General features: G+C 51.0%; 45 protein-coding genes (2 of these 45 only partly in view). 19 read left to right on the forward strand and 26 right to left on the reverse strand.

The window, feature by feature from the left end:
- The 3 genes from mglB to mglC form a co-directional block, all read left to right on the forward strand.
- On the forward strand, positions 1-907 hold the 3' portion of the coding sequence (gene mglB / locus DRI82_RS02660) for a galactose/glucose ABC transporter substrate-binding protein MglB (protein WP_114191937.1). 86 nt of this gene lie to the left of the window's left edge; the window shows 907 of its 993 coding nt (coding positions 87-993); the start codon falls outside the window, past its left edge; its stop codon occupies positions 905-907.
- A gap of 199 nt (positions 908-1,106) precedes the next feature.
- On the forward strand, positions 1,107-2,627 hold the full coding sequence (gene mglA / locus DRI82_RS02665) for a galactose/methyl galactoside ABC transporter ATP-binding protein MglA (RefSeq protein ID WP_114191938.1): 1,521 nt from the start codon (positions 1,107-1,109) through the stop codon (positions 2,625-2,627).
- An 18-nt stretch (positions 2,628-2,645) separates the two neighbouring features.
- Entirely contained in the window at positions 2,646-3,656 is a 1,011-nt protein-coding gene (gene mglC, locus DRI82_RS02670; protein ID WP_114191939.1) for a galactose/methyl galactoside ABC transporter permease MglC, read from the forward strand.
- 106 nt (positions 3,657-3,762) lie between these two features.
- Here the strand turns inward: mglC and sanA are convergent, their stop codons facing one another.
- From sanA to DRI82_RS02715, 9 genes are all read right to left on the reverse strand, one after another.
- Positions 3,763-4,533: an outer membrane permeability protein SanA gene (gene sanA / locus DRI82_RS02675; protein WP_114191940.1), complete on the reverse strand. Its 771-nt coding sequence runs from the start codon at positions 4,531-4,533 to the stop codon at positions 3,763-3,765.
- A gap of 225 nt (positions 4,534-4,758) precedes the next feature.
- Positions 4,759-6,456 (reverse strand): NAD-dependent malic enzyme, encoded by a 1,698-nt coding sequence (locus DRI82_RS02680; protein ID WP_114191941.1) that lies wholly within the window; start codon positions 6,454-6,456, stop codon positions 4,759-4,761.
- A 214-nt stretch (positions 6,457-6,670) separates the two neighbouring features.
- The gene (cdd, locus tag DRI82_RS02685) at positions 6,671-7,555 is read right to left on the reverse strand and encodes a cytidine deaminase (protein WP_114191942.1); all 885 of its coding nucleotides are present in this window, start codon (positions 7,553-7,555) and stop codon (positions 6,671-6,673) included.
- 248 nt (positions 7,556-7,803) lie between these two features.
- A complete protein-coding gene (locus DRI82_RS02690) occupies positions 7,804-8,535 on the reverse strand; it encodes an arginine ABC transporter substrate-binding protein (RefSeq protein ID WP_114191943.1) in 732 nt (243 codons plus the stop codon).
- Between the two features lie 213 nt (positions 8,536-8,748).
- Positions 8,749-9,417 carry an arginine ABC transporter permease ArtM gene (gene artM, locus DRI82_RS02695; RefSeq protein ID WP_114191944.1) on the reverse strand — a complete coding sequence of 223 codons (669 nt, stop codon included), beginning with the start codon at positions 9,415-9,417 and terminating at the stop codon, positions 8,749-8,751.
- On the reverse strand, positions 9,417-10,133 hold the full coding sequence (artQ, locus tag DRI82_RS02700) for an arginine ABC transporter permease ArtQ (protein WP_114191945.1): 717 nt from the start codon (positions 10,131-10,133) through the stop codon (positions 9,417-9,419). Before artQ ends, artM begins: the two co-directional genes overlap by 1 nt.
- A gap of 11 nt (positions 10,134-10,144) precedes the next feature.
- Positions 10,145-10,876 carry an arginine ABC transporter substrate-binding protein gene (gene artJ, locus DRI82_RS02705; protein WP_114191946.1) on the reverse strand — a complete coding sequence of 244 codons (732 nt, stop codon included), beginning with the start codon at positions 10,874-10,876 and terminating at the stop codon, positions 10,145-10,147.
- A 20-nt stretch (positions 10,877-10,896) separates the two neighbouring features.
- Positions 10,897-11,625 (reverse strand): arginine ABC transporter ATP-binding protein ArtP, encoded by a 729-nt coding sequence (artP, locus tag DRI82_RS02710; RefSeq protein WP_114191947.1) that lies wholly within the window; start codon positions 11,623-11,625, stop codon positions 10,897-10,899.
- Between the two features lie 309 nt (positions 11,626-11,934).
- On the reverse strand, positions 11,935-12,513 hold the full coding sequence (locus tag DRI82_RS02715) for a lipoprotein (RefSeq protein ID WP_114191948.1): 579 nt from the start codon (positions 12,511-12,513) through the stop codon (positions 11,935-11,937).
- Between the two features lie 122 nt (positions 12,514-12,635).
- Here DRI82_RS02715 and DRI82_RS02720 point away from each other — a divergent pair, with 122 nt between their 5' ends.
- Positions 12,636-13,499, forward strand: coding sequence for an N-acetylmuramoyl-L-alanine amidase (locus tag DRI82_RS02720; protein WP_281269747.1), 864 nt, complete (start codon positions 12,636-12,638; stop codon positions 13,497-13,499).
- Here DRI82_RS02720 and DRI82_RS02725 read toward each other — a convergent pair.
- From DRI82_RS02725 to DRI82_RS02755, 7 genes are all read right to left on the reverse strand, one after another.
- Complete coding sequence (locus DRI82_RS02725; RefSeq protein WP_114192020.1) at positions 13,496-14,527, reverse strand: NAD-dependent epimerase/dehydratase family protein; 1,032 nt, start codon at positions 14,525-14,527, stop codon at positions 13,496-13,498. The genes DRI82_RS02720 and DRI82_RS02725 overlap by 4 nt on opposite strands.
- Before the next feature lie 154 nt (positions 14,528-14,681).
- Positions 14,682-16,124, reverse strand: a complete 1,443-nt coding sequence (locus tag DRI82_RS02730) for a DUF2867 domain-containing protein (protein ID WP_114191949.1) — start codon at positions 16,122-16,124, stop codon at positions 14,682-14,684.
- An 84-nt stretch (positions 16,125-16,208) separates the two neighbouring features.
- The gene (gene ltaE, locus DRI82_RS02735) at positions 16,209-17,228 is read right to left on the reverse strand and encodes a low-specificity L-threonine aldolase (RefSeq protein WP_114191950.1); all 1,020 of its coding nucleotides are present in this window, start codon (positions 17,226-17,228) and stop codon (positions 16,209-16,211) included.
- Between the two features lie 168 nt (positions 17,229-17,396).
- Positions 17,397-19,118, reverse strand: coding sequence for a ubiquinone-dependent pyruvate dehydrogenase (poxB, locus tag DRI82_RS02740; RefSeq protein WP_114191951.1), 1,722 nt, complete (start codon positions 19,116-19,118; stop codon positions 17,397-17,399).
- Positions 19,119-19,378: 260 nt separating this feature from the next.
- Complete coding sequence (hcr, locus tag DRI82_RS02745) at positions 19,379-20,383, reverse strand: NADH oxidoreductase (RefSeq protein ID WP_114191952.1); 1,005 nt, start codon at positions 20,381-20,383, stop codon at positions 19,379-19,381.
- A 55-nt stretch (positions 20,384-20,438) separates the two neighbouring features.
- Positions 20,439-22,091: a hydroxylamine reductase gene (gene hcp / locus DRI82_RS02750; RefSeq protein ID WP_114191953.1), complete on the reverse strand. Its 1,653-nt coding sequence runs from the start codon at positions 22,089-22,091 to the stop codon at positions 20,439-20,441.
- Between the two features lie 206 nt (positions 22,092-22,297).
- Positions 22,298-23,197 (reverse strand): LysO family transporter, encoded by a 900-nt coding sequence (locus DRI82_RS02755; protein ID WP_114191954.1) that lies wholly within the window; start codon positions 23,195-23,197, stop codon positions 22,298-22,300.
- A 268-nt stretch (positions 23,198-23,465) separates the two neighbouring features.
- On the opposite strand from DRI82_RS02755, the gene DRI82_RS02760 reads away from it, so the two are divergent.
- Positions 23,466-25,148 carry an ATP-dependent endonuclease gene (locus DRI82_RS02760; protein WP_114191955.1) on the forward strand — a complete coding sequence of 561 codons (1,683 nt, stop codon included), beginning with the start codon at positions 23,466-23,468 and terminating at the stop codon, positions 25,146-25,148.
- 424 nt (positions 25,149-25,572) lie between these two features.
- Here DRI82_RS02760 and cspD read toward each other — a convergent pair whose 3' ends face one another.
- A complete protein-coding gene (gene cspD / locus DRI82_RS02765) occupies positions 25,573-25,794 on the reverse strand; it encodes a cold shock-like protein CspD (protein WP_114191956.1) in 222 nt (73 codons plus the stop codon).
- 353 nt (positions 25,795-26,147) lie between these two features.
- On the opposite strand from cspD, the gene clpS reads away from it, so the two are divergent.
- Positions 26,148-26,468, forward strand: a complete 321-nt coding sequence (gene clpS / locus DRI82_RS02770) for an ATP-dependent Clp protease adapter ClpS (RefSeq protein ID WP_114191957.1) — start codon at positions 26,148-26,150, stop codon at positions 26,466-26,468.
- 28 nt (positions 26,469-26,496) lie between these two features.
- Positions 26,497-28,776: an ATP-dependent Clp protease ATP-binding subunit ClpA gene (gene clpA / locus DRI82_RS02775; protein WP_114191958.1), complete on the forward strand. Its 2,280-nt coding sequence runs from the start codon at positions 26,497-26,499 to the stop codon at positions 28,774-28,776.
- A 175-nt stretch (positions 28,777-28,951) separates the two neighbouring features.
- Here clpA and infA read toward each other — a convergent pair whose 3' ends face one another.
- The 5 genes from infA to trxB all read right to left on the reverse strand — a co-directional run bounded on the left by infA (position 28,952) and on the right by trxB (position 34,751).
- Positions 28,952-29,170 carry a translation initiation factor IF-1 gene (infA, locus tag DRI82_RS02780; protein WP_114191959.1) on the reverse strand — a complete coding sequence of 73 codons (219 nt, stop codon included), beginning with the start codon at positions 29,168-29,170 and terminating at the stop codon, positions 28,952-28,954.
- Between the two features lie 126 nt (positions 29,171-29,296).
- Positions 29,297-29,998 carry a leucyl/phenylalanyl-tRNA--protein transferase gene (gene aat / locus DRI82_RS02785; protein WP_114191960.1) on the reverse strand — a complete coding sequence of 234 codons (702 nt, stop codon included), beginning with the start codon at positions 29,996-29,998 and terminating at the stop codon, positions 29,297-29,299.
- 42 nt (positions 29,999-30,040) lie between these two features.
- Positions 30,041-31,762, reverse strand: coding sequence for a heme ABC transporter ATP-binding protein/permease CydC (cydC, locus tag DRI82_RS02790; RefSeq protein WP_114191961.1), 1,722 nt, complete (start codon positions 31,760-31,762; stop codon positions 30,041-30,043).
- Positions 31,763-31,764: 2 nt separating this feature from the next.
- Positions 31,765-33,531, reverse strand: a complete 1,767-nt coding sequence (gene cydD, locus DRI82_RS02795) for a heme ABC transporter permease/ATP-binding protein CydD (protein WP_114191962.1) — start codon at positions 33,529-33,531, stop codon at positions 31,765-31,767.
- A gap of 251 nt (positions 33,532-33,782) precedes the next feature.
- Positions 33,783-34,751: a thioredoxin-disulfide reductase gene (trxB, locus tag DRI82_RS02800; protein ID WP_114191963.1), complete on the reverse strand. Its 969-nt coding sequence runs from the start codon at positions 34,749-34,751 to the stop codon at positions 33,783-33,785.
- A 694-nt stretch (positions 34,752-35,445) separates the two neighbouring features.
- Here trxB and lrp point away from each other — a divergent pair.
- The 10 genes from lrp to DRI82_RS02850 all read left to right on the forward strand — a co-directional run bounded on the left by lrp (position 35,446) and on the right by DRI82_RS02850 (position 49,547).
- Positions 35,446-35,940, forward strand: coding sequence for a leucine-responsive transcriptional regulator Lrp (gene lrp / locus DRI82_RS02805; protein WP_072925842.1), 495 nt, complete (start codon positions 35,446-35,448; stop codon positions 35,938-35,940).
- 121 nt (positions 35,941-36,061) lie between these two features.
- Positions 36,062-39,589 carry a DNA translocase FtsK 4TM domain-containing protein gene (locus DRI82_RS02810; protein WP_114191964.1) on the forward strand — a complete coding sequence of 1,176 codons (3,528 nt, stop codon included), beginning with the start codon at positions 36,062-36,064 and terminating at the stop codon, positions 39,587-39,589.
- 180 nt (positions 39,590-39,769) lie between these two features.
- Entirely contained in the window at positions 39,770-40,381 is a 612-nt protein-coding gene (gene lolA, locus DRI82_RS02815) for an outer membrane lipoprotein periplasmic chaperone LolA (RefSeq protein WP_114191965.1), read from the forward strand.
- A 7-nt stretch (positions 40,382-40,388) separates the two neighbouring features.
- Entirely contained in the window at positions 40,389-41,732 is a 1,344-nt protein-coding gene (locus DRI82_RS02820; RefSeq protein ID WP_114191966.1) for a replication-associated recombination protein A, read from the forward strand.
- A 108-nt stretch (positions 41,733-41,840) separates the two neighbouring features.
- Positions 41,841-43,133 (forward strand): serine--tRNA ligase, encoded by a 1,293-nt coding sequence (gene serS / locus DRI82_RS02825; RefSeq protein WP_114191967.1) that lies wholly within the window; start codon positions 41,841-41,843, stop codon positions 43,131-43,133.
- Positions 43,134-43,483: 350 nt separating this feature from the next.
- On the forward strand, positions 43,484-45,934 hold the full coding sequence (gene dmsA, locus DRI82_RS02830) for a dimethylsulfoxide reductase subunit A (RefSeq protein WP_114191968.1): 2,451 nt from the start codon (positions 43,484-43,486) through the stop codon (positions 45,932-45,934).
- A 10-nt stretch (positions 45,935-45,944) separates the two neighbouring features.
- Positions 45,945-46,562 carry a DMSO/selenate family reductase complex B subunit gene (locus DRI82_RS02835; RefSeq protein ID WP_114191969.1) on the forward strand — a complete coding sequence of 206 codons (618 nt, stop codon included), beginning with the start codon at positions 45,945-45,947 and terminating at the stop codon, positions 46,560-46,562.
- Between the two features lies 1 nt (position 46,563).
- Positions 46,564-47,427 carry a dimethyl sulfoxide reductase anchor subunit family protein gene (locus DRI82_RS02840; RefSeq protein WP_114191970.1) on the forward strand — a complete coding sequence of 288 codons (864 nt, stop codon included), beginning with the start codon at positions 46,564-46,566 and terminating at the stop codon, positions 47,425-47,427.
- Positions 47,428-47,472: 45 nt separating this feature from the next.
- Positions 47,473-48,090, forward strand: a complete 618-nt coding sequence (dmsD, locus tag DRI82_RS02845) for a Tat proofreading chaperone DmsD (RefSeq protein WP_114191971.1) — start codon at positions 47,473-47,475, stop codon at positions 48,088-48,090.
- Between the two features lie 311 nt (positions 48,091-48,401).
- Entirely contained in the window at positions 48,402-49,547 is a 1,146-nt protein-coding gene (locus tag DRI82_RS02850; RefSeq protein WP_114191972.1) for an MFS transporter, read from the forward strand.
- A 77-nt stretch (positions 49,548-49,624) separates the two neighbouring features.
- Here DRI82_RS02850 and pflA read toward each other — a convergent pair whose 3' ends face one another.
- The 4 genes from pflA to ycaO all read right to left on the reverse strand — a co-directional run bounded on the left by pflA (position 49,625) and on the right by ycaO (position 56,230).
- Positions 49,625-50,365 (reverse strand): pyruvate formate lyase 1-activating protein, encoded by a 741-nt coding sequence (gene pflA / locus DRI82_RS02855; RefSeq protein WP_114191973.1) that lies wholly within the window; start codon positions 50,363-50,365, stop codon positions 49,625-49,627.
- A gap of 330 nt (positions 50,366-50,695) precedes the next feature.
- Positions 50,696-52,978, reverse strand: a complete 2,283-nt coding sequence (gene pflB, locus DRI82_RS02860) for a formate C-acetyltransferase (protein WP_114191974.1) — start codon at positions 52,976-52,978, stop codon at positions 50,696-50,698.
- 55 nt (positions 52,979-53,033) lie between these two features.
- Entirely contained in the window at positions 53,034-53,891 is an 858-nt protein-coding gene (focA, locus tag DRI82_RS02865) for a formate transporter FocA (protein ID WP_114191975.1), read from the reverse strand.
- A 575-nt stretch (positions 53,892-54,466) separates the two neighbouring features.
- Positions 54,467-56,230 carry a 30S ribosomal protein S12 methylthiotransferase accessory factor YcaO gene (ycaO, locus tag DRI82_RS02870; protein ID WP_114191976.1) on the reverse strand — a complete coding sequence of 588 codons (1,764 nt, stop codon included), beginning with the start codon at positions 56,228-56,230 and terminating at the stop codon, positions 54,467-54,469.
- A 271-nt stretch (positions 56,231-56,501) separates the two neighbouring features.
- Here ycaO and DRI82_RS02875 point away from each other — a divergent pair, with 271 nt between their 5' ends.
- On the forward strand, positions 56,502-57,194 hold the full coding sequence (locus DRI82_RS02875) for a DUF421 domain-containing protein (RefSeq protein ID WP_114191977.1): 693 nt from the start codon (positions 56,502-56,504) through the stop codon (positions 57,192-57,194).
- 239 nt (positions 57,195-57,433) lie between these two features.
- A protein-coding gene (serC, locus tag DRI82_RS02880; protein ID WP_114191978.1) for a 3-phosphoserine/phosphohydroxythreonine transaminase crosses the window boundary here: on the forward strand, positions 57,434-57,671 show its beginning. Its footprint extends 848 nt past the window's final position; only the first 238 of its 1,086 coding nucleotides appear in the window; the start codon lies at positions 57,434-57,436; its stop codon lies beyond the right edge, outside the window.

Genomic DNA, 57,671 nt, shown 5'->3' on the forward strand with positions numbered 1-57,671 from the left:
CACAATCTACAAATACGACGACAACTTTATGTCCGTAGTGCGTAAAGCCATCGAGAAAGAAGCGAAATCGTCTTCCGACATCACGCTGCTGATGAATGACTCCCAGAATGACCAGTCCAAACAGAATGATCAAATCGACGTTCTGCTGGCTAAAGGCGTGAAAGCGCTGGCGATTAACCTGGTTGACCCGGCTGCTGCTCCTGTCATTATCGAAAAGGCGCGCGGCAATGATGTGCCGGTTGTGTTCTACAACAAAGAACCCTCCCGCAAAGCGTTGGACAGCTACGACAAAGCCTATTACGTCGGTACTGACTCCAAAGAATCCGGCGTCATACAGGGTAAATTGATTGAGAAGCACTGGAAAGCCAATCCTCAATGGGATCTGAACAAAGATGGCGTGATCGATTTTGTTCTGCTGAAAGGTGAACCAGGTCATCCAGATGCGGAAGCACGCACCAAATATGTTGTTGATACCCTGAATAAAGACAATCTCAAAACTAAAGAATTGGCGCTTGATACTGCCATGTGGGATACCGCTCAGGCGAAAGATAAAATGGATGCCTGGTTATCCGGCCCGAACGCCAACAAAATCGAAGTGGTTATTGCCAACAACGATGCGATGGCGATGGGTGCCGTAGAAGCACTGAAAGCCCACAACAAATCATCAATTCCGGTATTCGGTGTTGACGCCCTGCCAGAAGCCCTGGCACTGGTCAAGTCTGGTGCAATGGCTGGTACCGTTCTGAACGATGCCAACAATCAGGCGAAGGCAACCTTCCAACTGGCGAAAAACCTGGCTGAGGGCAAACCAGCCGCTGCAGGCACCAACTGGAAACTCGATAACAAAGTGGTTCGTATTCCTTACGTAGGTGTAGATAAAGACAGTCTGGCGCAGTTTATTAAATAAGCCTGTGCAGGATTAATACCCTTTTATAACTGACTTAAGCACATGTAGCGCTGCCGGTGAATAATTACCGGCAGCGTTTAATAGTACCGTCAGGACCATGAGAATAGTATTTATCAGCAGTACCGGGATCCCTCCTGATGCTGTTGACAGAAACTAGTCAACGCATCGTGAGACTTTTTATTCTTAGCCAGGTGTAACTATGGCCGATATTAATACGGAACAACCGCGCGAGTGGTTGCTGGAAATGACTAACATTGATAAGTCATTTCCCGGCGTGAAGGCACTGGATAACGTCAACCTGAAAGTTCGTCCGCATTCCATCCATGCATTGATGGGGGAAAATGGCGCAGGGAAATCCACGTTATTAAAATGTCTGTTTGGCATTTACAGTAAAGATTCCGGAAGCATTCTTTTCCAGGGAAAGGAAGTTGATTTCAAAAGCTCCAAAGAGGCGCTGGAACAGGGCGTGTCTATGGTGCACCAGGAATTGAACCTGGTATTGCAGCGCACCGTAATGGATAACATGTGGCTGGGTCGTTATCCGACTAAAGGTTTTTTTGTCGATCAGGACAAAATGTACCAAGACACAAAAGCCATCTTTGATGAACTGGATATCGATATCGATCCACGTGAAAAAGTAGGCAAGCTTTCCGTGTCACAAATGCAGATGATCGAGATCGCCAAAGCATTTTCCTATAATGCCAAAATCGTGATTATGGATGAGCCCACGTCGTCACTGACGGAAAGGGAAGTGAACCATTTGTTCACCATCATCCGTAAACTGAAAGAGCGTGGGTGCGGCATTGTTTATATCTCGCACAAGATGGAAGAGATTTTCCAGTTGTGTGATGAGATAACGATTCTGCGCGATGGCCAGTGGATTACTACCCAACCGCTTGAAGGGATGAATATGGATCAGATCATCTCGATGATGGTCGGGCGTTCACTGAGCCAGCGCTTTCCTGACCGCCAGAATACGCCGGGAGAGGTGATTCTTGAGGTGAAAAATCTGACGTCGCTGCGGCAACCATCGATTCGCGATATTTCGTTTGATCTGCACAAAGGCGAAATATTGGGAATTGCCGGACTGGTTGGTGCGAAAAGAACCGATATTGTTGAAACACTTTTTGGTATTCGCGAGAAAGTCAGCGGTACCATTAAATTGCACGGTAAAAAAATCAATAACCACAGCGCGAATGAAGCAATTAACCATGGCTTTGCGCTGGTTACCGAAGAGCGTCGCGCGACCGGCATTTATGCCTATCTGGACATTGGTTTCAACTCGCTGATCGCCAATATCCGTAATTATAAAAACCGCATGGGGTTGCTGGATAATACCCGCATGAAGAGTGATACGCAGTGGGTCATTGATTCAATGCGGGTAAAAACACCGGGGCAAAAAACCAATATTGGTTCTCTGTCTGGGGGGAATCAGCAGAAAGTCATTATCGGTCGTTGGTTATTGACCCAGCCCGAAATCCTGATGCTTGATGAACCGACCCGCGGTATTGATGTGGGCGCAAAGTTTGAAATATATCAACTGATTATCGAACTGGCGAAAAAAGAGAAGGGGATTATTATCATCTCCTCCGAAATGCCAGAATTATTGGGTATCACAGACCGAATACTTGTTATGAGCAATGGATTGGTTGCGGGTATTGTTGAAACCAAAAATACCTCGCAAAGTGAAATATTACGCCTTGCATCCTTGCACCTCTAATTTTTAAGGGTTCTTATTATGAATGCGTTAAATAAGAAAAGCATGCTCACTTATCTTAAAGAGGGCGCGATTTATGTTGTACTATTTGTATTGCTGGCAATTATTATTTTCCAGGATCCCACTTTCCTCAGTCTGATGAACTTGAGTAACATTCTGACCCAGTCCTCAGTGCGTATTATTATTGCCCTGGGCGTGGCGGGGCTGATCGTTACGCAGGGTACTGACCTTTCCGCAGGGCGTCAGGTCGGTTTGGCCGCTGTAGTTGCCGCAACGATGTTGCAGGCGATGGATAACGTCAATAAAGTTTTCCCGAACCTTGATACAGTACCTATTCCACTGGTTATTCTTACCGTATGTATTATTGGTGCGATCATTGGCTTGATCAACGGTATTATCATTGCCTATCTGAACGTGACGCCGTTTATCACCACGTTGGGTACCATGATTATCGTATACGGTATTAACTCCCTGTATTACGACTTTGTGGGAGCATCGCCGATTGCCGGTTTTGATTCTGGTTTCTCGACCTTTGCCCAGGGCTTTATCCGCATGGGTGACTTTAAGCTCTCGTACATCACCTTCTATGCGCTGATTGCGATTATCTTTGTCTGGATACTGTGGAACAAAACACGCTTCGGTAAAAATATCTTCGCCATCGGCGGTAACCCGGAAGCGGCCAAAGTGTCCGGTGTTAACGTTCCGCTAAACCTGATCATGATTTATGCCTTGTCAGGCGTCTTCTATGCCTTCGGTGGTTTACTGGAAGCGGGGCGTATCGGCAGTGCCACCAATAACCTCGGTTTTATGTATGAGTTGGATGCCATCGCAGCCTGTGTGGTCGGCGGCGTCTCGTTTGCCGGTGGGGTCGGTACGGTTGCGGGGGTGGTGACCGGGGTTCTCATCTTCACCGTCATCAACTATGGTTTGACGTATATTGGTGTTAACCCTTACTGGCAATACATCATCAAAGGCGGAATTATCATTTTCGCCGTGGCGTTGGATTCATTGAAATATTCTAAGAAGAAATAAGAATAGATTAAATTAATACGTTATACCCGAAATAATTCGAGTTGAAGTATGACAGGTATGACGGATAGATAAAGGAAAACGCGGTGCCGGAAATGGGCCGCGTTTTTTAATGGCTTTCCAACTCATTCTCCGCATCCACTTTCTGACTCTTCTTCTTTTCCTTTTCCAGTTTATTCTGCAGTTCCAGCACCTGTTCCGGGGTAACGGCAGGATAACCTTGCGCATCGTCCGGGACTTTATGTACTGCGGGAATGGGGATCAACGGGCCAAGGAAACGAGGTTCACGCTTAAGGATATAGAGGTCACTCAAGGCGCCGAGACGGGCAAAAACCTCACGGACACGAACTGACAGCATGTCTTTGGGAGAGGGTACAGCATAGCACTGTGCCTGAATCCCCATGTGCAAGGCGATAAACAGGGCACGTTCGCAGTGGAAACGTTGGGTAATAATCAGAAAGTCATTGGTATCAAAAACTTTGCGCGTGCGGACAATGGTATCCAGCGTGCGGAAACCGGCGTAATCAAGCACGATATCACTGGGCGGAACACCGGCGGCAATCAGGTCACGCCGCATGGTCATCGGTTCGTTATAATTTTGTGCGGCGTTATCCCCGCTCAGCAGCAGATAGCTTACCTTGCCGCTGTTGTAGGCGTTCAGCGCGCCCTGAATCCGATAGAGATAGTACTGATTAATGACACCCGTGCGATAATACTTGGCGGTACCCAACACCACGCCGACCTGCCGATGCGGCAATTCCTGGATTTCATCGTAAATATAGTCAGCTGTTTTCCAACTCATCCAGCGGTCGAGCGCAATAGCGGTCAGCAGCACCAAAATAACGATGCTGAAAAAGCTGACTACCAGACGCTTCCACATTGTTTTGCCCTATGAATTCTGATGGGTAAGGAAAATTCAAGGCTACTTCACCCGCTGGTGGTAAGCAAGAACGCAGCGGCCTGTAGAGGGCGCTTCGTTGCATTTTTCGCCGTTTTTAGCCATTTTAAGATTTTAAGGAACTGACCAGATGATATTACGTCAGCAGAGCGGGCATGAAACCCGCTCGGCCTGACCTTAAGCATCCAGCGTTCTGACGTGTTGCATTCAGAAGGAAGTGCGCTTGTAGATGCGATATTGTGGCTGCCAGAAATTGTGTTCGATGGCTTTGGATAGCGCATCTTCAGACGTGACGACGGCGACACCCTGTAGTTGCGCGGCTTTACCAACCTCCATGGCAATCACCCTGGAAACGCCCTGGATATCATCGATCGCCGGCAATAATGACCCCTGACCGTCTGTCGCCAAGGGGGAGCAATCCGCCAGTGCGCGGCTTGCCGCCATCAACATACCGTCCGTCACGCGTTTGGCACCTGAAGCGAGTACGCCAAGACCAATACCTGGGAAAATATAGGAGTTATTACATTGGGCGATGGGGTAGACCCGGCCTTTGTAGTGAACCGGCGAGAATGGGCTGCCCGTAGCCACCAGCGCTGCACCCTCGGTCCAGTTAATGATGTCTTCCGGACGCGCTTCAACGCGTGAGGTCGGGTTGCTCAGCGGCATGACTATCGGTCGTGCGCAGTGACTGTGCATTTCCCGGATCAACTCTTCCGTAAACAGACCAGGCTGACCTGAAACACCGATCAGGATAGTCGGTTTTGCATTGCGCACCACGTCCAGCAACGAGATCGCGTCGTTATTCAGCGCCCAACTTTTGAGCTTTTCGCTCTTTTGCACCAGCTTGCTTTGGAAGTCGAGCAGGTTGGGAAGTTTATCAGTAAGCAGGCCAAAACGATCGACCATGAATACCCTCGCACGGGCTTCGTCTTCGCTCAAACCTTCTGACTTCATCTGCGCAACGATCTGTTCAGCGATACCGCAGCCCGCAGAACCCGCACCAAGGAAAGTCACCGTTTGATCGCGCAGACGACTGCCTGCGGCGCGGCTTGCGGCAATCAAACTGCCAATCGTTACCGCCGCGGTACCCTGGATATCATCATTGAAGCAGCAGATCTCATTGCGATAGCGGTTCAGCAGTGGGGTCGCATTGTTCTGGGCAAAGTCTTCGAATTGCAGCAGGACATTTGGCCAGCGACGTTTGACGGCCTGAATGAACTCCTCAACGAACGCATTGTACTCCTCACCGGTCACGCGTGGATTACGCCACCCCATATACAGCGGATCGTTCAGCAATTGCTGATTATTGGTACCGGCATCCAACACCACCGGCAATGTATAGGCTGGGCTGATGCCACCGCATGCGGTATACAGGGAAAGTTTACCGATTGGAATGCCCATTCCGCCAATGCCCTGATCGCCCAAACCGAGAATGCGCTCGCCGTCGGTTACGACGATCACTTTTACATTCTGCTTGGTGGCGTTCTGCAACATATCATCGATACGGTCACGATTGGGGTAAGAGATGAACAAACCGCGGGCGCGACGGTAGATATCAGAGAAATGCTCGCAGGCTTCACCGACGGTTGGCGTATAGATAATGGGCATCATTTCGCTGAGATGACTGTCTAAAAGACGATAGAACAGCGTTTCATTGGTGTCCTGAATATTGCGCAGATAGATGTGCTTATCTATGTCACTTTTAAAATCCAAAAACTGTCGCCAGGCTCTTTCGACCTGTTCTTCAATGGTTTCTACTGCTTCAGGCAGCAATCCGTGCAAGTTGAAGTGGCTGCGCTCTTCTTCAGTGAATGCGCTTCCTTTGTTCAATAATGGAAATTCAAGCAGGATTGGGCCAGCGTAAGGGATATACAGAGGACGTTTACTTTCGTATTCAAGTTCCATCGGTTTTACTCTTCACGGTCTCAGTTTGGGTGTAGGAGAGGTGATCCTAAAAGATAAAGAAAATATGTACAGCTTTTGTTAGTAACATAAAGCAGGCGGTATAAACGAATCGAATACATCAAGGGTTTTTATTCTGGGGCGAAGCAGGGAGGGGTGAGGCGCATTGGGAGCGAGCATTGCGCTCTCCGTCAGAAGGAGAGCGCAATGAAGGGTATCAAACCCGATGATGCGTGAGGTTTTGGCAGCCGAGAGCGGCCAATGTCGCGCGCGTGGCGTCGAACTGGCTGAGGTTCGCGCCATTGCGTTCAATCAATACCGCTCGGTTGATTTGCTGACAATCAGCGCCAGACATCGTCATCAGTACCAGTGCAGCCTGCAAAGGAGGGAGGCTTGGGTTGAACGCGGCATTTTCGGCGTAGCGGCCCGTGTAAATCTTGCCGTCATGGGTTTCCAACGCGACACCACTTTGCGCATTGCTATAAGGCGCATGACTCTGGTTTAGCGCATCAAGCGCCTGTGCGCTGAGCGCGTCAGTTTCCGCCAATGTAAAGCCATGGTTGATGGTATCCATCAGCAGGGTGGTGATGTTCAGATCTTTCGGTCCAAAAGCATCAGGTAAATAATCACCTAGCGTGGCTGGCGCGCGACCCGGCAGGCGAATAGCCAATCCAGTTCCGCTGTTTAACTCATTCATAAACTGGCGGCAGTGACCGCACGGCGTGTAATTCACCGTGATAGAGGCCAGCGATTTTTCACCACGCAGCCAGGCGTGAGAAACCGCGCACTGTTCGGCATGAATGGTTTGCTGCAACGGTGCGCCACTGAATTCAATATTGGCACCGAAGTAGAGGTTGCCGCTTACGCCGCGTGCAATCGCCCCGACCTGAAAGTGTGAAATCGGAGTGATTGAGCAGGCGGCTGCCAGAGGCAAAAGTGCAAAAGCCAGCGTATCATTGTCCAATCCACACGCATCTTTTACTGCGTCAACCTGTTGTGCAGTCAGCATGGACGGAAAGTCATCATGACGCATCAGCGGCTCAAGGGCGGTTTGCAGAGACGCCGGGAGTTCAGCGAAGGCGGTATGAAAACGTGGGTGCATAATGACTCTCTTTGACAAGTTATCGGGAGGTTATTTTAAGGGGCATTGCACCAATGTAGTGTGACGACGATCTCCTTCCAAATGAAATCTATGTAATGATTTATATTATTGAGAGACATGCAGCAACTTTCAGCAGGAATTTTCTTGAAAATGGTTTTTGTTTCTTAAACGAAAAGCCAATAAAAAGCCGGAACAATAACGCGCGCTGACGTTATCTTCCGGCTTGTAACTCAAGCAATTTTTATGGCTTATTCAGGAAACCATTTGTCATTGATAGACTTATAGGTGCCGTCTGCTTTGATTGCCGTCAGCGCGGTATTCAGTTTTTCCAGCAGTGCGGTATTGTCTGGGCGAACGGCGATACCAAGACCGATGCCGAAGTATTGCGGATCGGTAACGTGCTCTCCAACCGTTGCCAGATTGGTGTCAGCTTTCAGCCATTCATTCACCACGGCGGTGTCGCCAAATACGCCATCCAATCGGCCATTTTTCAGATCCAGAATCGCATTCTGATAACTGTCATAGGACATCGTATTAATTTCCGGGTGTTTTTCCTGCAGGTATTTCTGGTGCGTTGTCCCGTTTTCCATCCCGACTTTCTTGCCTTTCAGATCGGCCAGTGACTGGTATTTACCTTTATGCGCAATCACGATTGCCGAATTGGCGTAGTAAGGTTGGGTAAACGAAACCTGCTTGCTGCGTTCTGGCGTGATGTCCATACCGGAAATCACGGCGTCGTAACGGCGGAATTTCAGCGCCGGGATCAGACTGTCAAAGGCCTGATTGGTGAAGGTACATTCTGCCTGCATCTGCTTGCAGAGCGCCTTCGCCAAGTCCATATCAAAACCCACAATCTCGTTGCTGGCATCAAGGGATTCAAAGGGCGGGTAGGTGGCCGACGACGCAAAACGAACGGTATCTGCGGCGGTGGCGCTGAAAGCCAAACTTGCCAGAACGGTGGCCAGTAACAGTTTTTTCATGCAAAGACTCCTGTGCAATATGATGAACTCCCTATGATCGTCATTGATATAATTTTATTAACTATAACACCCACCTACAGGTGTCATTGACGAAAGGGCCAGTATTGTTACCATGCCATTATATGAATTAATATGCAATATAAGTGATTAAAAAATTAATTGAAGGCAATAAAAAAGGCGATCGATGATCGCCTTTTCATATCGGAATATCTTTTAGTTACGCCGTTCGAAAGCCAGCGCCCGACTCTCTATCAACCTCATCATCAAGGTCAGCAAGCCGTTGACACACAGATAAACTATCCCGGCGGCACCGAACACCATGACGTCGTAGGTTCGGCCATACATCAGTTGGCTGTGTCCCATGACTTCCATCAGCGTGATGGTATAAGCAAGCGACGTACTCTTGAAAACCAACACCACTTCATTGGAATACGATGACAGCGCGCGTTTGAAAGCAAAGGGCAGGAGAATGCGCAAAGACTGTTTCTTCGACATACCCAACGCTTCGCAAGACTGCCACTGCCCTTCAGGAATGGCTCGCACCGCACCATAGAAAAGCTGGGTGGTGTACGCCGCACTGTTCAAGGCCAGGGCAATCATCGCGCAAAGCCACGGCTGCGAAAGCAGATTCCACAGCCACGGATATTCGCGAATCGTTGGGAACTGACCGGGACCGTAATAGATCAGGAATATCTGTACCAGCAGTGGCGTGCCGGTAAAAAGCGTAATGTAGCCTTTCACCAGTTGGCTGACGACCGGCATCTTCAACGCCAGAATCATGGTAAACAGCAATGACAGAATCAAGGCCACAATCAGCGACGCAATGGTCAGGGTCAGGCTGGTGTGCAACCCTTTCAGGATCTCAGGCAAGTATTCAAGCATTACGACGGCCTCCGTTCAAAACGGGTAGTACGGAGTTCGATGCGTTTAATGATGAACTGACTGAGTAGCGTAACCACCAGATAAATCGCGGCTGCGATCATATACCAGTTGAACGGCTCCTGCGTGCGGGTGGCGATACTCTTGGTTTGCAGCATCAGATCGTTCACGCTGATCAGCGAAACCAGCGCAGTATCCTTCAATAGCACCAACCATTGGTTGCCCAGACCGGGCAGGGCATGCCGCCACATCTGCGGCATAATCAGCCGGAAAAAAATACCCGACTTACTCATGCCCAGCGCCTGACCAGATTCCCATTGTCCGTGTGGAACGGCTTTGAGCGCGCCGCGCAGCGTCTGGGATGCATAGGCAGCGTAGAGCAACGCCAGTGCTATCACACCGCAAAGGAACGGGCTGACTTCAAAGGTATCAATGTTTAACTTGACGGGGATCTGGAAAAAATAAAAGTTGATGGCAAAGCCGTCAGACAGCATCAACATGAGCTGCGACGAGCCGAAATAGATAAACAGCACCACCAGAATCTCTGGCAGCCCCCGTAGTAGCGTCACCACGCCAGTGCCAATCCAACTCACCACTTTCAAGCGAGAGGACTCCCAGACGGCAAACAGCATCGCCAGGATAAGACCGAGCACCAGTGCGCAAACGGCAAGGCCGACGGTCATCCCGGCGGCACTTAATAGCGGTTGGAATTCATTCATCAGTGTTTAGATTACTGCTGAAACCATTTTTTATAAATGGTCTCGTAAGTCCCATCCTGCTTCGCTTTTGCCAGCGCGGCATCCAGTTTACCCAGCAATTCGGTATTGTTCTGACGAACCGCAATGCCCAGTCCGGTACCGAAATAGTCGGCATCGGTGACTTTATCGCCAACGGCAGTCAGATTGGCATTCTGTTTCAGCCATTCATTCACGACAGCGGTATCACCGAAAACGGCATCCAGACGACCATTCTTCAGATCAAGAACCGCATTCTGATAGCTGTCATAAGGTACGGCAGTAATCTCCGGATGTTTCTCCATCAGGAATTTCTGGTGGGTAGAACCGTTCTGCATACCTACGCGTTTGCCTTTCAGATCGGCAAGGCTGGTGAATTTGCCCTTTTCAGAAATGAACAACGCCGAGTTGTCGTAATAAGGTTTGGTAAAGGAGACCTGCTTCAGGCGTTCCGGGGTGATATCCATACCTGAGATCACCGCGTCTACACGGCGGAATTTCAGGCTTGGGATCAGGCTGTCGAAAGCCTGATTGGTAAAGGTACAGTTGGCCTCAATCTCTTTACACAGCGCATTGGCCAAATCAATATCAAAACCCTGGATATTGTTGCTGGCATCAACAAATTCAAACGGTGCATAGGTCGCTTCCGTGGCGAAACGAATGTTTTCGGCAGCCGTGGCTGAGACGCTGATACCCGCCAAGACGGCAGCAATTATTAATTTTTTCATCGCAAACTCCGAAAAAGAGATCAATGGGATAAGTAACTTGCAAACTCTGCGGTTTGCGGTTGTGAGAAACGGCTGGCGTTACCCTGCTCGACAACGTGGCCGTTTTCCATGTAGACCACACGACTTGCCGTCTTGCGGGCAACTTCCACTTCATGCGTAACGATAACCTGGGTAATTCCCGTCCCGGCAAGTTCACGGATAATGCTGACAATCTGTGCCGTAATTTCCGGATCAAGCGCCGCGGTGGGTTCGTCAAACAGCAGGACTTGCGGCTCCATCATCAGCGCACGGGCAATCGCCACGCGCTGTTGCTGACCGCCAGAAAGATGCAGGGGGAAGCGATCGGCAAAGTCGGTGAGACGCAGACGGGTCAGTAATTTTTTCGCACGCTCAAGTGCCTGATCTTTAGACAGCCCGAGCACACGGCACGGCGCTTCGATCAGGTTTTGCTGTACGGTCAGATGTGGCCACAGATTGTATTGCTGGAAAACCATACCGACATTCTGACGAAGTTCGCGGATGGCTTTTTCACCTGGCGTCTGGGAAAAATCAAATTGGTTACCGGCAATCTGCAATTTGCCTGAACGCGGCATTTCGAGCAGATTCAACACCCGTAACAAAGAACTCTTACCTGCGCCACTCGGCCCCAGCAGTACCAGGGTCTCGCCAGCAGGGCAGTCGAGTGTAATATCGAATAGCGCCTGATGTGCGCCATAAAAGCAGTTTATACCGTTTAGTTGAATACTCATGCGCTGAATTTGAATAGCAATTGATGTGGCAAATGTTAACTTCCACAGAATACTTATGCAATCATTGTGCGTTAAAATTTACTCTACGCCACAAAACCCTCTTAAAAATAGCACAAAATGCGGTTTTGTGTGGGCGAAGGCGTGCATTGTCGCACTGTTTGCAAAGTGGGTAGGGATTTTGCTTTGTTTGTGTGCCTATAAGATGGGAAATGCGAAGAAAGCGCAATTACCGGGGGAAGTTGCGTGTAACCGGGGGGAAATGTACAGCGTGGCGCAGGGAAGTCAGCGAATACTTCCCTGCTGAAGAGATCAACGTTTTTCCAGGACCTGACGCAGGGTGCCGCTGGAAGCGAAATCCCAATTGGCCATGTAGCGGACGTCATCAACGGTCCAGCATGTGCCTTCACGAACCATCAGAACTTCATCCTGCCAGCTCGATTTCGCGCTGTCGGCTTTTTCATGACTCATGGTCACGCGTAGCGGAATGTTCCGGGCATCGGTATTGAGGATGGTCGATGCGCTATTGACCGTGGCGCTGGTCGGCCCTTCAAACAGGCTGGAGAACATATCGCCTTCAGCCACGCCCGCTTTTTCGTTCGGTGTGGCGGCAACGTCAACCTGCCGATCGTTTTGGGCATTAACAAAGGCGGTGTATAACGCGGTACTGAGATAAGGACGATATTGCGCCAACGTGGCCGCATCAGGCATACCCGTTGCACCTTTCTGGATGCGCAGATCAAAGAATTGTTGTGCGACAGCGTCCGGGCCACCATCGACGCACGGTGCGGCACGGGTTCCAATATCCTTGAACGCAGGCTCGACAGTGGTGGTACATGCACTTAGCATGAAGGCCAAAGGAATAACTGCGGCGATCGCTTTATTTTTCATCTTATTACCTTAATGAAAGTTTCTACCATGAAGTCTTCTAGCATACAGTATAAATCTGTTTTCAGCGGTTGCATTGATTCTGCCTGCGGTAGAAATCATCCACTAATTTGATAGGAGTTTATTTGGGACGCACATTGCGCTGGGTAGGGAGTGTCTCGCTGGCATTATTGCTGGCCGGTTGCCAGCAATCCTCAACGGGCAGCCGGGTCGACCGGGGCAGCTTTATGCTGGAAACGGCGCATCAGGCGCAGGCTGCGGATCAGCGCATCCGCTTTCTGGTGATCCACTATACGGCGGAAGATTTCCATTCCTCGTTGAATACCCTGACCGACGAACATGTCAGTGCGCATTATTTAATCCCTGCGCACCCCCCAAAAGCAGGGGGAAAGCCGGTGGCCTGGCAATTGGTGCCTGAATCACAGCGCGCGTGGCATGCCGGAGCCAGCGGTTGGCGTGGCCGCAGCAATCTCAATGATACATCGATTGGCATTGAGCTGGAGAATCGCGGCTACCGTAGCACGCTGGTGGGGCCACGTTGGTATCCATTTCCGCCAGAACAGATCGCTCTGCTAACGGATATAAGCCATCAGGTTATCGAACGCTATCAGATTGCGCCGCAGAATGTGCTGGGTCACAGCGATATCGCCCCGCAGCGGAAACAGGATCCTGGACCGCTATTTCCCTGGCATAAGCTGGCGCTGGCGGGAATAGGTGCCTGGCCGGATGCATCGCGCGTGAGGTTTTATCTGGCAGGACGAGAAGCCACAGAGCCTGTCGATCGGTTGCAACTGCTGGAAAAATTGGCGCAGTATGGCTATCCGCTACCCACAGATCCGCTGCCCACAGAGTTGACGCCTGAACAGCAGCAGAGCGTGATTGCCGCGTTTCAAATGCATTTTCGGTCCAGCGATTATCGCGGCCAGGCCGATGCAGAAAGTGAAGCCATTGTTCTGGCGCTTCTTGAGAAGTACGGTAGCCGTGACTAATCTGGCGAGGCGTTGACGCGTGCCAAATACTGCAATGTGCCATGATCCTTCAGCCACAGCGCCGTGCGGGAAATGCCTTCGTCGAGTGAAATCAGCGGACGATAGCCGAGTTCCTGTTGTGCACGGGTGGTATCCAGTGTCAGATCGAAGTTGAGTTTGGCAACGCCATAATGGGTGAGCACAGGCTCTTTGGCGCTTTTGCTGAATTTTTCCATCCCGCGCGCCATCATATCGAGCATCGGATACGGAATGGAGCGGATACGCCAATGCACGCCCAGACACTCTTGCAAATGTATCAGTAGGGTGCGCAGCGGCCGGGGTTGTTGATTGGTGATATTGTAGGCGCGACCGGAAGGTGTGCCTTGCGCCTGTGTGGCCAGCCACATGGCATGGACGGCGTTTTCGACATAGGTCATATCCACCAGCGCCTCGCCACCGCGTGGCAGCAGCAGTGAACCGCTGTGCTTGACCATTTGCAGCAATCTTGGCAGAAACACATTGTCGTGGGGACCGAACAATCCCTGAGGACGCAGGATAGTAAAATGCGTCTGTGGATTGGACATCGCCAACTGTTGAATGACGTCTTCACCCATGGCTTTGCTGCGCGCAAAGGCATTGGCAAACCGGGCAGGGCGGAACTCTTCTTTGATGTTGCGGTAATGGTGATAATCAAAATAGATCGCTGGCGAAGAGATATGGATAAAATTTTCAACGCCATAGGCTGCCGCCCATTCACCGAGTCGGCGAGTGGCGCGAACATTGGCCAGTTCGAAGGTCTCTTCGGTACCCCAGGGCGAGGTAAAGCCGGAGCAATGCCAGAGCGTATCGACTTCAGCCAGCATCGCTTTTGCCTGTGATGAGACGAGATTGGTAAGATCGGCATGGATAAACTCCGCGCCCATTTTTTCCAACAGTTTGCCCATCACCGCATTCCGGCCGGTTGCCCGAACTTTGATCCCCTGACGACGCAAATATTCCACGGCATTTCTGCCCAACCCGCTGGTTGCGCCGGTGACCAGTACCTTCATAACGTTAATTGCTTCCCACTGAAAATCACCTCGCGGTGGGACGGGGTGTCCACACAGCAAATAAGGTGCCATTCTTTCTTGAAATTGTGCTCTGCGCAATCTGAAAGGCACCTGCTTATTCTGCAAAATGTGCGGTTGACCGACAAATAACCGTTCAAACGGCAGATTTGCGGTCGTATTGCTCAGCAAGTGTGGCAATACGGTGGGCCATGCCGCGAAAAATAAACAGGTGCGGTGGCATCATGCTGAACCAATATAACAGGCCACTGAAACCTGCCGGATGCCACCACGCGCGGACATCGAGGGTGCGTTTATCACCCTGATCGTTGATGGTAAACGTTAAACGGCCCAACCCCGGTGCTTTCATGCCAAACAGTAGGGCCAGTTGCTGCTGGGGTTTGACGGTAATCACCCGCCAGCCATCAACCTTATCACCGCACTGCAAGGTGTCCCGATCCGGGCGACCATAAACCACGCCGCCGCCCGCCATATCATCCATAAGTGCACGCATGCGCCAAAGGATATTGGCAAAAAAGTACCCTTCAGTTCCACCGAGTTGCTGTACGACATGCCACAGCGCGGCGGCGGAGGCCGTGGTTTCCAGCTCATACCCCGCCTGTTTGGGATAAAAACCATAGCCTGGACGCCAGCGTGCCCGCGCCTGTGGGTCATATCCCCATTCGCTGGAGTCGACGAATTGGGCCTCATGCTCCAGTGTGTCGCGGGTCGCCTCATCAAACGTCAGTAATTTTTGTGGAATCAATGCCTGCAACGCCCGGCCATCGGAGGGCAAATCATGATTCAATCCCTGAATCAATGCCTTGGCAATAGGCGCCGGTACCGAGGTGATCATGCGAATAAAAAATACCGAGATCCATCGTGTGGGCATGGGAATGGGGATAAGCCAGCGACGTTTGCCGCTAATGGCGATGAAGCGTTCAAACAGCGTCTGATAACTGAGGTATTCCGGACCGGCAACGTCATAAATCCGGTGTTCGCTGGCCGGATGGTTGAGTATTTCTGTCAGATAGACCAGCAAATTCTCCAGTGCCACCGGTGAGGACTTCGAACGTACCCAGCGGGGCGGCGTGAGAACAGGCAGATTATAGACCATGTCGCGCATCACTTCGAAGGCGGCCGAGCCGGGTCCAACGATGATGCTGGCGCGAAATTCGGTGACCGGAATGCCGCTTTCGCGCAGGATCTCCCCGGTCAGTTTCCGCGCGGCGAGATGTTCGGAATTGGCACTGTTGGTTTGTGATGAACTGAGGAAAATAATCTGTCTGACTGATGACTGTCGCAGCGCCTGGCAGATATTTTGCGCCCCCTGCCGCTCTTTCTCGACAAAGTCGCTGCCTTCGCCCATCCCGTGAATCAGGTAATAGACGATATCCACATTTTCCAACACCGGTGGCAGCGTCTCTGGACGACTGACATCCGCATAGTGACAATGGACGTTCGGCCAGGGTTGCTCCTGTAACCAGGCGATCCGGCGTGCAGCGGCAGTAATGGTATGGCCTTGCTGACTGAGGCGTGGGATCAGGTGCTGGCCGATATAGCCGCTGGCACCCAGCACCAGAATTCGATGTAAGGTCATCCATTTTCCTTGGGGATTTTGTCGCGAACGGGCGATCGGATCACCGCGACGTAACGCGATGGCCGATCGAAAGGAAACAAAAGACTACTTATCAGGATGTTGGCTCAGGAACTGCTGCCATAATCCCACGAAACGCTGGAGATCGTCGCGGTTAACATCCAGATGGGTAATCATCCGGGTGATCGGCGCAACATTCATCAGCACACCGCGTTCACGCATCCAGTCGCCCAGCAGGCTTGCATGGTAAGCGCTTTGGCGAATGAACAGAATATTGGTTTGCGCACCCGGTGAAACGATCTCAATGCCAATCTCACGCAGTTGCTGTTCCAGCCAGCGCGCATTGTCGTGATCTTCCTTCAGGCGCTGCACGTTATTTTGCAGGGCGTAAATACCCGCAGCGGCCAGAATACCGGCCTGACGCATGCCGCCACCGGTCATCTTGCGCCAACGCCTTGCGCGCTTAATGTATTCGTCACTGCCGCACAGCAGCGAACCCACTGGCGTACCCAGTCCTTTTGAGAGGCAGATGGTCAGCGTATCGCAATAGCGGCTGATTTCACTGAGTTCCACGTTCAGCGCCACTGCCGCATTGAAAATTCGGGCACCGTCGATATGCAGCGCCAGCTTTTTCTCGCGGGTCAAAGCCCATGCCTGTTGCAGGTAATCAAGCGGCAAAACTTTGCCGTTGTGGGTATTCTCCAGGCTGAGCAGACGGGTGGGGGCGAAATGGATGTCATCGGGTTTGATGGCGGCAGCAATTTTATCCAGCGGGATAGTGCCGTCTTCATCGGCATCAAGCGGCTGCGGCTGGATGCTGCCCAGCACTGCTGCGCCACCGGCTTCATACAGATAGTTATGGGCTTTCTGTCCGACAATGTATTCCTCACCGCGTTGGCAGTGGGTGAGGAGGGCAACCAGATTCGCCTGGGTGCCGGTCGGCAGGAACAGCGCCGCCTCTTTGCCGGAAAGTTTGGCTCCCAGCGCTTCCAGCGCATTGACTGTTGGATCGTCACCATAAACATCATCACCCACCTCGGCGCTCGCCATGGCCTGGCGCATAGCGTCGCTGGGTCGGGTTACTGTATCGCTGCGTAGATCAATCAACGTAAAATCCTCATATCGGCATCAAAGATGAAAGTTTGCCTTCATCATAACCAGATTAAGCAGGCAGGAAAGCAGAGCAGAGAAAAAAACGCTACAGACGCGCTGAGTTGCCATGAAAACGGATGCCGGGCAGGCATCCGTTGCGCAGTTTTCAGGATGGCTCGGTTATCAACGAAGGAAGTTGGTTTTTGCCAATTCCACCACTTCATCACCGCGACCATTGATAATGGCACGGAGCATATACAGGCTGAAGCCTTTGGCCTGTTCAAACTTGATCTGCGGTGGCATTGCCAGTTCTTGCTTCGCAGTGACCACATCGATCAGCACCGGGCCAGGATGCGCCAGTGCTTCCTGTATCGCGACATCCAGCGTGGAGGCTTGCTCGACACGAATCCCCTTGATTCCCGCCGCGTTGGCGATAGCAGCGAAGTCCGGATTGTGCAGATCGGTACCATCGGTAAGATAGCCACCAGCCTTCATCTCCATCGCCACAAAACCCAGCGTACTGTTGTTGAAAACCACAATTTTGACGGGCAGTTTAAGCTGCGCCAGCGTGAGGAAATCGCCCATCAGCATGGTAAATCCGCCGTCGCCACATAATGCAATCACCTGACGATCGGGTTCTGTTGCCTGTGCGCCGATCGCCTGTGGCATGGCGTTGGCCATTGAACCGTGGTTGAACGAGCCAATCAACCGGCGCTTGCCGTTCATTTGCAGATAGCGCGCAGCCCAGACGGTCGGTGTGCCCACGTCGCAAGTGAAAATAGCGTCCTCGCTGGCGAAGCGGCTGATTTGTTGGGCGAGATATTGCGGGTGAATAGGCTGCCCGTCTTTTGCCACCGCCAGTGCGTCCAGATCTTTACGGGTGGTGTGATAATGTTCGAGCGCTTTATCGAGGAATTTACGATCGCTCTTCTCTTTCAGGTTGGGCAACAGCGCCGTCAGCGTGGATTTGATATCCCCCATCAGTGCCAGATTCACCGGGCAATGCGCGCCGATGCTGCCCGGGTTGATATCAATCTGGATGATCTGCGCCTCGGTTGGAAAGAATGCCCGGTAGGGAAATTGGGTGCCGAGCATCACCAATGTATCTGCATTCATCATGGCGTGATAACCCGAGGAGAAACCGATCAGACCGGTCATTCCCACGTCGTAGGGGTTATCCCATTCAATATGTTCTTTGCCGCGCAAGGCGTGCACGATCGGTGCCTTGAGAATTTCCGCGAGTTTCACCACTTCATCATGGGCACCCGCACAGCCACTGCCGCACAGCAAAGTAATGTTTTTCGCCCCATTGAGCGTTTCGGCCAGCGTTTCGAGTTCGGACATGGCAGGCAACATCAGCGGTAATTTCGGAGTGCGCCATACCGGTTTGGCATCTTCAGGCGCGGCCTGCAATGCAACATCACCCGGCAAGACAATCACCGAGACGCCGCGGTTAAGAATGGCTTTGCGCATGGCAATTTCCAGCACGCGCGGCAACTGCTCAGGGTTGGATACCAGTTCACAATAGTGGCTGCACTCACGGAACAGCTCTTGCGGATGCGTTTCCTGGAAATAGCCACTGCCGATTTCACTGGAAGGAATATGTGCAGCGATAGCCAGCACGGGAACATGATTGCGGTGACAGTCGAAAAGACCGTTGATCAGATGAAGGTTACCCGGCCCGCACGATCCTGCGCAGACAGCCAGTTCCCCGGTTAACTGTGCCTCGGCACCGGCAGCAAAAGCGGCGACTTCCTCATGGCGTGTTCCCATCCAGTCAATGGTGCCCATCCGGTGCAGGCTGTCGCTCAGGCCATTCAACGAATCCCCGGTTACGCCCCAAATACGCTTGACCCCAGCTTGTTCCAACGTTTTTGCCAGCAGTGTCGCAACGGTTTGTTTCATAGTTCCCCCCTATTTTTCAATGAATTATGTCCTCATCAGCCCAAAGCGTGCCAATCGACTATCCTGTCTTGTTCAGCCCAGCTAAGCATAGTCCATTGTGACTGTATGATTGATTTGATGAATGTAGATTCGTGCTATTTCTGGACAGGACGGAATGGCGGCGTGAAGGTTGTAGGGGGAAAAGGGGGATTTCGCCTTATGAACAGGTAAAGATAATTCATAAGGCAATGGCATGGGTTTTCAGGAATGGGTTTGCAGGATCAGGCGAGAACGATGTCACCCTGTAATTGGCAACTACATGCCAGTACGTAACCCCGCGAAATTTCCTCAGCAGTCAATGTCATCGTGCTGCTGGTGGTGTAATCACCTGAGAGGATTCGGGTTTTGCAAGACCCACAGACACCAGCCCGACAGGCGGCATTGACCGGCACTTTGTTCATCTCCATGGCAGCCAGCAGACTGGTGCCGACCGGCGCGCGATACTCGGCTAGCGGCGTGCGGGTAACCAGTTTCAAGGACGGGCCAGACGCAGACTCTTCTTCCTGAACCGAATGAAACTGCTCTTTGAAGACGCGATCGGCAGGGACACCCATTTCGCGCACCAGCGATTCAGCCTGTTTCATATAAGGCGCGGGACCACAGACCATCACCATACGATCGGTAATATGGTGGACGCGTTGCAGGGTGGCATTATTCAAACGTCCCTCGCTGAACCCTTCTTGCAGTTGCTGCTCTGCCATGCGGATCAATTGCAAATTCTGCGGATATCGTGCCTGCAACTGCCGCCACTCTTCGGCAAAAATCACATCCTGCGGCGTACGGACATTAATAATCACCGACAGATTGGCTTGGGGACGATGAACCAGCAGCCAGCGGCACATGGACATAATTGGCGTCACACCACATCCGGCACCCAACATAAGGTAATCAGCAGGCGAATGATTGGTGCAAGTGAAATCGCCTTGCGCAGCGGAAAGCCACAGGTATTGGCCCACGCGGGTCGCTTCCGTCAACCAGCGGGAACCGGTGCCATCAGGCAGGCGGCGGACACTGAGTGTAATAAAAGGACTCAATCCAGGCGTGGAGGAAAGCGTATAGGCGCGCAGGGTGTCGGCACTGTTTTTAATGCTGACCAACGCATACTGGCCGGGCTGGTAAGGATAGAAATCGTGGTTAATCAGCGACAGCGTCCAGACATCCGGCGTTTCTTGCCTGATGTCGTGAATTTGCATACGGTTCGGGCACAGCGGGGTAGGCATAGTCATCGTGGACCTCAGAAAACAGGCCGGAAGCCGCGCTGGACTTCCGGCTAGAGGGAAATCAGGAAGCCAGAATCTCGTTCATATCCTGCTCAACCGTCGTGATAGAGCGCATACCGAATTTCTCGTTCAGAATCGCCAGCAAATTATCGGTCAGGAAGCCCGGCGCGGTGGGTCCGGTGTAGATATTCTTGACGCCCAGCGACAGCAAGGTCAGCAGAATCACGATCGCTTTCTGTTCAAACCAGGAAAGCACCAGACTCAGTGGTAAATCATTCACGGTACAACCCAGTTTTTCAGACAGATTAACGGCCAGCATGATGGCGGAATAGGCATCATTGCACTGACCGACATCCAGCAAGCGTGGCAGCCCTTCGATCGTCCCGAAGTCCAGCTTGTTGAAACGGTATTTGCCGCACGCCAGCGTCAGGATCAGGCAGTCCTGCGGTACGCTGCGGGCGAAATCGGTAAAGTAACTCCGTTCTTCGCGGCTGCCATCGCAACCTCCCACCAAAAAGACGTGGCGCAGTTTCTTCTGTACCACCAGATCAATGACCGTATCGGCGGCATTGAGCAGGGTTTGCCGGCCAAATCCCACGGTGATCTGATGTTCGATTTCGCTGTAAGGGAAACCGGCCAGCGATTGAGCCTGGGCAATGATGGTCGAGAAGTCATCGCCTTCCAGATGGTTCACGCCCGGCCAACCGACAATACTGCGGGTCCAGATGCGATCGCCGTAATTACCGACGTTAGGATCGATAATGCAGTTGGACGTCATCACAATCGGGCCCGGGAAGCGTGAGAACTCGGTTTGCTGATTCTGCCAGCCGCTGCCGTAGTTACCGACCAGATGGGCGAATTTTTTCAGTTCCGGGTAGCCGTGTGCTGGCAGCATTTCACCGTGGGTGTAGATATTGATTCCGCTGCCTTCGGTCTGTTCCAGCAGCATGCGCAGATCTTCCAGATCGTGACCCGAGATCAGGATGGCTTTCCCTGCCACTGGGCGCACATTGACGGATGTCGGTTGTGGATGGCCGTAAGCATCGGTTTCACCGCGATCGAGGATCGCCATGACATTGAAATTCATTTTGCCGATGCCCATGGCATTGTTCAGCAAGGTTTCTACATCAGTCGGTTGCGTACCCAGCCAAGCCATATAGGCATGGTAATCGGCATAGATATTTTCATCGGACTGACCCAGAACATGGGCATGTTCCATGTAGGCCGCTGCGCCTTTCAAACCGTAGAGGCACAGCATCCGCAGACCGTGGATATCGTCACCAATCTGCGCTTTATCGTTATCGAGGGCGAACTGCTGTGATTGCAGCAGTAGGGTGGGCATATCGCTACCCGCTAAACGGATTTCCGCCATCGGATGATCCACGCGGGCGCTGGCATCGAGCAGGCGGCAGCGGGCGGCCAGTGAGTCGCGCAGGGCGATGGTTTCACGGGCATAGCCGATGATGCGATCGGAATCGAAATTGACGTTGGTCAGGGTCGAGAAGAAAGCACGCGGTGCGAAACTGTCGATATCCGCATCCACGATTCCCAGCGCCCGTGCCTGTAATGCCCAGGCGGAGAGACCTTGCAGCACAGCGACCAGCAGATCCTGCAGGTCCGAGGTTTCAGCGGTTTTACCGCACATACCCTGCGAATAGGCACAGCCATTGCCTGCTGGGGTACGGATAGTCTGTTCACATTGCACACAAAACATTCTCGCGTCCTTTTTTAAACGTGCATCCATTATGCATGTTTAAAGGGTAGATCCGACACGGGCGCTTAAACAGACATTTTTAATGCAATCTGGCGATCCTTTGATGTAACGCAAATTTAGGTGGGAATGAGAATGGTTTCAGAAAAAAACGGATGAAATCAATGATATTTCATCCGTTTTTCCTGCAAAAGTCTCAAGATTGACGATCAGGAGGAGAAGAAGGCCATTAATACGGGGGCGATCAGGCTCAGCAAAAAGCCATGGACGATTGCCGGGGGAACCATATCCAGACCGCCACTACGCTGCAATACCGGCAGGGTAAAGTCCATCGATGTAGCGCCACATAAACCGAGGGCCGACGAGCGACTGCTGCGCACCAGCGTTGGGATAAGCATGATGGCACAGAGTTCGCGAGCCAAATCATTGAAGAACGCGGCGCTGCCAATTACCGGGCCGAAAGAGTCCGTCAGCACAATCCCGGAAAGCGAATACCAACCATAACCGGAAGCCATCGCCAGACCGGTCTTCAGGGGCAAACTGAGCAGCAAAGAGGCAATGGCACCACCTGCGAGTGCACTGACTGCGACCACGATGGCGACGATCATCCCACGTCGGTTCAACACGATTTGACGCAGGGTCATCCCACTATTACGCAATTGGATGCCGACCAGGGCCAGTAAAAATATCAGCGCGTACTCGCTGCCCAGCGAAGCATAGGTAAGGAAGTGCCACTGAGTCAGGCCGAGCAGGAAGCCCAGAATCACCACGCCGCACAGTTTGAGAGACTCCAACGCCATATGCAGCCGTGAGGGTAATGTTTCCTGATGGTGGGTGGTTTTCCAGGGCAGTCTTCGCTCAAGGAACGCCAGCGCCAACAGATTCAACAAAAAGATACACAGGAACAGCACTGAGGCATATTTAAAGATCAACACCAGATTGGTACTGAGATTATCCAAAAACGCCAGACTGATCCCCATAAAGAACAAAATGACGTAGACCATCCAGCTTAAAAGACGATTGATCGCCATGATCAGCGATTTACTTTTCAGAGGAATTAAATAGCCGATGATCAACGGCAAAAGAATGATCAATAAACCTGAATACATGACGTAATTTTCCGGCCAGATAAATAAAATGAAACGATAATTCGGGTTGTTGCTTGGCCTGAAAATCCAAAGACACCCTGTCAAATAAAAAGCGCTGGCAACTCTTTTTGCATTGAATTTGCACTAAATAGTTGGCAAGCGTTATCAACCTACCCAAAACATCTGCCTGAGTAAAGCAACAATCCGTGTCGCACTAGATGAAGTGTCTGCTTGACCTGCAAGGCTTTTCTTGACCATGCTTAGGGATAATGTACAGCGGGGGCGAAAGATGTATCTGGAACATATCGATATCGTTGGATTTCGCGGCATTAATCGCCTGTCGTTGGCTCTTGATAGCCGTCAGTCTTACAAAAATATGGTGTTAATTGGCGAAAATGCCTGGGGGAAATCCAGCTTACTCGATGCACTGACGCTGCTTCTTTCACCCGAACCGCAATTGTATTGTTTCAAGCCAGTGGATTTCCATTTCCCAGCGGGAGATCAACTGGCCAAAGAGCGCTATCTGCAAGTTATCTTTACTTTTTGCGAGAATGAGCCGGGACACTCGCAGGTTCCACGCCTACGTCATTTGTCGCCGCTATGGGTGCGTGGGGAGGGTAACAAAAATCGCATCTATTATCGTCTTGAAGGCGAACTGGACGGTGATGGTACCGTCCTAACCTGGCGCAGCTTCCTCGATGAAGAGGGTAACGCGCTCGATCTGCACGATATTGATCAACTCGCCCAGGGCCTGATTCGTGTGCATCCGGTGCTGCGCCTGCGGGATTCCCGTTTTATCCGTCGACTGCAAGGCAAGTCTCTTGCGCCTAATATGGCGGGCGACAATCACCTGCTGGCGAAGAAACTCGACGATCTTACCCGTGAACTGGTACATAATCCGCAGAAGTTGACCAACAGTGAATTGCGTCAGGGTTTGACGGCGATGCAGCAACTGCTTGAGCATTATTTTTCAGAGCAAGGGGCGCAGCATGAAGGCCGCAGTCGCCATCATCGGCATGCGCGTTCTGAATCACGCAAAGCCTGGCGTTCACTCGAAAACATCAATCGCATGGTTGCGGAGCCCAAAAGTCGCAGCATGCGTCTTATTTTGCTCGGTATCTTCTCTACGCTGCTGCAGGCCAAAGGATCGGTGATTATCGACCCGCATGCCCGGCCGCTATTGCTGATTGAGGATCCCGAAACCCGCCTGCATCCGATTATGCTGTCGGTGGCCTGGGGACTGCTGAATCAGTTGCCATTGCAACGGATTACGACGACCAATTCCGGGGAGTTGCTGTCATTGACGCCTGTTGAGGATGTTTGCCGTCTGGTGCGCGAGTCTTCACGCGTGGCCACTTACCGCATAGGCCCGGCAGGGTTGAGTCCTGATGATAGTCGCCGTATCGCTTTTCACATCCGTTTGAATCGCTCTTCAGCACTGTTTGCCCGTTGTTGGTTACTTGTGGAAGGGGAAACAGAAGTCTGGCTGCTCAACCAGTTAGCACGGCAGTGTGGCTATCATTTTGAATCTGAAGGGATCAAGATCATTGAATTCGCCCAGTGCGGGATCCGCCCACTGCTCAAATTTGCCCGGCACATGGGGATAGAATGGCATGCGCTGGTTGACGGCGACGAGGCCGGCAAAAAGTATGCCGCCTCAGTACGGGCAATGGTTGAAACCACCAGGGACATTGAGCGCGATCGATTGACCGCCTTGCCTGCGCGTGACATGGAGCATTTCATGTACCGTGAGGGGTTCAGCGATGTCTATCACCGCGTTGCCGCACTACCCGGGAACGTCCCTATGCCCCCCCGGCGGATCATCGAAAAAGCGATCCATCGCACCTCGAAACCCGATCTGGCAATCGAAGTGGCCATGGCTGCAGGTGAAAGGGGTATCGAGTCAGTGCCGATGCTAATCAGGAAGATGTTTTCGAGAGTTCTATGGCTCTCCCGAGGACGCGCCGACTGATTTTGTGGAAGGCTACTGCGCGTCGCCATTTCCCTCCCGGGCAGTGCTCGAACTCCTCACGTACATTAAGTACGTTCCGGGTCCTGTGCGCTGGCCGTGAGAGAACTCGGCTAGCTCGCTACGCCCTTGGCTTTTGAGTAAGTGGCTACTGCGCGTCGCCATTTCCCTCCCGGGCAGTGCTCGGACTCCTCACGTACATTAAGTACGCTCCGGGTCCTGCGCGCTGGCCGTGAGAGAACTCGGCTAGCTCGCTACGCCCTTGGCTTTTGAGTAATTGGCTACTGCGCGGGGCAAAACATTATTCTTCTATTCAGCACTTGAATCGTTGTAGTTCACCCTCATCTTAAAAAAATGCCAGTCAATAACTGACTGGCATTTTTTAAGTAAACCTAGTTGTAGGGTAGGTTTCAGATTGGGTAGGGAATCAGGCAACCGCTTCAACTTCCGTTGGGATGATCAGGCTGGCATGGTTTCCTTTGGGGCCTTGGTGGACATCGAATCTGACTTGTTGTCCGGCCTTTAGCGTTCTATAGCCCTCCATCTGGATGGTGGAGTAGTGGGCAAAAATATCTTCACCGCCATTGAGCGGACAAATGAAGCCAAAGCCCTTGGCATTATTGAACCATTTAACAGTACCCGTCTCCATGCTTCTATATTCCTCGCAAGACTTTTCTGTTAGTTAGTTGAGGTAAGAGCGACCAGGTACGTCTGGGAGTTGATTAAAACTCCGTCAACGCACGAATTTACACTCTAGTGGAAATGGTATGCACGTCAAGGGATCGGCTTTTGTCCAGACAAGGCAGTTAATCAAAATTTGAAGCAGTTAACGCTATTGGCTTTTTTTGATTAAAAATTATACTCAAAGAGCGGTAGGTCATTGATGGCTGGAATCGGCCTTAAAGATGTTTGGTGATGGTAATGTAACATCAATAGCGTGTAATCTGAGTTTAAGCCCGATGACACGGGCATTCTTGACATGACTTTGATGATGGGTAGGCGATGGGCAACAATCAAGATTGGCTAAATTTTGAGCATTTAATTAAAGATAAGCAAATGGATGCGGTAAAACCGCCGTCCATGTATAAAGTTATACTTAACAACGACGATTACACACCGATGGAATTTGTGATTGACGTTCTGCAAAAGTTCTTTTCTTATGATATTGAACGTGCAACGCAACTGATGCTTACCGTGCACTACAAAGGGAAGGCCATCTGCGGTGTTTTTACCGCAGAAGTAGCGGAAACCAAGGTAGTTCATGTGAACCGTTACGCACGGGAAAACGAGCATCCGTTGCTATGTACGCTGGAAAAAGCCTGAATAAAGGCAACCTATTGGGGAGGTGCTTATGCTCAATCAAGAACTGGAACTCAGTCTCAACATGGCTTTCGCCAGAGCGCGCGAGCACAGACACGAGTTTATGACCGTGGAGCACCTGTTGCTTGCATTATTGAGCAACCCTGCAGCCCGGGAGGCACTTGAAGCCTGTACGGTTGATCTGGTGGCGTTGCGCCAGGAACTTGAAGCCTTCATTGAACAGACCACGCCAACCTTGCCTACCAGTGAAGAAGAGCGTGACACTCAGCCTACGCTTAGCTTCCAGCGAGTGCTGCAACGTGCGGTATTCCACGTTCAGTCCTCTGGCCGCAGTGAAGTGTCTGGTGCCAATGTGTTAGTGGCTATCTTCAGCGAACAGGAGTCGCAAGCAGCATATCTGCTGCGCAAGCATGATGTCAGCCGCCTTGACGTGGTGAACTTCATTTCCCACGGCACGCGCAAAGACGAACCGGGTCAGGCACCTAATGCCGAGAATCCGGTTAATGAAGAGCAGCAGTCGGCAGGGGAAGACCGTATGGAGAACTTCACCACCAATCTGAACCAACTGGCTCGCGTCGGCGGCATTGATCCGCTGATTGGACGTGAGAAAGAGCTGGAACGTGCCATTCAGGTGTTCTGCCGCCGCCGCAAAAACAACCCATTGCTGGTGGGTGAGTCCGGTGTCGGTAAAACTGCAATTGCGGAAGGTCTTGCCTGGCGTATTGTGCAGGGCGACGTGCCAGAAGTGATGGCGGACTGCACGGTCTATTCCCTGGATATTGGTTCCCTGCTGGCCGGTACCAAATACCGTGGTGACTTTGAAAAACGTTTCAAAGCCCTGTTGAAACAGCTGGAGCAGGATCAGAACAGCATCCTGTTTATCGATGAAATTCACACCATCATTGGTGCCGGTGCGGCATCAGGTGGTCAGGTAGATGCGGCCAATCTGATTAAACCACTGCTGTCGAGCGGCAAAATCCGGGTGATTGGTTCAACGACCTATCAGGAATTCAGCAATATATTTGAGAAGGATCGTGCCTTGGCGCGTCGCTTCCAGAAAATTGACATTACTGAGCCTTCCGTTGAAGAAACGGTACAGATCATTAATGGCCTGAAGACCAAATATGAAGCGCACCATGATGTACGTTATACCGCCAAAGCGGTGCGTGCGGCGGTTGAGCTGTCGGTGAAATACATTAACGATCGTCATCTGCCCGATAAAGCGATTGATGTCATTGATGAAGCGGGTGCGCGTAGCCGCCTGATGCCTGCAAGCAAACGCAAGAAAACCGTGAATGTCAGTGATATTGAATCTGTGGTTGCGCGGATTGCGCGGATCCCTGAGAAATCAGTATCATCCAGCGACCGTGATGTGCTGAAAAGCCTCGGCGATCGTCTGAAGATGCTGGTCTTTGGACAGGATCCGGCGATTCTGGCGCTGACCGAAGCCATCAAGATGAGCCGTGCGGGATTGGGGCAAGATCACAAACCGGTAGGTTCTTTCCTGTTTGCGGGTCCGACGGGGGTGGGTAAAACTGAAGTCACGGTACAGTTGGCGAAAGCGCTGGATATCGAACTGCTGCGTTTTGATATGTCGGAATACACCGAACGTCATACCGTCAGCCGCCTGATTGGTGCGCCTCCTGGCTACGTAGGTTACGATCAAGGTGGGATGCTGACTGATGCGGTAATTAAACATCCGCACGCGGTGGTGCTGCTTGACGAGATCGAGAAAGCGCATCCGGATGTTTTCAACCTGCTTTTGCAGGTCATGGACAACGGTACGCTGACTGATAACAACGGGCGCAAGGCCGACTTCCGTAATGTGATTCTGGTGATGACCACTAACGCCGGCGTTCGTGAAACTGAACGTAAATCGATTGGCCTGATTCAACAGGACAACAGTACCGACGCGATGGAAGAGATCAAGAAGGTATTTACACCCGAATTCCGTAACCGTCTGGACAACATTATTTGGTTCAACAACTTGTCTCCGAACATTATCCAGCAGGTTGTCGATAAGTTCATTGTCGAACTGCAGGCGCAACTGGATGCCAAAGGCGTGTCGCTGGAAGTCAGTGATGAGGCCCGTGATTGGTTGGCAGTCAAAGGTTACGACAAGGCAATGGGTGCGCGTCCAATGGCGCGTGTGATGCAGGAAAGCCTGAAAAAACCCTTGGCGAATGAACTGCTGTTTGGTTCGTTGATTGATGGCGGTTCGGTAACAGTTGAACTGGACAGCGAGAAACAAGAGCTGAAATACGAATTCCTCAGTGCGCAAAAGCGCAAAGCGGAAGGCGCAGTTCACTGATGACCTGACTGACATCAGTTGAAAGCAAAAAAGCAAAGAGCGATGGTGACATCGCTCTTTTTTGTGCACTGAAGTTTTGACGTCAGAAATAACTAAACGCCCTTACCGTTATCGGGAAGGACGCGGAGGGTTTACATCTTTGACGTTCACTGACGATCAGTGGAAGGTGAGCCGATCAGCGGGCACGGAAAGTGATGCGGCCTTTGCTCAGGTCGTAAGGGGTCAGCTCTACGCTGACTTTGTCGCCTGTCAGGATGCGGATATAGTTTTTACGCATTTTACCGGAGATATGAGCAGTTACCACATGCCCGTTCTCCAATTGAACGCGGAACATGGTGTTCGGCAGCGTATCAAGAACAGTGCCGTGCATTTCAATATTGTCTTCTTTGGCCATCGAATCCTCTAGGTCTAACTACCTTAGTATTTAACTGGTAAATAATGCTAAAAAACCCACGTTATGTAAAGTAGTGTTGTCACACACCACATCGTTTCTCCACATTATAGCAAGAAATGGACGGGTTTATGTCATGTGGGGTAAAACTTGCGGCAACCAGCAATTGGCTGGTAGTGATTGACGCTGAAGCTCAGTAAGTTGCTGCAAAAAGTGGCGGCGGGGTATTTCTTTCGCTCCAAGTGACATAGTGTGAGGGTTGAGCACCTGACAGTCAATCAGTTCTCCGCCATGATGGGTAAAATGCTGGCAAAAAATCATTAATGCGCTCTTTGAGGCATTAACCTGACGGCTGAACATTGACTCACCACAGAATAAGCGGCCCATTGCCACGCCGTACATGCCGCCTACCAACCGATGCTCATCCCAGACTTCGATGGAATGCGCATGGCCCTGGCGATGTAATTGGTTGTAAGCCAGTTGAACGTCGGGACCTATCCAGGTGCCTTCGCTGCGTTCGTCCGCACAGGCGGCAATAACCTGCTCAAATGCCGTATTGAGCGTGAACCTGTAAGGGCAGTGGCGAAGAAAACGTTTCATACTGCGACTGATATGCACTTCGGTAGGGAATAAAACGGCGCGGGGATCCGGCGACCACCAAAGAATCATCTCGCCAGGATTGAACCAGGGGAAGACACCATAACGGTATGCTGACAACAGTCGGGCTGCAGAAAGATCGCCGCCAATTGCCAGCAAACCATTGGGTTCGCGCAAAGCACCCTCAGGCGAGGGGAACGCTATCGAATGGGAGGTGAGCTGCACGATACGCATAAAAGCCCTCAGAAAGCGTTAAGGGAGCATTGGGCATAGATATTATAGCCTCTGACAGAAATGATAATAGCGACCACGTTGGGCGAGTAAGGTCTCGTGGTTACCCTGTTCGATAACATCGCCATTATCCATCACGCAGATGCGATCCATATGCTCCAGCCCATACAGTCGATGGGTGATCAGGATTAACGTTTTGCCCTGACAGTGCTGGCGCAACAAGGCCAAAATGTTCTGTTCGGTTTCTGCATCCAACCCTTCGGTAGGCTCATCAAGCAGAACCACCGGCGCATTATGCAATAACGCGCGTGCTACGCCGAGACGTCGTTGTTCGCCACCCGAAAGCTGGCGGCCACCTTCGCCCAGCCAGGCATTCAATCCTTCATTGTCCAGTAAATTAGCCAGGCCAACTTTTTCGAGCACCGAACATAATTGATCGTCACCGCACTGTGGCGCAGCCATCAGCAGGTTTTCACGCAGTGTGGAGTTGAAAATATGTACACGCTGGGTCACAACCGACATCATCTGCCGCAACGTGGATTCCGCATAATCAGCCAGAGGTCGATCGTTGAGGAGAATTTTACCTGTCTGTGTATCCCATGCGCGCGTCAACAGCTGGAGCAGCGTAGATTTGCCACAACCGGTGCGCCCCAACAAGGCAATATGCTCACCGGCAGTCAGCGTCAGGCTGAGATTTTTCAATACGGGGAGCGGTTGTTCGGGATAAGTGAACGTGACGTCTTCGATGCGCAAAGTGACCTGTGAGGCAGAGGCCGGGCCTTGCGCCGGGAAGCTCACTTCTGGCGTTTGCGAAGTAATTTGTGTTACGCGTGTCGCGGATGCGATGACCTGACCAAGGTGCTGGAATGCGCCCGCAACCGGTCCCAATGCTTCAAATGCAGCCAGTGTGATAAAGACAAACAGCGCGATCAACGCACCCGGTTGGCTATTCCCACCGATGCCGCCAGCGGCCAGCCAGAGCATCAAGGTGACGGTTAATCCGGTTGCCGCAATCATCAGCGCCTGCGCCAGCCCTGCCAGCGTCGCCTGCTGTTGCTGGCGTGCCATCCAGCGATTTTCAATATCAGTCATTGCCTGGCGAAAGCGGTTGTGTGCACCGAAGACCACCAGTTCTGCCTGACCTTGTAACCAGGCCGTCAATAATGTCCGGTAATCACTGCGAAGCGCAGTCAGTTCCTGGCCGATGGGGTGCCCCGCGCGATAAAATATCAACGGCAACGCCGCCAGCAGGACCAGCATGATCATCCCCAGCGTCAGCGCCAGCGAGACATCAAGGAAACTCAGGCCAAAAGTAACAACGGCAATAATTGCTACCGCGCTGATTAGGGGCGAAATCACCCGCAGGTAGAGGTGATCCAGCGTATCGACATCAGCAACCAGCCGGTTCAGTAATTCAGCCTGCTTGAAACGGGCAATTCCCCCAGGCGAAAGCGGCATTATTTTCTGGAATGTAAATACCCGCAAATGCGACAGCACACGGAACGTCGCATCATGACTGACGACGCGTTCGGCGTAACGTCCCGCCGTTCGGGCAATGGCCGCACCGCGTACACCTGCGGCAGGCAGCATATAGTTAAAGGTATACAGACCCGCCAGCCCGGCCAGCGAAGAGGCCGCGAGGAACCATCCAGACAGGGTGAGCAAACCGATACTCGCCAGCAGGGTGACAATAGCCAGCACGATCCCAAGGCTAATGCGGAACCAGTGGCGGCGATAAAGTGCCAGATAGGGCAGCAGAACACGCATGATTAAAGCTCCTTGCTGCGTTGGGCGAGAAGACCTGCGAAGAGGCCGGGCTGCTGACAGAGTTGCTGGTAGCTACCGCGTTCTAGCAGCTTGCCGTGGCTCATTACCCAAATCTCGTCATACTCCACGGTGTCTTCCAATTGATGGGTCACCAGCAAGGTGGTCTGACGCGTGGAGGCGGCATTAAGCGCCTGCATCACCCGATTCTCACTGTGCGCGTCAAGACTGGCTGTCGGTTCGTCCAGCAACATCAACTGGCACGGACAGAGCAAGGCGCGAGCGACCGCCACCCGTTGCGCCTGGCCTACGGAGAGCCGTGCCGCGTTATCGCCGACGACGGTGTCAAGACCCTGTGGCAGCAACGGCAAAAATTCGCTGACCCAGGCGTGATCGACGGCAAGTTGCAACTGCTCTTCACCGGCATCGGGGTGATTGAGCAGAATATTATCGCGCAGTGTAGGTGCGGGCAGATGGGGGTTTTGCCCAACCCAGCTCAGGTGTTGACGCCACGACTGCGGATCGAGTTCTCGCAATTCGTGTCCGTTCACTTTCAGCGAACCCTGATACGGCAGGAACCCCAATAAAAGATTCAGCAGAGAGCTTTTCCCTGCGCCGCTCAATCCCACGATGGCCACACGCTGATTGGCTGCGAGGCTAAAGGTGAGCGGACCGGCCAAAAGCGTGCCTGAGGGGGAAAGAATCTGCAACTCATTGGCTTCCAATTGAACCGGCTGATCGACAGGAAGCACGCGTTGCCCTTTGCCCACGCTTTCAACTTCCGCACTGAGGAAGGTCAGTAGCGTTTCGGCCGCACCCACCGCCTGTGCTTTGGCATGGTAGAACGTACCGAGATCGCGTAGCGGCTGGAAAAACTCAGGCGCAAGTATCAACACCAGGAACCCTGCAAAAAGGGTAACGCTGGTGCCATAGCTGCCAAAATTCAGTTCACCCAAGTAGGAAAAACCAAAATAGACTGCGACAACGGCGATGGAAATAGACGCGAAAAACTCAAGGACGGCAGAGGAAAGGAAAGCCAGCCGCAACACTTCCATGGTACGGACGCGGAAATCTTCGGAGGTGCGGGCGATTTGATCCGTTTCTGCTTTGGCTCGGTTAAAAAGGCGCAGGGTGTCCAATCCGCGCAGGCTGTCGAGGAAATTGCCGCTTAGGCGTGCCAATGCCACGAAGTTACGCCGATTGGCATCTGCGGCCCCCATACCTACCAGTGCCATAAATAAGGGAATCAGTGGCGCGGTGGCAAACAGTATGACTGCTGCTGCCCAGTTTATTGGGAAGATGCAGATTAAAATCAGTAAGGGAATCATCCCGGCAAGATACATTTGCGGTAAATAGCGGGAATAATACTCCTGCATATCTTCAATTTGCTCAAGAATAATCGTCGCCCAACTGCCCGCAGGTTTGCCCTGGATCCAGGCGGGCCCCAGCTGTTCCAGCCTGTCGAGCACCAACGCACGGATCTCCTTGCGTACCACTTTACCGCAGATGAACCCGACCTTTTCCCGCAGCCAGGCGATAATTGCCCGGGCGATGAAAGCGGCGGCAAGCAGGACAAAATCGGTGATCAACGCATCTCTGGGAGCCTGTTCAATAATGAGCGCGTGGAGTAAAAAAGCCATCAACCACGCCTGGGCGATAATCAACAAGCCACTTAACAGACCCAATAACATGGAAAGGCGAAGCCATCGCTTCGACAATGCACTTTGCTTTTTCAGCCAGTGGATCAACTCTTGTTGTCTGGTTTTATTCATCAGTCAATCAGTCTGCGCAGGAGATGCATTGGAACAAATGCACGGTGTTGGTATGCAGCATTATAGTAACTACATGATTTCTAAAAGGCTCCCTACTTTACAGAATGCCTTTTCCCCTTGCCGTAAACATCCGATGTCAAACGACGGGCACATGTTACCTCGTCATGCGCTTTACTGAAAATATTAAGGCGACCCGGAGGTCGCCTTTTTAACATTTTGAGCGTGAATAGAGATCCCGCTGGCAAAATGACTTATCGGTTATTGGTTTGTGCCAGTCCGTCAAGATAACGTTCCGCATCCAGCGCAGCCATACAACCAGTGCCTGCAGAGGTAATTGCCTGGCGGTAAATATGATCCATTACGTCGCCAGCAGCAAAAACACCCGGAATGCTGGTCTGCGTCGCATTGCCATGGAGGCCGGATTGAACCTTGATATAGCCGTTCTCAAGTTCAAGTTGCCCGGCAAATATCGCGGTATTCGGGCTGTGGCCAATTGCGATAAACGCACCGGCAACATCCAGTTTTTCCAACTTGCCGGTCAGGACATTGCGCAGATTGACGGCGGTAACGCCCATGTTATCACCCAAGACTTCTTCCAACGTTTTGTCGGTGTGCAGAACGATATTGCCGTTTTTTGCCTTTTCCATCAGTCGGTCGATCAGGATTTTTTCTGCACGGAAACTGTCGCGGCGATGAATCAGATGAACTTCAGCGGCGATGTTTGCCAGATAAAGTGCCTCTTCAACCGCGGTGTTCCCACCGCCCACGACCGCGACTTTCTGATTGCGGTAGAAGAAACCATCGCAGGTTGCGCAGGCAGACACGCCTTTGCCTTTGAATGCCTCTTCGGAAGGCAAACCGATATAACGTGCGGAAGCGCCAGTCGCAATGATCAGCGCATCACAGGTGTACTCTTCGCTGTCGCCAATCAGACGAAACGGGCGGGTTTGCAGGTCGACGCGCTGGATGTGATCAAAAATGATTTCAGTATTGAATTTGGCCGCATGCTCATTCATGCGTTCCATCAATATCGGGCCTGTCAGACCTTCGGGATCGCCTGGCCAGTTTTCAACCTCAGTAGTGGTAGTCAACTGACCGCCTTTTTCCATGCCGGTAACCAGCACCGGATGAAGGTTGGCGCGAGCAGCGTAGACCGCAGCAGTATAACCTGCCGGACCGGAGCCAAGAATCAACAACTTACTATGTTTAGCCGTACCCATCAGTACCTCATTTCCACTATGGCGGATCATGCAATGCAGTGATTGTAGGGAAAATGCAGAATTAAAAAAAGTAAACTGCGATGTTGTTAGCAATTTGTTTGATAGATTTTACCTATTTATAATTGAACAGATTGAAAAATATGCAGTTATTCTTCCGCGAAAACCCAAGGCGACGCTTTGGCGCGGACAAGGGTAAATTGTTAATGAAACACCGTTCCACCAAGGTGGAATAAGCCTTCACGCTGTAGGGGAAATCGAATGACGTGGTTGAGATAACACGCAGGATAAGATAGCTGAAAAGGAGGTGCTTGTTTTTTAATCTGGCACGTTCTTCTGATTTTGCTTCTTTTACTTTGACAATCCGCTGCGCATTTGCGAAAACATCAGAGGAAGAAGAAATTAACCACGTGCATGTTAGATTTTGCCCAAGCGTCACTTCGCTGGAACGATTGTGGTACGGCGTAAGAGTGTTGTGTGCTGGTAGTGGGGAATGTTGTGGGGAATTGGGGTCTTCTTCAGACGCAGCGATAACCGGATTCTTCTCCCGGAATAGACAGGCAGGGGCGGGAGAGGGCCATCAGGTAATTATAAGCATATATCAGTCATCGGGTCTTCGCTTGGGACAAGCCCTCAACACATTGAAGTTGGCTAGGGTGTGGCAAGTGCAGGGAAGGACAGTAGAGAGACAATAATAATGGCAGACAACAAAAAACGACCGGGAAAAGATCTCGACCGCATAGACCGTAACATCCTTAACGAATTACAGAAGGATGGACGGATCTCTAACGTTGAGCTTTCAAAGCGGGTAGGCTTATCCCCTACGCCATGTCTGGAACGCGTTCGCCGTTTGGAACGTCAAAATTTCATTCATGGTTATACCGCATTGCTCAATCCTCATTATCTGGACGCATCGCTGTTGGTATTTGTTGAGATTACTCTCAACCGTGGCGCGCCGGATGTATTTGAGCAATTCAATGCAGCCGTACAAAAGCTTGAAGACATTCAGGAATGTCATCTGGTATCCGGCGACTTCGACTATCTGTTGAAAACCCGCGTACCCGATATGTCCGCTTACCGTAAATTGTTGGGTGAAACATTGCTCCGCCTGCCAGGCGTCAATGACACCCGTACTTATGTGGTAATGGAAGAAGTGAAACAGAGTAACCGCTTGGTCATTAAGACCCGGTAAAGGCGCAGGTGCAAAACCTGAAAAAATTCGCTACACTCCTGTTTATCTATACAGCCATGGCACCGGGAAGGCTTTCCGGTGCTATTGCTTTTTCAGTCAACAGGAACCTGGAGAGCCTTTCTTGAGCCAGGAATATACAGAAGATAAAGAAGTTACCCTCAAAAAACTCAGTGGGAGCCGTCGTTTACTCGAAGCCTTACTGGTTGTGGTAGCCATTTTTGCCATTTATCTCATGGCAGCATTAGTCAGTTTCAACCCTTCTGATCCAAGTTGGTCACAAACTGCGTGGCATGAGCCTATCCATAATCTGGGTGGCGGTGTGGGTGCATGGATGGCCGACACACTATTTTTCACCTTCGGCGTATTGGCTTATGCCATACCACCTATCATGCTTATTCTCTGCTGGACAGGATTTCGTCAGCGTGAAAATGGCGAATACATTGATTACTTTACCCTTTCTCTGCGGTTGATCGGCACGCTGGCGTTAGTTCTGACGTCCTGTGGTATGGCTGCGCTCAACGTGGATGACCTCTATTACTTCGCTTCCGGCGGGGTGATTGGCAGTTTGCTCAGTAATGCGATGGCGCCATGGCTCAATAATATTGGTGCCACCCTGGCCTTGCTTTGCGTCTGGGCTGCGGGATTGACTTTGTTTTCCGGTTGGTCGTGGCTGACAATTGCAGAAAAAATTGGCGGTGTAGTGCTCGGTACCGCGACGTTCATGACCAACCGTTCACGTCGGGATGACGATTACGATGAGGATATCCACGATAACGAGGATATTCTGGTTGATGATGAGCCGAAGAAAACTGTCGAGTTTTCTTCGGTGGCGGCAGAGAGCAATGAGGACGATGATGATGTCTTGTTCTCCGCCCCATCGGTCACCGACACGACTCCTCTGGTAACGGGCAACCAGCCAGTGGAAGATGCACAGCAAAGTACATCGCAGCCGGTACTGGCCGATGTGGCGCAATCTGTTGCAGCCCTGACGGCGCAGCCGTCCGTGGAGGCGAATGCTCAACCAGCGGCGACCCCTCCTCTCTATAGCTTTGAAGTGCCTGATGAGGCGGTAAACCCTCCGCAACAGACGCCTGCACCTGTTCAACCGCGCCAGCAAGCGCCAGTTTTCGATGCTGACGATGAGGGACCGCGACTGGGCGATTGGAATTCACCTGAGAGCAATACCCGTTCTCCCTTTGATTTCAGCGCGTCGCAACAGCGTGACAGCCATGACGTTGATATGCCGACGTTTTCACCGGATTTCGAACCGTTTTCCAGTCAAGCTGGGCAGCGTTCGTCGCAAGCAGCGGGTGTCGCGGGCGCTGCCGCAGCTACCTTTATGCCTGCATTCAGTGCGGTGAGTGAAGGCAATTCACAGGTTAAACAAGGTATTGGCCCGGAATTACCGCGACCTAACCCGGTACGAATCCCTACGCGGCGCGAACTGGCATCATTTGGGATCAAACTGCCTTCCCAACGTGCTGCGGAACAAAATGACAATACAAGTGATGATTATCCGCACGACAATTCCATATTGTCGGCTGAGCCACTGACTTCAGCGACAGATGCCCCCACGGCAGCAGAAGATGAACAGGCAATGCAGGAAGCGGCATTGCGTCAAGCTTACGCGGAACAGCAACAAGAACGCTACGGCGAGCCATTTGCTGTTGAGCCTGATGACGAAGCGGCACTGCAGGAAGCTGCGTTGCGTGAAGCATTTGCGGCGCGTGAGCAGGAGCGTTATCAATCCGAAACGCCAGTACGTCCTGAACTTGGCATCACTCCAACACCATCAGGAGTGCGGCAGGATGTTGATACGCGAAATGCGTATAGCTTCTCACCGATGGCTGACTTGGTTGATGATACGCCAGTGGAGCCTCTGTTTACCTTATCCCCACAACCTGAAGAACCGCGAACGCAGCAAAACTTCCAGCAAACAGAGGAAGAATTTGACGACTACGGACAGGATGATTATCCGGCGCGGTCTAACGCCACCTCTGCTGATGTGAATCAATCCACGGGTTGGCGCGATATTCCGCAAACAGAGGTGTATCAGCCTGACTCCGAATATGAGCCTCCGTCGCAATCCTCCGCTGCGGTGAACCCTGAAATGGACAGTCTGTTCCATCCATTCCTGGTGCGCCATGAACAGCCGCTGGAGAAACCGACAACACCGTTGCCGACCCTGGACTTGCTGACCGCGCCACCTGAAACCGAAGAACCGGTTGACATGTTCGCGTTGCAGCAGACAGCACGTCTGGTTGAAGCCAGATTGGCCGATTACCGTGTCAAAGCCGATGTGGTGGGGATCTCCCCAGGCCCGGTTATCACCCGTTTTGAGTTGGATCTGGCGCCAGGCGTTAAAGCGGCTCGTATCTCCAATCTGTCGCGCGACCTTGCACGTTCGCTCTCAACAACGGCGGTGCGTGTGGTTGAAGTGATCCCGGACAAACCTTATGTCGGTCTGGAACTGCCAAACAAACATCGTCAAACGGTCTATCTGCGTGAAGTGCTGGATTGCGCCAAGTTCCGTGATAATCCATCGCCGCTGGCGGTAGTGCTGGGTAAAGACATCTCCGGTCAGCCAGTCGTGGCCGATCTGGCAAAAATGCCTCATTTGCTGGTCGCGGGTACCACTGGTTCAGGTAAATCGGTTGGTGTGAATGCGATGATTATCAGCATTCTGTATAAAGCCACGCCGAAAGAAGTGCGCTTTATCATGATCGACCCGAAAATGCTGGAGCTGTCGGTGTATGAAGGTATACCGCATCTGCTGACGGAAGTGGTGACCGACATGAAAGATGCGGCGAATGCGCTGCGCTGGTGTGTCGGGGAGATGGAGCGTCGCTATAAGCTGATGTCAGCGCTGGGAGTCCGTAATCTGGCAGGTTACAACGAGCGTGTCATGCAGGCTGATGCGATGGGCCGACCGATTCCCGATCCGTTCTGGAAACCCAGCGACAGCATGGGAATGACGCCCCCAGTACTGGAAAAATTGCCTTATATCGTCGTTATGGTCGATGAGTTCGCCGATCTGATTATGGCCGTGGGCAAGAAGGTTGAAGAACTGATCGCGCGTTTGGCGCAAAAAGCGCGTGCGGCAGGTATTCACTTGGTGTTGGCAACACAGCGACCGTCTGTGGATGTCATCACGGGACTGATTAAAGCGAATATTCCAACGCGAATTGCGTTCACGGTTTCAAGCAAAATCGACTCGCGTACCATTCTCGATCAAGGCGGTGCGGAATCTCTGCTGGGTATGGGGGACATGCTGTATATGGCGCCAAACTCCTCTATTCCAGTACGTGTGCATGGCGCGTTTGTGCGCGATCAGGAAGTGCATGCGGTGGTTCAGGACTGGAAAGCACGCGGTCGCCCCGAGTACATCGACAATATCATCACTGCCGGTGATGATGGCGAAGGTGGCGGAGGGATTGACAGCGATGAAGAGTTGGATCCTCTATTTGATCAGGCGGTGGCGTTTGTTATTGATAAACGTCGGGCATCGATTTCCGGTGTGCAGCGTCAGTTCCGTATCGGTTACAACCGTGCCGCGAGAATCATCGAGCAAATGGAAGCGCAAAGTATCGTGAGTACGCCGGGTCATAATGGCAATCGGGAAGTGCTTGCTCCTCCATCACACGAATAGATTTGACCTTGAGGGGCCGCTTTTGCGGCCCTTATGCAAAGAAGCGTAAAACCCTCAACTTTGAGACGATTAACCTACCGCTGACAAATCAGCTTCAGCTAAAGTTGCATATCGGTTTTTGGAATTTCAATCACCAATCGAATCAGCGGTAGTCATGGAATTCACGAGGTAACGGTAATAATGAAAAAATTGCTAATTGTTGGTTGTCTGCTTACGGCTTTTACTTCCGCCTCAGTATTGGCGGATGCCAGCAGTGATTTAAAAGGTCGTTTGGGAAAGATGAACAGTTTCCATGCCAGCTTCACCCAGAAAGTGACCAGCGATGACGGAGCTGCAGTACAGGAAGGCGAAGGTGAATTATGGGTGAAACGCCCAAATTTATTCAACTGGCATATGACTTCACCGGATGAAAGTGTTTTGGTTTCTGATGGCAAGACGTTGTGGTTCTATAATCCCTTTGTTGAACAAGTTACCGCTACCTGGCTTAAGAATGCGACCGGTAATACGCCATTCATGTTGATCACCCGTAATGACAGCAGCGACTGGGCTCAATATGATGTGAAGCAAAAAGGCGACGATTTTGAGCTGACGCCGAAAGCAGCAACGGGAAATCTCAAGCAGTTTGCCATTACCGTGACGCCGAGCGGCATCATCAAAAGTTTCACCGCAGTGGAACAGGACGGACAACGCAGCGCGTATACCCTGAAGAGCCAGCAGAATGGCGCGGTAGACGCCGCGAAATTTACATTTACCCCGCCGAAGGGGGTGACGCTGGACGACCAGCGCCAGTGAGGTTTCTGTGAGTAATCTGTCACTCGATTTTTCCCAAAATGAGTTCCAGCCACTGGCCGCGCGTATGCGGCCAACAACGCTGGCACAATATATCGGCCAGCAGCATTTGTTGACGCCGGGTAAGCCGTTACCGCGCGCCATTGAAGCGGGACAATTGCACTCCATGATTCTATGGGGGCCGCCTGGCACGGGGAAAACGACGCTGGCAGAATTGATCGGGCGTTATGGCCGTGCGGATGTCGAACGCATTTCTGCGGTCACGTCAGGCATTAAAGAGATCCGCGAAGCCATTGAACGTGCCCGTCAGAATCGCGATGCGGGACGACGGACTATTTTGTTCGTCGATGAGGTGCATCGCTTTAACAAGAGCCAGCAAGATGCTTTTTTGCCGCATATTGAAGACGGCACTATCACCTTTATCGGGGCGACCACCGAGAATCCCTCATTCGAACTCAACTCAGCCCTCTTGTCACGGGCCAGGGTCTATCTGTTGAAAGCTCTGACGCCAGAGGATATCGAAAAAGTTATCGATCAGGCGCTAAGCGACAGTGAACGCGGGTTGGGTGGTCAGAACATTGAGGTGCCAAAAGAGACCCGCCGCCTTCTTTCCGAGTTGGTGAATGGTGACGCACGTCGTGCATTAAACAGCCTGGAAATGATGGCTGACATGGCTGAGTTGGATGCGAAAGGAATTCGTACCCTGACGCCTGAACTGTTGCGTGAAGTTTCTGGTGAACGCAGCGCCAGGTTCGATAATAAAGGCGATCGCTATTACGATTTAATCTCGGCGCTGCATAAGTCAGTGCGAGGTTCTGCGCCGGATGCTGCGCTGTATTGGTATGCCCGCATTATTACTGCTGGCGGCGATCCGCTGTATGTTGCCCGCCGTCTGCTGGCGATAGCGTCAGAAGATGTGGGAAATGCCGATCCGCGTGGTATGCAGGTGGCTATTTCCGCATGGGACTGTTTCACCCGCGTCGGCCCAGCGGAGGGTGAGCGGGCTATCGCGCAGGCGATCGTCTATCTTGCCTGTGCACCGAAAAGCAACGCCGTTTATACCGCGTTCAAAGCCGCGATGCGCGATGCCAAAGAGCAGGCCGATTATGATGTTCCCGAGCACCTGCGTAATGCGCCAACCAAATTAATGAAAGAAATGGGATTGGGTGCGGAGTATCGCTATGCACACGATGAACCGAATGCGTATGCCGCTGGTGAGATCTATTTCCCGAAAGAGATGGCACAAACGCAGTACTATTATCCATCTTCCCGGGGCCTGGAAGGCAAGATAGGCGAAAAGCTGGCATGGTTATCTGAACAGGATCAAAATAGCCCGACAAAACGCTACCGCTAACGAGGCGGTTGCGGTAAGGTTATTATCTATAACTCTTTGTCACGCCGCCGCTTATTGGCTGGCGTACAGGGTCTGATATCACTTAATTACAACAAGCACAGGATTAGCATGCTCGATCCCAATCTGCTGCGTAACGAGCTAGACGCAGTCGCAGAAAAACTGGCTCGCAGAGGCTTTAAACTCGATGTAGACACGCTGCGTAAACAAGAAGAACGCCGTAAAGTGCTGCAAGTAGAAACCGAAAATCTTCAGGCAGAACGCAACGCACGATCGAAATCGATAGGTGCGGCAAAAGCCCGTAGTGAAGACATCGAACCCCTGCGTCAGGAAGTCAATCTTCTGGGTGAAAAGCTGGATGCTGCCAAGGCCGAATTGGACGCATTACAGAATGAAATCAGCGATGTCGCGTTAGCTATTCCTAATCTGCCGGACGACTCTGTTCCTGCGGGCAAAGATGAAAACGACAATCTTGAAGTCAGCCGCTGGGGTGAACCACGCCAGTATGATTTTGAGGTTCGCGATCACGTCTCACTCGGTGAGATGTCCGGCGGCCTCGATTTCGCTGCCGCAGTGAAACTGACGGGCTCACGCTTTGTGGTCATGAAAGGTCAGATTGCGCGTATGCACCGTGCACTGTCGCAATTCATGATTGACTTGCATACTGAGCAGCATGGTTATCTGGAAACATACGTTCCCTATCTGGTAAATCATGAAACACTGTATGGAACAGGCCAGTTGCCAAAGTTCGGTGAAGACCTGTTCCACACCAAACCGCTGGAAGAAGAAGCAAATACCAGCAGCTATGCGCTGATCCCTACTGCGGAAGTGCCAGTGACTAACCTGGTTCGTGGTGAAATTCTTGAAGAAGACATTTTACCGCTGAAAATGACCGCCCATACCCCGTGCTTCCGTTCTGAAGCCGGTTCGTATGGCCGTGATACCCGCGGTTTGATCCGTATGCATCAGTTCGACAAAGTAGAAATGGTGCAGATCGTCCGCCCTGAAGATTCAATGCAGGCGCTGGAAGAGTTGACCGGGCATGCGGAAAAAGTTCTGCAGTTGCTTAATTTGCCTTACCGTAAAGTGTTGCTGTGTACGGGTGATATGGGCTTTGGTTCAAGCAAAACTTACGATCTCGAAGTATGGTTGCCAGCGCAAAATACTTACCGCGAAATCTCTTCTTGTTCAAACATGTGGGATTTCCAGGCTCGTCGTATGCAGGCGCGTTTCCGTGGCAAAACTGATAAAAAACCGCGTTTGGTGCACACGTTGAACGGATCTGGTTTAGCCGTTGGCCGTACACTGGTCGCTGTTATGGAAAACTATCAGCAAGCTGATGGCCGTATCGAAGTTCCAGAAGTGTTACGCCCGTATATGCGTGGCCTGGAATATATCGGTTAATCCATTTCGCGACATATTGAGTCAGATCCTTCTTTTGTGAGTAGGGTTTGATGCTGTTTCTGAAAGCGCCTTCGGGCGCTTTTTTGTTTCTAATTTTAAGCTTTGAAGCCATCTCACAGTTTTACATAAAACACATCGCGAGCCCGATCTATTCACTCTATTTCTTGATTGCAAGCAACATAAGTCACTCACATTGGCGATTATCCTTACAAAATGAATGGTTAATGGTTTAGCCATTTATAAACGGACCCAATAATCCGTGTTGCTCATATACCGGAGCGTTCAGGTGTTGTAGATAACGGCATCAACGGCGCTCAGAGTTTCCCTGCCAGGGTAAATTGGAGTGAATTATGTCGAATATCAACATCAAGAATCTGTTGGCTTGTGACATGAGTCGACGGGGGTTAGTGAAATCCACGGCGATCACCAGTCTGGCTCTAGCCGCTGGGGGGATCGCCCTTCCATTCAGCCGTCGTGCTATAGCGAGTGGTGTCCTCGCGGCAACGGCCCCCCATCGCCAGGATCAGACAATCTGGAGTGCCTGTACGGTGAACTGTGGCAGCCGTTGCCCGTTACGCATGCATGTCGTTGACGGCGAAATCACCTATGTCGAAACAGATAATACCGGCGACGATCAATATGACGGGCTGCATCAGGTGAGTGCTTGCCTGCGCGGTCGTTCCATGCGCCAACGGGTCTATAATCCTGACCGCCTGAAATACCCGATGAAGCGTGTGGGTGCGCGTGGTGAAGGTAAGTTTGAGCGAATCACATGGGAAGAGGCCTACAACACTCTCGCTGCCAGTATGAAAGATATTATTGGCAAGTATGGCAATGAAGCAATCTATCTGAACTATGGTACGGGTACGCTCGGCGGTACCATGACCCGCTCATGGCCACCGGGTTCGACATTAATCGCCAGATTGATGAATTGCTGTGGGGGTTATCTTAATCACTATGGTGACTACAGTACGGCGCAAATTACCGAGGGATTGAACTATACCTACGGTGGTTGGGCCGACGGTAATAGCCCTTCTGATATCGAGAACAGCAAGCTGGTCGTCCTCTTCGGTAATAACCCCGGTGAAACTCGCATGAGCGGCGGCGGTGTGACCTATTATCTTGAGGAGGCGCGCAAAAAATCCAACGCCAGAATGATTATTATCGACCCGCGTTATACCGATACCGGGGCAGGGCGGGAGGATGAATGGATCCCCCTTCGTCCCGGCACCGATGCTGCGCTGGTAGCGGCATTGGCCTACGTTATGATCAGCGAAAATAGTGTCGATCAGCCCTTCCTGGACAAATACTGCGTAGGGTATGACGAAAAAACCTTACCGGCAGGTGCGCCCGCAAATGGTCATTACAAAGCGTATATTCTGGGCTCGGGGCCTGATGGCATCGCCAAGACCCCGCAATGGGCAGCAAAAATTACCGGGATCCCGGCTGATAAAATCGTCAAATTGGGTCGTGAAATCGGTCAGGCAAAACCTGCGTTCATCGCTCAGGGTTGGGGACCGCAACGGCATGCCAACGGTGAACTAACCTCCCGTGCAATCTCGATGCTGTCGATTCTGACGGGTAATGTTGGTATCAGTGGTGGTAATTCAGGGGCGCGAGAAGGCTCGTATTCTCTGCCTTTTGTCCGCATGCCAACGCTGGAAAATCCAGTACAAACCAGTATTTCCATGTTCCTGTGGACTGACGCCATTTTCCGTGCAACGGAAATGACCGCCAAACGTGATGGTGTTCGAGGCAAAGACAAGCTGGATGTTCCTATCAAGTTTATTTGGAACTACGCCAGTAACTGTCTCATCAATCAGCATTCTGAAATTAACAAAACGCATGACATCCTGCAGGATGACAAGAAATGCGAAATGATTGTGGTCATTGATAATCATATGACCTCGACAGCCAAGTATGCCGACATCCTGTTACCCGATTGCACAGCGTCTGAGCAGATGGATTTTTGTCTCGATGCGTCCTGCGGAAACATGGATTACGTCATTTTCGCCGATCAGGTCATCAAACCTCGTTTCGAATGCAAAACCATTTATGAAATGACCACTGAACTGGCGAAACGCATGGGGGTCGAGGCGCAATTTACCGAAGGGCGTACCCATGAACAATGGATGCGTCATATCTATCAGCAATCGAGAGAAGCCATCCCTGAACTTCCGGAGTTCGATGAATTCCGCAAACAGGGGATCTTCAAAAAACGCGATCCGGAAGGGCATCACGTAGCGTACAAGGCATTCCGCGAAGATCCTGTCGCGAACCCGTTGACCACCCCTTCAGGGAAAATCGAGATTTACTCGGCGCAATTGGCCGAAATTGCTGCCAACTGGGAGCTGGAAAAAGACGACGTCATCGATCCGCTGCCTATCTATGCGGCGGGTTTTGAAAGCCATGTAGATCCCTTGATAGAGCAATTCCCCTTGCAGCTAAGCGGTTTCCACTACAAATCCAGAACACATTCCACTTACGGCAACGTCGAGCTATTAAAGGCCGCCTGTCGTCAGGAGATGTGGATAAATCCGATTGATGCAAAACCGCGAGGTATTGGTAACGGGGATGTAATCCGCATTTTCAATCAGCGAGGAGAGGTGCGCATCAACGCAAAAGTCACACCGAGGATGATGCCTGGCGTAGTGGCATTGAGTGAGGGGGCATGGCATGCACCGGATACGAAAATGGTCGATCACGCGGGTTGTATCAATGTGCTGACTACGCAACGCCCTTCGCCGCTGGCAAAAGGCAATCCTTCTCACACTAACCTTGTGCAAGTTGCAAAGGTTTAAGGGGTGACCTATGACGACGCAATACGGATTTTATATTGACTCAAGTCGGTGTACAGGTTGCAAAACGTGTGAGCTGGCCTGCAAGGACTACAAGAACCTTACGCCGGACGTCAATTTCCGTCGTATTTACGAGTACGCAGGAGGCGACTGGCAACGCGACGGTGACGGATGGCACCAGAATGTTTTCGCTTATTATCTCTCTATCTCCTGTAACCACTGTGAGGATCCCGCTTGTACCAAAGTGTGCCCAACAGGCGCAATGCATAAGCAGGAAGACGGTTTCGTTGTAGTTGATGAAAGCATTTGCATTGGTTGCCGCTATTGCCATATGGCATGTCCTTACGGCGCGCCACAATACAATGAGGCCAAAGGGCACATGACCAAGTGTGATGGCTGCTATGAGCGTGTTGGTGAGGGGAAAAAGCCTATTTGTGTGGAATCCTGCCCGCTGCGTGCGCTTGATATGGCACCTATCGAGGAGTTGAGGGCGAAATATGGCGATCTGGCAGCCGTTTCCCCACTTCCTGGGGCGCATTTCACGAAACCTAATATTGTGCTGAAACCTAATGCCAATAGCCGTCCTTCAGGGGATACCACCGGCTATCTGGCCAATCCGCTGGAGGTGTGAGATGGGTATGGGATGGCATGAATGGCCGCTGATGATTTTCACTGTCCTTGGACAGTGCGTTGTGGGTGGCTTTACCGTTATGGCGCTTGCACTGCTGAGTGGTCGACTGGATCGCGATATGATGCATAAAGTGCATCGTTCCATGTTCTTTTTATGGCTATTAATGGGGATTGCATTTGTCGCATCAGTCATACATTTGGGTTCACCGCTGAGGGCCATGAATTCGCTCAATCGGGTGGGCGCATCGGCACTGAGTAACGAGATTGCTGCGGGGTCACTGTTTTTCGCACTGGGCGGTATTTATTGGTTAATGGCCATGCTGGATAAACTTCCCCCGGCTTTGACCAAACCCTGGCTGATAATAACGATGCTGGCTGGATTCGTTTTTGTCTATGCCATGTGCAGGGTTTACGCCATCAATACGGTACCTACCTGGGATAACGTTTATACCCCACTGGGGTTTGTATTGACGGTATTTATGACGGGTCCGCTATTGGGGTATTTGTTACTCAGGGTGGCGGGTGTAACGCAGTGCGGCAACATTCGGTTACTGCCCGCACTCAGCGTGCTGGCGTTGGTCGTCACTCTTTGCGCGGCTATGATGCAAATAGCGGGACTGGCGGATATCAACAGTTCTGTGCAGTCGGCATCGGCCTTGATACCCAGTCTGGGATGGATCATGACCTGGAGACTGGTGTTGGTTGTGCTGGGGCTGGGCTGCTGGATCTGTCCGCTCGTCATGCGCAAAACTCCAAGTATCAGCGCATTGAGCATGGCATTTGTGCTGGTTGTGGCTGGCGAACTGATTGGACGCGGCGTATTTTATGGTTTGCATATGACCATGGGAATGGCAATAGGCAGTTGATGGCTGAATGATTCAGCCATGGCAAAACGATGAGAGGGCAGAAAAGTGAAGCAGGAATTGGATATTGCGGTAACCGCGAAATTATTAGGTGCATTACTTTACTACCCTCCTTCCAGCGAAGAGGTCACTCCTTTGCTGACATTTTTAAAAACCGAAGGCTGGATTCGTCAATGGCCCTACGGTTCCCCGGAAGTGCTCGCAGAATCCGCCTCGTTGATTGCACAAGGTGTGAATGGTTCTTGCACTGAGAGCGTGGATGAAGCCTTCCAGCGCTTATTTATTGGCCCTTATGCGTTGGATGCACCGCCCTGGGGATCGGTCTACCTCGACAAAGAGAGTGTCTTGTTTGGTGAGTCGACGCTCTCTTTTCGCTGGTGGTTGGACAGCAATGGCATAGACCCCCTGAATCAGAATAACGAACCAGAAGATCATATGGGTTTGATGCTGATGATGACTGCATGGCTGGCAGAACAGTGGCCGATTTTGCTGGATGAGCTGCTGGAATTCCATCTGCTGACTTGGGCACCACGTTATTTTGAACTGCTCAAGAACACAGCCAATCATCCATTTTATCAGGGAGTCGCGAAATTGGGGTTGGTGACATTGAAAGGGTGGCAGGAACAACGCGATCTTGTTATTACCAAACAACAACTCTACCGCTGAATTATGTCATGTAGCTTATGGCGATTATCTTTAAGACGAGTAAAAGAATCGGCGATATTTTTTAATCGACAATATTGATGGGTAAGGAATAGAGCCTGAAGACATAGGGTTGGTAACGATTAATTCCTTATATATTATGCAAATGACGCCGATTGATTTCGGCGCATGCATAATTGCTCTCCATGATTGATAAGTTATTTAAATCATGGCGTAACAGATTGTGCTTTGCCTGTCAGGCACCTGATTGACTTTTAAACCGCCAGTGGCATGATGCGCGCACTATATCGACTCTGTCTGGTTTCAAACTCACTATGTCCGCTTACTCTCGCCCAGTGCTTCTTTTGCTCTGCGGGCTTTTATTGTTTACGGTCTCCATTGCCGTCTTAAATACCCTGGTTCCCCTGTGGTTGACGCATGAAGCATTGCCTACGTGGCAAGTCGGGCTGGTGAGTTCATCGTATTTCTCTGGAAATCTGGTCGGCACGCTGATCGCGGGTGGATTGATTCGGCGTTATGGCTTCAATAAAAGTTATTACCTTTCCTGCATTATCTTTGCGCTGGCAACGGCTGGTCTCGCAGTATCCGTCAATTTCTGGGCGTGGCTTTGCTGGCGCTTTATGGCCGGTGTAGGCTGCGCATTGATTTGGGTGGTCGTTGAAAGTGCCCTGTTACGCAGTGGTACCGCGCGCAATCGGGGGCAACTGCTGGCCGCCTATATGATGGTATATTACCTCGGTACCGTGATGGGTCAACTGTTGCTGGGAATGGCATCCACTGCGTTGTTGAGCGTTATACCTTGGGTCACGTCGCTGGTGATTATCGCTATCCTGCCACTGTTATTTACACGTATCGCTAATCAGGATCTCGATCAGCCACGTACCACTGTCTGGCCGATGCTTAAGCGTCGTAGTGCGCGTTTAGGTATAAATGGCTGTATTATTTCAGGTATTGTACTGGGTTCTCTGTACGGATTAATGCCTTTGTACTTATCACATCAGGGAATGAGTGATGGAAACGTTGGCTATTGGATGGCATTGCTGGTGAGTTCCGGCATTATCGGTCAATGGCCAGTAGGGCGGATGGCCGATCGCTATGGTCGGTTGTTGGTGCTACGCATTCAGGTGTTCGTCGTTATCCTTGGCTGTATTGCCATGCTGGGGAATTATGCCATGGCACCTGCGCTGTTTATCCTGGGGTGCGCGGGTTTTACGCTCTATCCCGTTGCGATGTCCTGGGCCTGCGAAAAAGTAAGCCCGGATGAACTGGTAGCCATGAATCAGGCGTTATTGCTTAGTTACACCCTCGGCAGCCTGGCGGGTCCAACCATGACGGCGATGCTGATGCAAAGCTATTCCGATCGTCTGCTGTTTGTAATGATCGCTGCAGTCGCGCTGATTTATCTGATTATGCTGCTACGCAAACCCGATCACCACAAAACACCGCTGGCCGCTGCATAAGCACGCCACACAAAAAAGCCTGCTGTTCATAAGCAGGCTTTTTTTCGCCAGAGCCAGGCCGTTTTTAACGACGAAAGTTAGTAAATAACCTTATGGCCATAGCCTTCAAGAATAGTTTTCACCCGCTCCATGGTTTCCGCTTTCGGAGGATTCACGCCATCGAGCTTGTACTCCTCACCCATGGCGATCCATTTGTGCTTGCCCAATTCATGATAAGGCAGCAGCTCAATCTTCTCGATATTGGTCATATCTTTGGTGAATTCGCCTAGCATATGGGTCGATTCGTCATCATCAGACCAACCGGGAACCACAACATATCGAATCCAGGTTCTTTGGTTACGCTTCGCCAGATAACGGGCAAAATCGAGGGTTCGGTGGTTTGAGACGCCGACCAGATTCTGGTGGATATCATCGTTCATCTGCTTGAGATCCAACATCACTAAATCTGTCGCATCCAGCAATTCATCGATTACCGGATCATAGCGGCGTACAAAGCCATTGGTATCCAGACAAGTACTGATCCCTTCCTCGTGACAGGCGCGGAACCAATCGCGGACAAACTCAGCCTGCAAAATAGCTTCGCCACCGGAAGCGGTAACACCGCCGCCTGAAGCATTCATAAAATGGCGATAGGTAACGGCTTCTTTGACCAATTCATCGACCGTCACTTCTTTGCCGCCATGTGTGTCCCAGGTATCTCGATTGTGGCAATAGAGGCAGCGCATCAGGCAGCCTTGAAAGAAAACAATAAAACGGATGCCTGGGCCATCTACCGTGCCACAGGATTCAAAGGAATGGATGCGACCTTTTACTGACATTGCGGGGGTTCTCTCCAATATTGACTGATTAATGGCAGTCTTAAAATGGGGCAATAAGGCGTTGCAGAAATGGCGATGTAGCGTATTGGGTAAGGTTCACCTTAGCACGCCAAAGATTAAAAATTATTCCTGCTGTTCAGTATTACCCTGAGTACTGTTTTGCCGGTCATTCATATTAAGTATAGATGACCGGCAAAACAGACTATTTTTTAATTCCAACAGACTGTCTTTTGATTCACGTTGAAGACAGTATCACATGCGTGCGGAAGATGAAGTAAAGGCCCCACAACGTGGGGCCTTTAGTCTAAGCCATTTTACAGTGGCGGGATATTATATCGACTTGGTAAAAGTACGAGTAATAACGTCCTGTTGCTGTTCTTTGGTCAGAGAGTTGAAACGTACAGCGTAACCAGAAACACGAATGGTCAACTGAGGATATTTTTCAGGATTTTCCATTGCATCCAGCAGCATTTCACGGTTCATAACGTTGACGTTCAGATGCTGGCCGCCTTCGATAGAGGATTCGTGATGGAAATAACCATCCATCAGACCAGCCAGGTTAGCTTTACGAACATCGTCGTCTTTACCCAGTGCGTTAGGAACGATAGAGAAGGTGTAAGAAATACCATCTTTGGCGTAGGCAAACGGCAGTTTTGCAACGGAAGTCAGAGAGGCAACAGCACCTTTCTGATCGCGACCGTGCATTGGGTTGGCACCTGGGCCAAATGGTGCGCCAGCACGACGACCATCTGGGGTGTTACCGGTTTTCTTACCGTACACCACGTTAGAGGTGATAGTAAGAACAGACTGAGTCGGTACTGCACCACGGTAAGTACGCAGCTTCTGAATTTTCTTCATGAAGCGTTCAACCAGGTCACAGGCGATGTCATCAACGCGTGAATCGTTGTTACCAAACTGCGGATATTCACCTTCGATCTTGAAGTCTACAGCCAGACCGTCTTCGTCACGAATGGTAGAAACTTTGGCATATTTGATAGCAGACAGGGAGTCAGCAGCAACAGACAGCCCAGCGATACCACACGCCATGGTGCGGTAAACATCACGGTCATGCAGAGCCATCAGCGCAGCTTCATAGCTGTACTTGTCATGCATGTAATGGATACAGTTCAGCGCGGTGACATACTGTTTTGCCAACCAATCCATAAAGTGATCCATGCGATCCATGACTTTGTCATAGTCCAGCACTTCATCCATCATTGGCGCTTCTTTAGGGCCAACCTGGATCTTCATTTTTTCATCAACGCCGCCGTTGATTGCATACAGCATGGTTTTCGCCAGGTTTGCACGAGCACCAAAGAACTGCATTTGTTTACCCACAACCATTGGGCTCACGCAGCAAGCAATTGCGTAGTCATCGTTGTTGAAATCAGGACGCATCAGATCGTCATTCTCATACTGCAGGGAAGACGTATCGATGGAGACTTTTGCGGCAAATTTCTTGAAGTTCAGCGGCAGCTTTTCAGACCACAGAATGGTCATGTTTGGTTCCGGAGACGGGCCCATGGTGTACAGGGTGTTCAGGAAACGGAAGCTGTTTTTAGTCACCAGAGTACGGCCATCAACGCCCATACCGGCCAGTGATTCAGTTGCCCAGATTGGGTCGCCAGAGAACAGTTCATCATATTCAGGGGTACGCAGGAAACGCACCATACGCAGTTTCATGACCAAATGGTCAATCATTTCCTGGGCTTGTTCTTCAGTGATTTTACCTGCTTTCAGGTCGCGATCGATGAACACGTCGAGGAAGGTAGAAACACGGCCGAAGGACATTGCAGCACCGTTCTGGGACTTAACCGCAGCCAGATAGCCGAAGTAAGTCCACTGAACAGCTTCCTGTGCAGTTTTAGCAGGAGCAGAAATGTCGTAACCATATTTGGCTGCCATTTCTTTAATCTGACCCAGAGCGCGATGCTGTTCAGCAATTTCTTCGCGCAATTGGATGGTCATTTCCAGATCTTCGCCGTTTTCCAGTCTTTCTTGCAGAGAGTTGAACTGGGCGAATTTGTCTTTCATCAGGAAGTCGATGCCGTACAGCGCAACGCGACGGTAGTCACCGATGATACGGCCACGGCCATACGCATCTGGCAGACCAGTCAGAACACCGGATTTACGGCAGTTCAGAATGTCTTTGGTGTAAACATCGAATACGCCCTGGTTGTGCGTCTTGCGGTAATCGGTGAAAACTTTTTTCAGTTGCGGATCAAGTTCACGACCGTAAACTTTACAAGAACCTTCAACCATTTTGATGCCGCCGAAAGGAATCAGGGCACGTTTCAGAGGCGCATCAGTTTGCAGACCAACGATGGTTTCCAGGTCTTTATTGATATAGCCAGCATCATGGGAGGTAATGGTTGCAGCAACGTCGGTGTCAAAATCAACTGGCGCATGAGTGCGGTTTTCCAGTTTGACGCCTTCCATAACTTTATCCCACAGGGTGGTCGTCGCAGGAGTTGCGCCAGCCAGGAAAGCTTCGTCGCCTTCATAGGGGGTGTAGTTTTTCTGAATGAAGTCACGGACATTGACTTCTTTCTGCCAGTCGCCTTCGCTGAAGCCTTCCCAAGCGGTGGCTAATTTTTCATTGAGCTCGGTCATTGTATACCTACCTTCTAATGTGGATTTCTTTGTAAACCCGGCGAGATGACACACCCTAGTGGTGTGAGTCACCACGCAGATAAATTGCCCAGTAAGTCAACCCTACCAATAAACCGCCACCAATAATGTTACCGATGGTCACAGGAATCAGGTTATTGACGATAAAGTTACTTACGGTCAGATGAGCGAATTGCTCAGGTGCTGCGCCTACTGTCTGCCAAAATTCAGGTGTTGCAAAATTCTTGATGACAATCCCTAATGGGATCATGAACATGTTAGCGATACTGTGCTCGAAGCCGCTGGCAACAAACATGCCGACAGGCAAAATCATGGCGAACATTTTATCCATCAGGGTACGGCCGGAGTAACTCATCCACACCGCAAGACAGACCATCAGGTTAGCCAGAATCCCCAGGCAAACAGCTTCAATAAATGTGTGGTGAACTTTATGATCTGCGGTTTGCAGAACATTCATTCCCCATTGCCCATTGGCGACCATGTGTTCGCCTGAGAACCAGATGAGGGCGACAAAGAAGATGCATCCCACCAGGTTACCAATATAGACGTTGACCCAGTTGATCGCTAACTGACCCCAGGTAATGCGCCCACTGGCTTTTGCTACCACGATTAATACTGTTGAAGTGAAGAGGTCCGCGCCACACACAACGACGAGCATTAACCCCAGGGAAAAGCAGATACCCCCTACAAGTTTAGCAAATCCAAACGGAACACCTGCGGTTCCAGTAGTGGCGGTAATATAAAAAACGAAAGCAATCGAAATGAAGACGCCCGCGGTAATCGCCAGATAAAAGGTTTTCAGCGGATGTTTTGTAGCTTTATATACACCAGCTTCTTCGGCAACTTTTGCCATTGCAGCGGGAAGTAATATTTCAAAGGGGTTGTCAGCTTTCACACTAACTCTCTCTAAAGGGTTAATATAGCGCACCGAGATACTAGCAAAGCAGTATAACGCAAAAATTGACTTGGATCATAAGGCGGGAATTTAATGGGCCTTTAAAGCCTTTTAAAACACAAGGTTAACGGTCTATTTATATGATTTTAAAGTAAAAAATAAATTTTAATATTTGCAAAATTTTTTTAAGGCACGCCGGGCAATATATATTTTACGTTAAAAATAGTGTGTTAATGTGATCAAATCAATCATGTTAATGAATTAATATTTCATTTTTATGTTACGTATCGATAACAATCAAAAGAAAGAAAATAAAATTTGCCTTAATGTGCTCAAAAACACGGTAAATCTATTTTTTTGATCGCCACTAATTTCCCCACCAGAGTAAAGGAATGATTCCTCCGTCAGTGAAAAATGTGCTTCGGCAAAGGGGGAAATGCTCATACTCAGAAATCCAGGCACTAATTCAAGCGGGACATATTAACCCAATTTATCCTTTATAGGTAGCTGGTGGGAGTAGTCATGATGAGGAAGAGGAGTACAGGCGGCAGATGCCGCCTGTTGAAGCGTAGGGATCAGCTTTTTGACCAATGACGGCGTTTTGCGTTTTGTAGTTTCTCATAGGCCGCCAACAAGGATTGATGCGCGGGTAACGCTTTCAGATCGCTGTCGACAGCAAAGAGCCCATTGAAACGCTCTTCACCGCTGAGCGCAGCCGATGCGGCATCGACTGCATCCTGACCGTACATTTTGACGAAGGCATTCAGGTATTGCGCGGGTTCGCGGTCTGGTTCGAGAGCCAGCAGCAGTAATGTTTGCAGGCAGCGGTAGTAATTGCTGCGGGCCGGGGTAAAGACGGAAGCATTGAATTCCTGGGTCCACTCAGCCCAAATCAACGCCTGGTCGAGATCGCCACCCGCCAATGCCAGCATTGATTTCAGTTCGCCTACGCGCAACGTATACCAACCATTGTCTTTTCCAGACGCGATGCCCAGCAGTTCACGCACGCGTGTAAAGTCATCCAGACCCTCATCATCCAGTTCCTGAATCAGGGCCAGATACTCTTCCTGCGTCCATTCAGTGTCTGGCAGCGCCAGGATCTTTTCGCGCAGGTGAGCGCCCATGCTGTTATTTGCCAGCAGCAGATCTTCGGCAGGGTAAATATCTGACATGCCGGGCACCAGGATACGGCAAGCGTAGACATCCAGATGCTCATAGTCGGCGATGTAAACTTCAGCATCTTCCTGATTGAAAATAGCCATCAGCGTGGCGAACTCTTCTTCCGTCGTTCCGCTGAAGCTCCAATCGGCGAATGCATAATCCGCGTTTTGCTTAAACATATCCCAGGAGATCAAACCGCTGGAGTCGATGAAGTGTGTTTCGAGGTTCGCATGCTCAGCGACTTCTTCATCATCAAAGGTCGGTGGGGTGAAAACGTCCAGATCTTTAAGGCTGCGACCCTGCAGAAGCTCGGTCACCGTACGTTCGAGGGCTACGCCGAAGTCAGGGTGGGCGCCAAACGAGGCAAAACAGGTTCCGTTGGCCGGGTTGAACAGCACAACGCAGATGACAGGATATTGGCCACCGAGCGAGGCGTCATAAGAAAGGATAGGAAAACCTTCTTCTTCCAACTTACCGATCGCTTCGACCACACCAGGATAACGGTTTAGCACCTCCGCCGGAATTTCTGGCAAGCTGATGGATTCAGCAATGATACGATTTTTTACATAGCGTTCAAAGACTTCAGATAGCCCCTGCACGCGTGCTTCATTCGCGGTATTGCCCGCTGACATACCGTTGGAGACATACAGATTGCCGATAATATTCATCGGAATATAGACGGTTTGCAGATCAGATTGACGGGTAAATGGAAGTGCGCAAATACCACGTGAACGATTACCTGATTGCAGATCGATCAAATCGGTCGCCGTCAATTCTTGCTCAGGATCGTAAAACGCATGCAGGCGCTTATCCAGAATCCCTTGTGGCAAGGCGTTGTCTTCAGGCAACGGGAACCATTTTTCATTGGGGTAATGAACGAAATCGCCATTGGCAATGCCTTTGCCCAAATAGAAATCGGCAAAAAAATAGTTGGTCGACAGGCGTTCAAAATATTCACCCAGTGCCGAGGCGAGAGCCGCTTTTTTACTGGCGCCTTTACCATTGGTAAAACACAGCGGGCAATCGCGATCGCGGATGTGCACTGACCAGACATGGGGAACAGGATTGAGCCAGGAGGCCTCTTCGATATTGAAACCCAGGTCAGTCAGTTTTTGTTGAAAGCGAGCGATAGACACTTCAAGCGCTGCATCTTTGCCGGGGATAAAAGTTTGCGTCATTGATTTCACTTATGCACAGTACTAAAAACGCGCAATCATACGGGGTTTTACCCTTTAGCTCCATGTATTCCTTATGGTGCTTTATTGCCACAGTAAGTGAAGGGATAAATTTGATAATTCAGCAATTTAATTCATTTCATACGGACGAGGGTTTTAACGGGACAGCTCACAGGCTTTGCATTCTTTCTGCCAGTCCCTTAGGACGCAGCTATGCTTGTATTCATTAATGCAGTGATATCAATTTTACGTCTTTAACATGAGGCAATCAGGAATGCAGGCTTTTGATCTTAAAAGGATGGTTCTCGATGAATTCCCGCTGGAATTTCTGGGGGAAGTCGTACTGCGTTGCGTGTTTACTTTCATCATGGTGTTCATCTTCCTTAAAATGACAGGGCGTCGCGGTGTCCGGCAAATGTCGCTGTTTGAAGTGGTTATAATATTGACACTCGGTTCGGCGGCTGGAGATGTGGCCTTTTATGAAGATGTCCCTATGCTGCCGATCGTGGTGGTATTTTTCTCAGTGATGGCTTTGTATCGTCTCTCTACCTTATTAATGAACCGCAGCGACAGAATGCAAAACTGGCTGGAAGGCAAACCTTTGGTAATCATCCGTGACGGGGTATTTGATTGGGACACGATGCAGAAGGCCAATATCACCCACGATGAGTTTTTTATGGAGTTGCGTCAGGAAAGGGTGGAGCACCTGGGACAGGTTCGACTGGCCATTCTGGAGGTGAACGGTGCCATCAGCGTCTATTTTTTTGAGAAGGAGAGGGTGAAACCCGGGCTGCCTGTGATGCCTGCTGACTATGTCGATATGTTCGAAAAAGCGGATGACAACGCTGACTATGCCTGCAGTATTTGCAGCGTCATCCGGACCTTGCAGCGCGGTGAACGTTGCACCTGCTCGCGTTGCGGGAATACACATTGGGTGAGGGCCTTTACCAATAGCCCTGTTACTTGAGATGCCTCTTTTTTTAACCGCGCCAAGGTATTGAACTGCAGAAAATAAGGTATTGAGCGGAAGAAATAAAGTCCTCTTCTTGGTCGCCGCTACGCTATTTAGAACAGAATAGCGGCCAGATCGCAGTGCGATCGTCGGACTCTGATGAATAACCATTGCAGCAGGTGTGCACGAGTGATAAAACCGATAGATTGGATAGTTAAAATCGGTCGTCATCTTAGTGAATATGGTGAGGGGAAATGAGTCAGGTTTTCAATTTTAGTGCTGGCCCGGCCATGCTGCCGGTAGAAGTGTTGCGTCGCGCCGAACAGGAACTTTGTAACTGGCATGGTCTGGGTACATCGGTGATGGAAATCAGCCATCGCAGTAAAGAGTTCATTCAGGTCGCTGATGAATCCGAGCAGGATCTGCGTGACTTACTCAAGATCCCTTCCAATTATAAAGTGTTGTTTTGTCACGGGGGCGCACGTGCGCAAT

The organism is Edaphovirga cremea, assembly GCF_003332275.1.
GTDB classification, from domain to species: Bacteria; Pseudomonadota; Gammaproteobacteria; order Enterobacterales; family Enterobacteriaceae; genus Edaphovirga; species Edaphovirga cremea.

Bases quoted from the DNA above. Each gene is read 5' to 3' on its own strand.
- DRI82_RS02725 (WP_114192020.1), bottom strand. From the start codon at position 14,527: ATGAAGGTACTGGTCACCGGCGCAACCAGCGGGTTGGGCAGAAATGCC.
- DRI82_RS02715 (WP_114191948.1), bottom strand. From the start codon at position 12,513: ATGAAAAATAAAGCGATCGCCGCAGTTATTCCTTTGGCCTTCATGCTA.
- DRI82_RS02760 (WP_114191955.1), top strand. From the start codon at position 23,466: ATGTATCTGGAACATATCGATATCGTTGGATTTCGCGGCATTAATCGC.
- ycaO (WP_114191976.1), bottom strand. From the start codon at position 56,230: ATGACGCAAACTTTTATCCCCGGCAAAGATGCAGCGCTTGAAGTGTCT.
- sanA (WP_114191940.1), bottom strand. From the start codon at position 4,533: ATGTGGAAGCGTCTGGTAGTCAGCTTTTTCAGCATCGTTATTTTGGTG.
- clpA (WP_114191958.1), top strand. From the start codon at position 26,497: ATGCTCAATCAAGAACTGGAACTCAGTCTCAACATGGCTTTCGCCAGA.
- DRI82_RS02730 (WP_114191949.1), bottom strand. From the start codon at position 16,124: ATGACCTTACATCGAATTCTGGTGCTGGGTGCCAGCGGCTATATCGGC.
- clpS (WP_114191957.1), top strand. From the start codon at position 26,148: ATGGGCAACAATCAAGATTGGCTAAATTTTGAGCATTTAATTAAAGAT.
- dmsA (WP_114191968.1), top strand. From the start codon at position 43,484: ATGTCGAATATCAACATCAAGAATCTGTTGGCTTGTGACATGAGTCGA.
- DRI82_RS02755 (WP_114191954.1), bottom strand. From the start codon at position 23,197: ATGTATTCAGGTTTATTGATCATTCTTTTGCCGTTGATCATCGGCTAT.
- lolA (WP_114191965.1), top strand. From the start codon at position 39,770: ATGAAAAAATTGCTAATTGTTGGTTGTCTGCTTACGGCTTTTACTTCC.
- pflA (WP_114191973.1), bottom strand. From the start codon at position 50,365: ATGTCAGTAAAAGGTCGCATCCATTCCTTTGAATCCTGTGGCACGGTA.
- trxB (WP_114191963.1), bottom strand. From the start codon at position 34,751: ATGGGTACGGCTAAACATAGTAAGTTGTTGATTCTTGGCTCCGGTCCG.
- DRI82_RS02850 (WP_114191972.1), top strand. From the start codon at position 48,402: ATGTCCGCTTACTCTCGCCCAGTGCTTCTTTTGCTCTGCGGGCTTTTA.
- DRI82_RS02690 (WP_114191943.1), bottom strand. From the start codon at position 8,535: ATGAAAAAACTGTTACTGGCCACCGTTCTGGCAAGTTTGGCTTTCAGC.
- DRI82_RS02835 (WP_114191969.1), top strand. From the start codon at position 45,945: ATGACGACGCAATACGGATTTTATATTGACTCAAGTCGGTGTACAGGT.
- DRI82_RS02875 (WP_114191977.1), top strand. From the start codon at position 56,502: ATGCAGGCTTTTGATCTTAAAAGGATGGTTCTCGATGAATTCCCGCTG.
- mglC (WP_114191939.1), top strand. From the start codon at position 2,646: ATGAATGCGTTAAATAAGAAAAGCATGCTCACTTATCTTAAAGAGGGC.
- infA (WP_114191959.1), bottom strand. From the start codon at position 29,170: ATGGCCAAAGAAGACAATATTGAAATGCACGGCACTGTTCTTGATACG.
- artP (WP_114191947.1), bottom strand. From the start codon at position 11,625: ATGAGTATTCAACTAAACGGTATAAACTGCTTTTATGGCGCACATCAG.
- DRI82_RS02680 (WP_114191941.1), bottom strand. From the start codon at position 6,456: ATGGAACTTGAATACGAAAGTAAACGTCCTCTGTATATCCCTTACGCT.
- mglA (WP_114191938.1), top strand. From the start codon at position 1,107: ATGGCCGATATTAATACGGAACAACCGCGCGAGTGGTTGCTGGAAATG.
- serS (WP_114191967.1), top strand. From the start codon at position 41,841: ATGCTCGATCCCAATCTGCTGCGTAACGAGCTAGACGCAGTCGCAGAA.
- artJ (WP_114191946.1), bottom strand. From the start codon at position 10,876: ATGAAAAAATTAATAATTGCTGCCGTCTTGGCGGGTATCAGCGTCTCA.
- cydC (WP_114191961.1), bottom strand. From the start codon at position 31,762: ATGCGTGTTCTGCTGCCCTATCTGGCACTTTATCGCCGCCACTGGTTC.
- DRI82_RS02840 (WP_114191970.1), top strand. From the start codon at position 46,564: ATGGGTATGGGATGGCATGAATGGCCGCTGATGATTTTCACTGTCCTT.
- hcr (WP_114191952.1), bottom strand. From the start codon at position 20,383: ATGACTATGCCTACCCCGCTGTGCCCGAACCGTATGCAAATTCACGAC.
- artM (WP_114191944.1), bottom strand. From the start codon at position 9,417: ATGCTTGAATACTTGCCTGAGATCCTGAAAGGGTTGCACACCAGCCTG.
- cydD (WP_114191962.1), bottom strand. From the start codon at position 33,531: ATGAATAAAACCAGACAACAAGAGTTGATCCACTGGCTGAAAAAGCAA.
- pflB (WP_114191974.1), bottom strand. From the start codon at position 52,978: ATGACCGAGCTCAATGAAAAATTAGCCACCGCTTGGGAAGGCTTCAGC.
- hcp (WP_114191953.1), bottom strand. From the start codon at position 22,091: ATGTTTTGTGTGCAATGTGAACAGACTATCCGTACCCCAGCAGGCAAT.
- poxB (WP_114191951.1), bottom strand. From the start codon at position 19,118: ATGAAACAAACCGTTGCGACACTGCTGGCAAAAACGTTGGAACAAGCT.
- lrp (WP_072925842.1), top strand. From the start codon at position 35,446: ATGGCAGACAACAAAAAACGACCGGGAAAAGATCTCGACCGCATAGAC.
- aat (WP_114191960.1), bottom strand. From the start codon at position 29,998: ATGCGTATCGTGCAGCTCACCTCCCATTCGATAGCGTTCCCCTCGCCT.
- artQ (WP_114191945.1), bottom strand. From the start codon at position 10,133: ATGAATGAATTCCAACCGCTATTAAGTGCCGCCGGGATGACCGTCGGC.
- cdd (WP_114191942.1), bottom strand. From the start codon at position 7,555: ATGCACCCACGTTTTCATACCGCCTTCGCTGAACTCCCGGCGTCTCTG.
- cspD (WP_114191956.1), bottom strand. From the start codon at position 25,794: ATGGAGACGGGTACTGTTAAATGGTTCAATAATGCCAAGGGCTTTGGC.